The sequence below is a fragment of the Pseudomonas sp. AC112 genome, from assembly GCF_979253545.1.
The window spans coordinates 1,920,433-1,976,742 of sequence record NZ_CEEDCM010000001.1 but is presented as its reverse complement, the minus strand read 5'-3'; the positions used below and the strand labels follow the sequence as shown (position 1 = coordinate 1,976,742).

Annotated in this window: 48 protein-coding genes and 1 tRNA gene (2 of these 49 cut by a window edge); 25 read left to right on the top strand and 24 right to left on the bottom strand. The window is 60.3% G+C overall.

Annotation, left to right across the window (positions count from 1 at the left end; all coding sequences use genetic code 11):
- Positions 1-752 carry the 5' portion of a S6 modification regulatory phosphodiesterase RimA gene (rimA, locus tag AC0IYN_RS09205; protein ID WP_406597296.1) on the bottom strand. 28 nt of this gene lie to the left of the window's left edge, so only the first 752 of its 780 coding nucleotides appear in the window; its start codon is at positions 750-752; its stop codon lies off the left edge, out of view.
- 116 nt (positions 753-868) lie between these two features.
- Here rimA and AC0IYN_RS09200 point away from each other — a divergent pair, with 116 nt between their 5' ends.
- Positions 869-1,276 carry an RNA-binding S4 domain-containing protein gene (locus AC0IYN_RS09200; protein ID WP_406597297.1) on the top strand — a complete coding sequence of 136 codons (408 nt, stop codon included), beginning with the start codon at positions 869-871 and terminating at the stop codon, positions 1,274-1,276.
- 114 nt (positions 1,277-1,390) lie between these two features.
- Here AC0IYN_RS09200 and AC0IYN_RS09195 read toward each other — a convergent pair whose 3' ends face one another.
- Positions 1,391-2,194: a phosphatase PAP2 family protein gene (locus tag AC0IYN_RS09195; protein ID WP_406597298.1), complete on the bottom strand. Its 804-nt coding sequence runs from the start codon at positions 2,192-2,194 to the stop codon at positions 1,391-1,393.
- A 125-nt stretch (positions 2,195-2,319) separates the two neighbouring features.
- On the opposite strand from AC0IYN_RS09195, the gene hslO reads away from it, so the two are divergent.
- Positions 2,320-3,222, top strand: a complete 903-nt coding sequence (gene hslO, locus AC0IYN_RS09190) for an Hsp33 family molecular chaperone HslO (RefSeq protein ID WP_368945466.1) — start codon at positions 2,320-2,322, stop codon at positions 3,220-3,222.
- Between the two features lie 179 nt (positions 3,223-3,401).
- Positions 3,402-4,943, top strand: coding sequence for a phosphoenolpyruvate carboxykinase (locus tag AC0IYN_RS09185; protein WP_078046388.1), 1,542 nt, complete (start codon positions 3,402-3,404; stop codon positions 4,941-4,943).
- Positions 4,944-5,000: 57 nt separating this feature from the next.
- On the opposite strand, the gene AC0IYN_RS09180 is transcribed toward AC0IYN_RS09185, so the two are convergent.
- From AC0IYN_RS09180 to AC0IYN_RS09165, 4 genes are all read right to left on the bottom strand, one after another.
- Positions 5,001-5,864: an EamA family transporter gene (locus AC0IYN_RS09180; RefSeq protein WP_457238300.1), complete on the bottom strand. Its 864-nt coding sequence runs from the start codon at positions 5,862-5,864 to the stop codon at positions 5,001-5,003.
- Between the two features lie 107 nt (positions 5,865-5,971).
- The gene (locus tag AC0IYN_RS09175; protein ID WP_406596720.1) at positions 5,972-6,328 is read right to left on the bottom strand and encodes a DUF1493 family protein; all 357 of its coding nucleotides are present in this window, start codon (positions 6,326-6,328) and stop codon (positions 5,972-5,974) included.
- Between the two features lie 735 nt (positions 6,329-7,063).
- Positions 7,064-7,663 carry a putative adenosine monophosphate-protein transferase Fic gene (locus tag AC0IYN_RS09170; RefSeq protein WP_406596721.1) on the bottom strand — a complete coding sequence of 200 codons (600 nt, stop codon included), beginning with the start codon at positions 7,661-7,663 and terminating at the stop codon, positions 7,064-7,066.
- Entirely contained in the window at positions 7,663-7,833 is a 171-nt protein-coding gene (locus AC0IYN_RS09165; RefSeq protein ID WP_003236014.1) for a YhfG family protein, read from the bottom strand. The genes AC0IYN_RS09170 and AC0IYN_RS09165 overlap by 1 nt, the downstream gene beginning before the upstream one ends.
- Positions 7,834-8,008: 175 nt before the next feature.
- On the opposite strand from AC0IYN_RS09165, the gene AC0IYN_RS09160 reads away from it, so the two are divergent.
- Positions 8,009-9,184 (top strand): tetratricopeptide repeat protein, encoded by a 1,176-nt coding sequence (locus AC0IYN_RS09160; protein ID WP_471841149.1) that lies wholly within the window; start codon positions 8,009-8,011, stop codon positions 9,182-9,184.
- A gap of 62 nt (positions 9,185-9,246) precedes the next feature.
- On the opposite strand, the gene AC0IYN_RS09155 is transcribed toward AC0IYN_RS09160, so the two are convergent.
- On the bottom strand, positions 9,247-10,308 hold the full coding sequence (locus AC0IYN_RS09155; protein ID WP_457238303.1) for a S8 family peptidase: 1,062 nt from the start codon (positions 10,306-10,308) through the stop codon (positions 9,247-9,249).
- Between the two features lie 163 nt (positions 10,309-10,471).
- On the opposite strand from AC0IYN_RS09155, the gene AC0IYN_RS09150 reads away from it, so the two are divergent.
- Both AC0IYN_RS09150 and AC0IYN_RS09145 read left to right on the top strand, forming a co-directional pair.
- Positions 10,472-12,409: a RecQ family ATP-dependent DNA helicase gene (locus AC0IYN_RS09150; protein WP_471841146.1), complete on the top strand. Its 1,938-nt coding sequence runs from the start codon at positions 10,472-10,474 to the stop codon at positions 12,407-12,409.
- 23 nt (positions 12,410-12,432) lie between these two features.
- Positions 12,433-12,864: an acyl-CoA thioesterase gene (locus AC0IYN_RS09145; RefSeq protein ID WP_471841144.1), complete on the top strand. Its 432-nt coding sequence runs from the start codon at positions 12,433-12,435 to the stop codon at positions 12,862-12,864.
- A gap of 76 nt (positions 12,865-12,940) precedes the next feature.
- Here AC0IYN_RS09145 and AC0IYN_RS09140 read toward each other — a convergent pair whose 3' ends face one another.
- The 4 genes from AC0IYN_RS09140 to AC0IYN_RS09125 all read right to left on the bottom strand — a co-directional run bounded on the left by AC0IYN_RS09140 (position 12,941) and on the right by AC0IYN_RS09125 (position 17,915).
- Positions 12,941-13,420, bottom strand: coding sequence for a glycine zipper domain-containing protein (locus AC0IYN_RS09140; RefSeq protein ID WP_078046397.1), 480 nt, complete (start codon positions 13,418-13,420; stop codon positions 12,941-12,943).
- A gap of 325 nt (positions 13,421-13,745) precedes the next feature.
- The gene (locus tag AC0IYN_RS09135; RefSeq protein ID WP_471841142.1) at positions 13,746-16,094 is read right to left on the bottom strand and encodes an FdhF/YdeP family oxidoreductase; all 2,349 of its coding nucleotides are present in this window, start codon (positions 16,092-16,094) and stop codon (positions 13,746-13,748) included.
- Positions 16,091-16,930, bottom strand: a complete 840-nt coding sequence (fdhD, locus tag AC0IYN_RS09130) for a formate dehydrogenase accessory sulfurtransferase FdhD (protein ID WP_406596727.1) — start codon at positions 16,928-16,930, stop codon at positions 16,091-16,093. The genes AC0IYN_RS09135 and fdhD overlap by 4 nt, the downstream gene beginning before the upstream one ends.
- Before the next feature lie 97 nt (positions 16,931-17,027).
- Positions 17,028-17,915 carry a LysR family transcriptional regulator gene (locus AC0IYN_RS09125; protein ID WP_100491733.1) on the bottom strand — a complete coding sequence of 296 codons (888 nt, stop codon included), beginning with the start codon at positions 17,913-17,915 and terminating at the stop codon, positions 17,028-17,030.
- A 132-nt stretch (positions 17,916-18,047) separates the two neighbouring features.
- Between AC0IYN_RS09125 and lysM the strand changes: the two genes are divergently transcribed.
- Positions 18,048-18,488, top strand: coding sequence for a peptidoglycan-binding protein LysM (gene lysM, locus AC0IYN_RS09120; protein ID WP_016979062.1), 441 nt, complete (start codon positions 18,048-18,050; stop codon positions 18,486-18,488).
- Between the two features lie 108 nt (positions 18,489-18,596).
- Here lysM and yrfG read toward each other — a convergent pair whose 3' ends face one another.
- A complete protein-coding gene (gene yrfG, locus AC0IYN_RS09115; protein ID WP_406596728.1) occupies positions 18,597-19,259 on the bottom strand; it encodes a GMP/IMP nucleotidase in 663 nt (220 codons plus the stop codon).
- Positions 19,260-19,346: 87 nt separating this feature from the next.
- On the opposite strand from yrfG, the gene nudE reads away from it, so the two are divergent.
- Both nudE and cysQ read left to right on the top strand, forming a co-directional pair.
- On the top strand, positions 19,347-19,913 hold the full coding sequence (nudE, locus tag AC0IYN_RS09110; protein ID WP_078046403.1) for an ADP compounds hydrolase NudE: 567 nt from the start codon (positions 19,347-19,349) through the stop codon (positions 19,911-19,913).
- On the top strand, positions 19,910-20,746 hold the full coding sequence (gene cysQ / locus AC0IYN_RS09105) for a 3'(2'),5'-bisphosphate nucleotidase CysQ (RefSeq protein WP_406596729.1): 837 nt from the start codon (positions 19,910-19,912) through the stop codon (positions 20,744-20,746). Before nudE ends, cysQ begins: the two co-directional genes overlap by 4 nt.
- A gap of 127 nt (positions 20,747-20,873) precedes the next feature.
- Here cysQ and AC0IYN_RS09100 read toward each other — a convergent pair whose 3' ends face one another.
- Genes AC0IYN_RS09100 through rfbB form a run of 7 tightly spaced genes read right to left on the bottom strand, consistent with a single transcriptional unit; the run spans position 20,874 to position 27,936 of the window.
- Positions 20,874-21,329 (bottom strand): YiiD C-terminal domain-containing protein, encoded by a 456-nt coding sequence (locus AC0IYN_RS09100; RefSeq protein WP_214498315.1) that lies wholly within the window; start codon positions 21,327-21,329, stop codon positions 20,874-20,876.
- A gap of 26 nt (positions 21,330-21,355) precedes the next feature.
- Positions 21,356-22,732 carry a sigma-54-dependent transcriptional regulator gene (locus AC0IYN_RS09095; protein WP_406596731.1) on the bottom strand — a complete coding sequence of 459 codons (1,377 nt, stop codon included), beginning with the start codon at positions 22,730-22,732 and terminating at the stop codon, positions 21,356-21,358.
- Positions 22,729-24,537: a sensor histidine kinase gene (locus tag AC0IYN_RS09090; protein ID WP_457248287.1), complete on the bottom strand. Its 1,809-nt coding sequence runs from the start codon at positions 24,535-24,537 to the stop codon at positions 22,729-22,731. The genes AC0IYN_RS09095 and AC0IYN_RS09090 overlap by 4 nt, the downstream gene beginning before the upstream one ends.
- A 36-nt stretch (positions 24,538-24,573) precedes the next feature.
- Positions 24,574-25,443 (bottom strand): dTDP-4-dehydrorhamnose reductase, encoded by an 870-nt coding sequence (gene rfbD, locus AC0IYN_RS09085; protein WP_471841138.1) that lies wholly within the window; start codon positions 25,441-25,443, stop codon positions 24,574-24,576.
- Positions 25,440-25,985: a dTDP-4-dehydrorhamnose 3,5-epimerase gene (gene rfbC / locus AC0IYN_RS09080; protein ID WP_406596734.1), complete on the bottom strand. Its 546-nt coding sequence runs from the start codon at positions 25,983-25,985 to the stop codon at positions 25,440-25,442. The genes rfbD and rfbC overlap by 4 nt, the downstream gene beginning before the upstream one ends.
- Positions 25,982-26,857 carry a glucose-1-phosphate thymidylyltransferase RfbA gene (gene rfbA / locus AC0IYN_RS09075; RefSeq protein ID WP_406596735.1) on the bottom strand — a complete coding sequence of 292 codons (876 nt, stop codon included), beginning with the start codon at positions 26,855-26,857 and terminating at the stop codon, positions 25,982-25,984. Before rfbA ends, rfbC begins: the two co-directional genes overlap by 4 nt.
- The gene (gene rfbB, locus AC0IYN_RS09070) at positions 26,854-27,936 is read right to left on the bottom strand and encodes a dTDP-glucose 4,6-dehydratase (protein WP_471841135.1); all 1,083 of its coding nucleotides are present in this window, start codon (positions 27,934-27,936) and stop codon (positions 26,854-26,856) included. The genes rfbA and rfbB overlap by 4 nt, the downstream gene beginning before the upstream one ends.
- A 150-nt stretch (positions 27,937-28,086) precedes the next feature.
- On the opposite strand from rfbB, the gene AC0IYN_RS09065 reads away from it, so the two are divergent.
- The 3 genes from AC0IYN_RS09065 (at position 28,087) to AC0IYN_RS09055 (ending at position 32,668) form a co-directional block, all read left to right on the top strand.
- On the top strand, positions 28,087-30,987 hold the full coding sequence (locus AC0IYN_RS09065) for an aminotransferase (RefSeq protein ID WP_471841134.1): 2,901 nt from the start codon (positions 28,087-28,089) through the stop codon (positions 30,985-30,987).
- A gap of 121 nt (positions 30,988-31,108) precedes the next feature.
- The gene (aguA, locus tag AC0IYN_RS09060) at positions 31,109-32,215 is read left to right on the top strand and encodes an agmatine deiminase (RefSeq protein WP_406596738.1); all 1,107 of its coding nucleotides are present in this window, start codon (positions 31,109-31,111) and stop codon (positions 32,213-32,215) included.
- A 234-nt stretch (positions 32,216-32,449) separates the two neighbouring features.
- Positions 32,450-32,668 carry a hypothetical protein gene (locus tag AC0IYN_RS09055; protein ID WP_406596739.1) on the top strand — a complete coding sequence of 73 codons (219 nt, stop codon included), beginning with the start codon at positions 32,450-32,452 and terminating at the stop codon, positions 32,666-32,668.
- Between the two features lie 94 nt (positions 32,669-32,762).
- Here AC0IYN_RS09055 and AC0IYN_RS09050 read toward each other — a convergent pair whose 3' ends face one another.
- Positions 32,763-34,850, bottom strand: coding sequence for a TonB-dependent receptor (locus AC0IYN_RS09050; RefSeq protein WP_457248294.1), 2,088 nt, complete (start codon positions 34,848-34,850; stop codon positions 32,763-32,765).
- A gap of 411 nt (positions 34,851-35,261) precedes the next feature.
- On the opposite strand from AC0IYN_RS09050, the gene AC0IYN_RS09045 reads away from it, so the two are divergent.
- Both AC0IYN_RS09045 and AC0IYN_RS09040 read left to right on the top strand, forming a co-directional pair.
- A complete protein-coding gene (locus AC0IYN_RS09045; protein WP_406596741.1) occupies positions 35,262-36,578 on the top strand; it encodes an OprD family porin in 1,317 nt (438 codons plus the stop codon).
- Between the two features lie 280 nt (positions 36,579-36,858).
- Positions 36,859-37,560 carry an SDR family NAD(P)-dependent oxidoreductase gene (locus tag AC0IYN_RS09040; protein ID WP_406596742.1) on the top strand — a complete coding sequence of 234 codons (702 nt, stop codon included), beginning with the start codon at positions 36,859-36,861 and terminating at the stop codon, positions 37,558-37,560.
- Positions 37,561-37,575: 15 nt separating this feature from the next.
- On the opposite strand, the gene AC0IYN_RS09035 is transcribed toward AC0IYN_RS09040, so the two are convergent.
- A complete protein-coding gene (locus tag AC0IYN_RS09035; RefSeq protein WP_471841131.1) occupies positions 37,576-38,463 on the bottom strand; it encodes an AraC family transcriptional regulator in 888 nt (295 codons plus the stop codon).
- A 122-nt stretch (positions 38,464-38,585) separates the two neighbouring features.
- Here AC0IYN_RS09035 and AC0IYN_RS09030 point away from each other — a divergent pair, with 122 nt between their 5' ends.
- From AC0IYN_RS09030 to pelG, 9 genes are all read left to right on the top strand, one after another.
- Positions 38,586-39,077 (top strand): hypothetical protein, encoded by a 492-nt coding sequence (locus tag AC0IYN_RS09030; protein WP_471841130.1) that lies wholly within the window; start codon positions 38,586-38,588, stop codon positions 39,075-39,077.
- A gap of 360 nt (positions 39,078-39,437) precedes the next feature.
- A complete protein-coding gene (locus AC0IYN_RS09025; protein WP_471841128.1) occupies positions 39,438-40,370 on the top strand; it encodes an NAD-dependent epimerase/dehydratase family protein in 933 nt (310 codons plus the stop codon).
- A 62-nt stretch (positions 40,371-40,432) separates the two neighbouring features.
- Positions 40,433-43,246: a bifunctional glycoside hydrolase/polysaccharide deacetylase family protein gene (locus tag AC0IYN_RS09020; protein ID WP_406596746.1), complete on the top strand. Its 2,814-nt coding sequence runs from the start codon at positions 40,433-40,435 to the stop codon at positions 43,244-43,246.
- Positions 43,224-46,832, top strand: coding sequence for a tetratricopeptide repeat protein (locus AC0IYN_RS09015; protein WP_471841126.1), 3,609 nt, complete (start codon positions 43,224-43,226; stop codon positions 46,830-46,832). The genes AC0IYN_RS09020 and AC0IYN_RS09015 overlap by 23 nt, the downstream gene beginning before the upstream one ends.
- A 26-nt stretch (positions 46,833-46,858) precedes the next feature.
- Positions 46,859-47,377, top strand: coding sequence for a hypothetical protein (locus AC0IYN_RS09010; RefSeq protein ID WP_025858572.1), 519 nt, complete (start codon positions 46,859-46,861; stop codon positions 47,375-47,377).
- A gap of 5 nt (positions 47,378-47,382) precedes the next feature.
- The gene (locus AC0IYN_RS09005) at positions 47,383-48,750 is read left to right on the top strand and encodes a PelD GGDEF domain-containing protein (RefSeq protein WP_250883755.1); all 1,368 of its coding nucleotides are present in this window, start codon (positions 47,383-47,385) and stop codon (positions 48,748-48,750) included.
- The gene (locus tag AC0IYN_RS09000; RefSeq protein WP_078046424.1) at positions 48,728-49,723 is read left to right on the top strand and encodes a HEAT repeat domain-containing protein; all 996 of its coding nucleotides are present in this window, start codon (positions 48,728-48,730) and stop codon (positions 49,721-49,723) included. Before AC0IYN_RS09005 ends, AC0IYN_RS09000 begins: the two co-directional genes overlap by 23 nt.
- The gene (gene pelF, locus AC0IYN_RS08995; protein ID WP_025858569.1) at positions 49,713-51,227 is read left to right on the top strand and encodes a GT4 family glycosyltransferase PelF; all 1,515 of its coding nucleotides are present in this window, start codon (positions 49,713-49,715) and stop codon (positions 51,225-51,227) included. Before AC0IYN_RS09000 ends, pelF begins: the two co-directional genes overlap by 11 nt.
- On the top strand, positions 51,228-52,598 hold the full coding sequence (gene pelG, locus AC0IYN_RS08990) for an exopolysaccharide Pel transporter PelG (protein ID WP_471841123.1): 1,371 nt from the start codon (positions 51,228-51,230) through the stop codon (positions 52,596-52,598). It abuts the gene before it with no gap.
- A gap of 83 nt (positions 52,599-52,681) precedes the next feature.
- On the opposite strand, the gene AC0IYN_RS08985 is transcribed toward pelG, so the two are convergent.
- On the bottom strand, positions 52,682-53,722 hold the full coding sequence (locus AC0IYN_RS08985; RefSeq protein WP_471841122.1) for a hypothetical protein: 1,041 nt from the start codon (positions 53,720-53,722) through the stop codon (positions 52,682-52,684).
- A gap of 204 nt (positions 53,723-53,926) precedes the next feature.
- Positions 53,927-54,002: transfer RNA gene (locus AC0IYN_RS08980), tRNA-Thr, on the bottom strand.
- Between the two features lie 183 nt (positions 54,003-54,185).
- Here AC0IYN_RS08980 and AC0IYN_RS08975 point away from each other — a divergent pair.
- A complete protein-coding gene (locus tag AC0IYN_RS08975) occupies positions 54,186-54,593 on the top strand; it encodes a hypothetical protein (RefSeq protein ID WP_471841121.1) in 408 nt (135 codons plus the stop codon).
- 54 nt (positions 54,594-54,647) lie between these two features.
- Here the strand turns inward: AC0IYN_RS08975 and AC0IYN_RS08970 are convergent, their stop codons facing one another.
- Positions 54,648-54,872 (bottom strand): DUF2790 domain-containing protein, encoded by a 225-nt coding sequence (locus AC0IYN_RS08970; RefSeq protein WP_100491712.1) that lies wholly within the window; start codon positions 54,870-54,872, stop codon positions 54,648-54,650.
- A 589-nt stretch (positions 54,873-55,461) separates the two neighbouring features.
- On the opposite strand from AC0IYN_RS08970, the gene bcsQ reads away from it, so the two are divergent.
- On the top strand, positions 55,462-56,310 hold the 5' portion of the coding sequence (gene bcsQ, locus AC0IYN_RS08965) for a cellulose biosynthesis protein BcsQ (protein WP_471841120.1). Its footprint extends 228 nt past the window's final position; only the first 849 of its 1,077 coding nucleotides appear in the window; its start codon is at positions 55,462-55,464; its stop codon lies off the right edge, out of view.

Sequence of the window (56,310 nt, the reverse complement as noted above, 5' to 3'; positions counted from 1 at the left end):
TCGGCCAGGGCCTTGAATGCAGGCTTGGCGAACCAATAGCCCTGCATCAGAAAAATTCCGCAGTCGGACAGGAAGTCACGCTCGCCGGCACTTTCGATGCCTTCGGCGATGACAGTAACCCCCAACTGCTCACAGATTGTGACAATCCCCTGGACGATGACCTGACGAACACGATCCTGATCGACATCGCGGATCAGCGCCATGTCGAGTTTGATCAAGTCAGGTTGGAAATCGGCCAGCAGGTTCAGCCCCGAATAGCCCGCGCCGAAATCATCGATGGCGGTCTTGAAGCCGAATTCGCGGTATTCACGCAGAATATTCGTCAAATGGCGATAGTTATCTACGTGCTCGCTTTCGAGGGTCTCGAAAATCAGCTGGTCCAACGGAAAATTATGCGCGCGAGCCGCCTCCAGGGTGCTACGGATGCACAATTCCGGACGGTACACGGCATTGGGCATGAAGTTGATCGAAAGGTGGGTTTGCATGCCAAGGGCTGCTGCCCCGGCAATCGCCTGGGTTCGACAGCGTTGGTCGAAGCGGTAGCGGTTGCTTTCGTTGACCTGGTCGAGCACCGACAGTGCCCCTTCGCCGTGGGTGCCACGCACCAGGGCCTCGTGGGCAAAGATCGAATGATCCCGCAGGTCTACGATAGGCTGGTAAGCGAACGCAAAATCGAAACCGAGGGGCTCGCTTTGCTGGCAACCCACGCAGCGCTGGTTGGGCGAGGTGAGTGAAAGGGGGAATTCGGTCACAGCATATCCTCGCGAAAACAGGGTGCTACCTGGCGTATCTTAAGTGAGCCTTGGGGTTTATGCGTCGAAGGGTTTCAACGGTAAAGTTGCGACATTTTTCAGAGCGAGGAATTCAAGTGGCTCAAAAGCAGGAAGAGGAAGAAAAGGTCCGTCTGGACAAGTGGCTATGGGCGGCGCGTTTCTATAAAACCCGCGCCCTGGCGAAAGCCGCTATCGAGAGCGGCAAGGTGCATCATCGTGGCGAGCGCTGCAAGCCAGGCAAAGAGCCACGTGTCGGTGATGAGTTGCAGGTTCGTACCGGCTTTGACGAAAAGACTGTCGTGGTTCAGGCGCTTTCCATCGTTCGTCGTGGAGCGCCTGAAGCCCAGGCTTTGTACACAGAGACCGAGGCCAGTATCACCAAGCGCGAAAATGCGGCGGCCATGCGCAAGGCGGGCGCCACCGGCATGACCACCGATGGCAAGCCGAGCAAGAAACAGCGCCGCGATCTGTTCAAGTTTCGCGGCAGCGGCAATGACGACTAGCCTGAGTCGAATGGGCGTTGTGGTGAGCGGGCTTGCCCGCGCTGGAGTGCGCATCGAACCCGCTTTTTTGAGGCCGCTCCGCAACCGAGCGCGAGCAAGCTCGCTCATCACAAATTATTGCGCAGTTCTAATGACGCTCATTCGCCCGACGATTGGTAGTCGTGCAGCCAGCCCGAACACCGGCGCCGTGAGTCGCAGCAACCCAGCCGACACCTTCGCCGCGAACGGCGTGTAATACCCCCACCCCAACGCCAACAGCGCCAACAACACACCGCCGATGTAATCGTCCTGCCCCCAATGGGCACCGGCCACCAGGCGCGGCATCATGAACAATAGCGCCAGGCCCCAGATCACCAGTACCTGGCCGATACGTTTGGCGAACACGGTCATGAACATGCCCCAGATCAACAGGACCGAAGCGTGATCCCCCGGAAAGCTCTGGCTCGAACGGTCCTTCAACTCCCACGTCTTCTCCAACCCTGGGAAGTAGTCGCTCATCTGGATCGCCCCGCTGATCACCATCGACGGGCTGCTGTGTTGCCAGCCCATCTGCGCCGCGAGTTTGGAAAACAGCATGCGGATAAACAACAACAGCAGTAGAACCCCGACAAAGCCTAACAAAGCCTGGCGCACCTGCACGGCCTTGAACACCCATTCACCGCGAATCAGCAGCGCCAGCAGAATCACCCCGACCACCGCATCAAAAGGTCGCAAGCTGGCTACAGCCCACACATGCAACCATGTCGAGTTGGTCGCCAGCGGATCATTGAGCAGGTGAAACAGCCACTCGTCGAAAATCACACACAGCATCTGGCCCGTGGGCCACAGCCAAAAACACAGCAGTCCGATAGCGAGTAGATTGCAAAGAGCCCATCGCCGGAGGTTCCACTTGGCTTGGAACAAACCCGGATTGTTCATAAACTGTCCCTCTTCGCTCTATGAAGCTCTCTGTTTCCAGGAGAAAGCCGCACCAATATGGTGCTAAAGCGTTTAATTCTATAAACCTTGTAATCAATTTGTCATCAATTCAGATACCCAGACCTATGACTGATCTACCGGATACCGACTTCACCCAACGCTTCATCTTCGACGAGACCGACGCCCGCGGCGAACTGGTCTCGCTGGAGCGCAGCTATGCCGAAGTCCTCGCCAAGCACCCCTATCCGGAGCCGGTCGCACAACTGCTCGGCGAGTTGATGGCGGCGGCAGCGTTGCTGGTAGGCACCATGAAGTTCGACGGTTTGCTGATCCTGCAGGCACGCTCCGAAGGGCCAGTGCCGATGCTGATGATCGAATGCTCCAGCGAGCGTGAAATCCGTGGGCTGGCCCGTTACGACGCCGACCAGATTGCTCCGGATGCGACCTTGTCCGACCTGATGGCCAACGGCGTTCTGGCGATTACCGTCGACCCGACTGAAGGCCAGCGCTACCAGGGTATCGTCGATCTGGACGGCGAAACCCTGTCGGACTGCTTCACCAACTATTTCGTGATGTCCCAGCAGGTGGGCACCAAGTTCTGGCTCAACGCCGACGGCAAGCGCGCCCGTGGCCTGCTGTTGCAGCAATTGCCGGCCGACCGCATCAAGGATGACGATGAACGCACCGACAGCTGGCGCAAGCTGACCGCCCTGGCTGGCACCCTGACGGCTGAAGAGCTGCTGGGCCTGGACAACGAAACCATCCTGCATCGCCTGTACCACGAAGAAGCCGTGCGCCTGTTTGACGCACAGGGCCTGCGCTTTCATTGCAGCTGCTCCCGCGAGCGCTCGGCGAACGCGTTGGTTAGCCTGGGCCTGGAAGATGCGCAGGAATTGGTCGTGGAGCATGGTGGCCATATCGAGATCGACTGCCAGTTCTGCAATCAGCGCTACCTGTTCGACGCGGCTGATGTAGCCCAATTGTTCGCCGGTGCAGGCATCGACACCCCTTCCGACACCCGCCACTAAAACGTTTAAGCACAGGTGAATCACCTGACAAATGCCGGATTAGCGCTGTTCTGACGGGAGGGCCCTACTCTTTTTGGGCTTTTCTGGCATAATCCGGCCCACTTTTTTCGCGGTAGTAGTGCGCAACTTTCTACTACAAAACGTTTGGAGCACTCGGCCATAGGCCGACGGGGAACCTCATGACGCAAGCCAATAACGCCGTATACACCGATCTGAGTGTTGACGATCTGGTCAAAGAAGCCCTGCAGCGCGGTGAAGGCGTGCTTGCCGATACTGGCGCGCTGGTTGTCGAAACCGGTCATCGTACCGGCCGTTCGCCGGTCGACCGTTTCATCGTTGAAGAGCCTTCCACCCAGGACTCCATTGCCTGGGGCCCGATCAACCGCAAGTTCCCGGCCGACAAGTTCGATGCCCTGTGGGCGCGCGTCGAGGCATTCAACAACGCGCAAGAGCATTTCGTTTCCCATGTTCACGTAGGGGCTGCCGAAGACCACTACCTGGCCGTGAAAATGACCACCCAGACTGCGTGGCAGAACCTGTTCGGTCGTTGCCTGTTCATCAACCCGGCACAGTACAACCCGGCTGGTCGTGAAGAGTGGCAAGTGCTCAACGTGGCCAACTTCGAGTGCGTGCCAGAGCGTGACGGCACCAACTCCGACGGTTGCGTGATCCTCAACTTCGCACAGAAAAAAGTCCTGATCGCCGGCATGCGTTACGCCGGTGAGATGAAAAAAGCCATGTTCTCGGTGCAGAACTTCCTGCTGCCGGCTTCCGACGTACTGCCGATGCACTGCGCCGCCAACATTGGCGAAGCAGGCGACGTGACCTTGTTCTTCGGTCTGTCGGGCACCGGCAAAACCACCCTGTCCGCCGACGAGAGCCGTTACCTGATCGGTGACGACGAACACGGCTGGGGCGAAGGCGTGGTGTTCAACATCGAAGGCGGTTGCTATGCCAAGTGCATTGACCTGTCCGAGAAGAACGAGCCGGTCATCTGGAAAGCCATCAAGCACGGCGCCGTGCTGGAAAACGTCGTGATCGACGACGCCAAGCACGCCGACTACACCAACGTCAGCCTGACCCAGAACAGCCGCGCGGCCTACCCACTTGAGCACGTTGCCAAGCGTTCCGAGAAGAACCTGGGCGGCGAGCCAAACGCTGTGATCTTCCTGACCTGCGACCTGACCGGCGTACTGCCGCCCGTGTCGATCCTCAGCGAAGAACAAGCGGCCTACCACTTCCTGTCCGGCTACACCGCACTGGTGGGTTCGACCGAAATGGGTTCCGGCGGCGGCATCAAGTCGACCTTCTCCACCTGCTTCGGCGCACCGTTCTTCCCGCGTCCGGCTGGCGAGTACGCTGAGCTGCTGATCAAGCGCATCCGCGGCTTCGGCTCCAAGGTCTACCTGGTGAACACCGGCTGGACCGGCGGCGGCTACGGCGTCGGCAAGCGCTTCAACATTCCGACCACTCGTGGCGTGATCGCAGCGATCCAGAGCGGCGCGTTGATCGGTGCAGAAACCGAACACCTCGACACCATCAACCTCGACGTACCGCTGGCTGTACCAGGCGTCGAGACTGGCCTGTTGAACCCACGTAATACCTGGGCCGACAAGGCAGCCTACGACGAAGCGGCGAAGGCGCTGGCCGGCCTGTTCATCGAAAACTTCAAGAAGTTTGAAGTGAGCGATGCGATCAAGGCTGCGGGTCCTAAGTTGTAAGCTTCGAGCGTTGTGAAAAAGCCGCCCCTAGTGGGCGGCTTTTTTGTGGGCGCAATATTAGTCGGCGATATGCAAGACCACGGCGCCGACCAGTACCAGCACAACCCCCAGCGCTTGCACCGCCGACAACCGTTCCTTGAAAAACACAAAGCCCAGAATCGCCGCAATCCCGCCCGACAACGTACTGATCACCGTCACCACCGAAACCGACCCCGCCATAGCGCCCCACGAAAACGCCGAGAAGCCACCCAGGTTCATCAAGCTCGCCCCCGTCAACGTCGCACAGTTTTTCAGCGGTGGGATTTTCAGGCCGTCCTTGATCTTCAGCACCATCACCACCAGTACGCACAGGCCCACCAGGTAACCCAGCCACAACATGGTGATCGGCCCCAGCGCCGGCAGTGTGTAGCGGCCCTGCAGCCAGAAGCTGGTGCCGTACAGCAACGCAGCGAGCATGGCGTAGGCGATGGACAGGCGTGGGTTGTTGTGGGGGACGCCGTTGTCCTTGTGGATGCTGGAAAGGGTCACGCCGATGACGCACACGGCGATGCAGCCCAGTTGCGTCAGGGTGATGTGTTCGCCACTGGCCCAGGACAGCAGTGTGGTGACGACGCCGTAGGACGTCACCAGCGGCGCCACGATGGCGGCCTTGCCCAATGCGAAGGCCTTGGACAGGGCGAGGGCGCCGGACACGGTGAGCAAGGCCGCAGCGATGCCCAACAGCCAGGCGCTCAGTGGGGCATCGAGAGACTTGAACAGGGAGCTTGGAAGCATGACCAGCAGCAGGGTCATGATCAGGAGCCCCAACGCTTGCCCGAAGTAAACCGCACGTTTAACGCCTACGGCGCGGGCGTTGAGACCCACGAGAAAATCCGTGCCGCCCCAGAGCAGGGCGGCCAGCAGGCCCATTGTTACGTCCATGTAAGGTCCTTTGAAGGCTTAATTTCCTGTAGGAGCCCGGCTCGTCGGCGATGGCGGTCTTAGGAGCCTCATCGCTGGCAAGCCCAGCGCCCGCAAGGGGCGGCGTGTCAGCTCAGGTTTTCTAGCGTCTGCGTGTCCCAGCTGTGGGTCTTGATGGCCAGGTAAAGCATGCCGATGGTCAGCGGCACTTTTTCGCCCCGCCCCTTGGCCCGGCGTTTGAGGAACACATCGAACACCGGCGGGTTGAAGTAACGATAAGTGTCGTAGTCGCCCAGGTCGAGGGCAAATTCCTGTTCCAGCGCTTCCATCAGTTGCTTGGCGTCGCTGCCGTCACAGCCGAGGTCGAAATTGAGTGAGGTTTGCAGGCGGATCGTCTTGTGTTTCGGCAGGCCGATTTCTTCATGCAGCAGTTGCAGGAGTTGCTGCATGACGGGGTCTTCGGGGAGGTTGGGGGCGAGGTTCATGGTGGGGGCACGCAGGAGTAGTTGAGAGGGCTTATTGCGCCTGGGGCGGTATTTGTTGCGAGTGATGAAGAGTGCCAAGCCTATCAAGATTAGGGCCAGAGGTAGGAGTTGGATGTTAAGGAGGATGACCACGTGGGGTCGCCACAACAACAGGACTAACCCCGTTACGATAAGGGTAGCGGCGAAACGCTTTCTGAACGTGCAAACAGTGATTTTGAAATACAGGAGTAGAGAGAGGGCAAAGAACAGCGCTGCTTGTAGGTAAAGCCATTCACTCTGGTTCATTTAAGTGCACATGCATTGAGAGGCTTGAACGCTGAGGTCTTTGCATCTAGCCAGCCAAGAACGGCGCGTGCATCGTGGTCGCTGGGCATCACGGTGAAGTGGCTCACTATCAGGGTGAGCTCGTATTGGCTGATGTATTGAGTCCTTTCTATGTTCACGGTGTTTTTGCCGAGACAGTGGTGAGAGCGCTATTTTCATTCAGCTGTGGGTAATTTCTATAGGGGGGTGAGCGGCTGTTTTGTGCAGTTTGGGAAGAGGATGTCGCAGTGCGTGGAGGTTTCTTACACAGGTTTCCGGCATTTGTGGCTTGGCAGCGACTCAACAGGCAAAACTGGGCAAATGTGGGAGTAGGCCGTGCCCGCGAGACGGTGTGTCGGGTATGGAAAGGTTGCCTGATGCGACGTTGTCGCAGTCGAATCGTCTTACCGATCCTAACCGTTCGTAATTCGATCAAGCACCGACAGGCCGACTCACACACCGCTCGAAAATCGCCGCCAGCCCGCGGTAGTCACACGCTACCGCGTCGATATTCGCCGGTACCCACGCCGCGTGTTTCACCAGCCACCAGTTCACCGAAAACCCCGCATTCACGATGATCTGTTCAAACAGAATCCGCTGGGCCCGGCCATTGCCTTCGCGGAAGGGGTGGATGACATTGAGGTCGCCGTAGGCTTCGGCAATCTGCCTGACCAACTCGGCCTGACTCGCGCCGACATACCAGTTCGCCTCTTCCATGTGCCGGATGATTTTTGCTGCTTCCGGTGGAATGCGTTCCGGCGTGCAGAACAAGGTGTCGTCTTTCTGGATGTTGACGCTGCGTAATTCACCGGCCCAGTCGTAGATATCGCCGAACAGGGTGCGGTGGATATGTTGCAGGCGGTCTAGGTCGTAGGGCGGTGGGAACAGGGGGAGGCTGCCTACGGCGATTTCGGACAACTCCCGCTCGGCCTGGTGCAGGCGCGCATCGTCGAGCAGGTCGAGGCGGTTGCGCAGGACGCTGCTACCGGGGTAGCAGTACGGGTCCTGGCCCACCCCATATTTGTCGAGCATCAGCGTGGGGTGTTGCGGTACTTGGCGAGGACGGCTTCGCGGGTCGGCAGGGGCTTGTCGACGTCGGCCGGTTGGGTGTCGAACCCTTCCAGGCGCAGGCTGGCCAGGTAATTGGAGCGGCGGATCTTGTGGTAATGATCCTGTTTTTGCTCAAACGTCAGTTCGCTCATCGCAGCGTACTCCTGGGTGGCAAGATTTGATTGTAGCGCAATGCTTCAGTGTGCAGGCGGGATAAAAACCACGTCACATTTTGCGCAAAAAAACCGCCAACGGCCTGATTTCAGCGTATGTTTCACCGCAAAATCTTGTAGGGCGATTTCGCCCACTACTTAAAGGGAGTTAAGCATGGGTTTGCTGCGTGTCGCCTCGGCGATGTCTTTGTGTGCGATGGCTTTTTCGGCCCAGGCCGAGCAATTGCCGGTTGAAGTACTCAGTGCCGTGGTCAAGGACCAGAAAATCGCTGACGCCGAAGTACTGCTGCAGCGTAACGGCGCACAAAACGTGGTGGGTCGCACCAACGCCCAAGGCCAGGTCACGCTGACCAGCGAAGCGGCAGACGACGCCACTAATCTGCTGATCATCAAGAAGCCCGGCTACTCCAACCTGGTGGTGAAATGCCCGTGCGCAGGCATGACGTATGCCATCAGCCCGGTCATGGAAAACCTCGACGGCCTGCGCGTGGTGCTGACCTGGGGCAAGACGCCGCGTGACCTCGATTCCCACATGATTTTCCCCGGCAATAACATCTACTTCGAGAACAAGAACGGCACCGATGCCGAGCTGGATGTGGATGACACCGACAGCTACGGCCCGGAAACCATCACCCTGCAGAAAAAACACTACGGCGAAAGCTACGTGTATGCCGTGCATGACTTCAGCAACGGTGGCAATCCAGGCTCACGCCAATTGTCCAGCAGCGAAGCGAAAGTGTTCGTCTACATGGGCCAATCGCTGGTGCGTACCTATTACGTGCCGAAAAACCGTAGCGGCAACCTGTGGACCGTGTTTCGCATGACTGGCAGCGGCGACTTCCAGGACATCAACACCTTCAGCGGTGTGACCGTGAATGCCGCGAATGTACTGAACGAAGTCAAGCCGTTGCTGGACGACAGCGTGGCGGTCACCGCCGTCGCAGTCAGCTCTTCCGCACAAACCGACGCTAAACGTCTGAACGTCCAAGGCGAAGCGGCCTACCAGGCGGGTAACCTCGACCAAGCCATCGATCTGTTCCGCCAGGCGATCGAGTTGGACAATGGTTTCGGCAAGGCCTACGGCAACCTGGGCCTGGCGTATCAGAAGGCCGGCAATACCGCCGAGTCTATCTGGGCCAACCGCAAGGCCATCGCCCTGGCGACTGGCGCAAACGCTGCGACGGTGCGTGCGGGTGCCTACTACAACATTGCGCGGATCTACGAAGCGGCGGGGCAGTTTGCCGATGCGTTGCGTCACTACCAGTTGGCCAAGGAGCAGAAGGCCAATCCGGTGTATGACACGGCGATTGAGCGCGTGCAGAATCGCTGATCAAGCGACACGCTCTCCACCAACAACGCGCCCCAGTGGCGCGTTGTTTGTTTGGGACATGGCTACAGGCGAGACGCTGCGTCCAGGTCCATCAGGCCGCGGCCATAGGCTTCGCTGTTGGCATAGATGCCTGATCGATTCGCGGTACTGAGCAGGCGCTCGCGAATTTGTTGCGGCGTCATGTCCGGAAAACGGCTTTGCAATGCCGCCAGCGCGCCACTGACCAAGGCGGCAGCCGGCGAGGTGCCGGCGGTGGCCCCGTAGCTGCCGTCCTTTTGGGTGGTCAACAGCCCTGCGCCACCGTCCCCCCCTGGCACCGCGATGCACCAGCGCGCTGCCAGGCCGCAATAGTTGGACTTGAGATTGATGCCCGTGCCGTCGTTCTTGAGTGCCATGACGGCTATCCAGCCCTTCTCGAGTTCGGGCACCAAAGCAGGCAGGCCTGGCTCGGCCAGCGGCTCACGCTTGACCTCGTTGCCCGTTGAGAAAACAAACACCGCACCGTCGGCCACCCGTTTTTTTGCCACGGCCAACGAGTCACCCATCAGGCGTTCATAGATGGGCACTTCGTTGGTGTTGGCTTCGATGGGATTCGCCCATGAGTTGCTGAAAATGCGTGCGCCCTTGGAATAGGCGAGGTCCCAGGCCTGGGCTATTTCACTGTCAAAGTAGAACGGCTCCTTGTCATCACCGAAGCGCATGGGAATCAGCTGGGCGTTGAAGGCAATGCCATGCATGCCTTGGTCATTCTTGTTTGCGGCGAGAATACCGGCCATCTGCGTGCCGTGGCCTTTGACATCGACGGTGCCAGGCTGCTGGCGCACGAAGTCATAGCCCGGGTCGTACACGCGCCCATAGAACTCGGGCAACTCAAGGTTAAGGCCTGAGTCGATCAGCGCAACCCTCACGCCTTGGCCGGTGCCGCCCCGTGCGTAGAGGGAGGATGCCTTGACGATAGGCAGGGCTTTTTGCGCAAGGTATTCGGCGGTTTCAAAGCGGCGGGTGTCCGGTTCGGCAGGCATCGGGGCAGGGGTGGACACACAGCCCAGCAGTAGCAAGGGCAGCGTGCACAGCATGAGACGGTGCAGTGAAAACAGCGGCTTGGTCGGGGGACATAGTGGCATTCACGACTCCTTGTCGGGGTAGGTGATCAAGCGTGCTACTGTCTTCGTTTTTGCGCGGGCTTGCTGGCTTTCTCTGTATCAGTTTGTAGCGTTTATCCCTGACCTATTCTCGATCGCTGATCTATGTTTTTGATTCTTTCAGCGGTCAACGGAGTGACAGCCTATGCACGACACCCTCCAACAGGTCTTCGGTTATCCACAGTTTCGTTTGGGCCAGGAGCAAGCCGTCAGCGCCGTATTGGCAGGCCGCTCGGCGGCTGCCATTTTTCCAACTGGATCGGGCAAGTCGCTGTGCTACCAACTGTCAGCGGTATTACTGCCGCACCTGACACTGGTGGTTTCACCGTTGCTGGCGTTGATGCAGGACCAGCTCGGCTTTTTGCAACGCCATGGCATTTCGGCGGGCAGTATCGATTCGGCCCAGAGCCGTGATGAGGCCAACGAGGTGATGGCCCGTGCGCGTTCGGGCGAGTTGAAGATCCTGATGATTTCGGTGGAGCGTTTGAAGAACGAGCGTTTCCGTAACTTCCTGCAAAGTGTGCAGCTCTCGCTGCTGGTGGTGGATGAGGCGCACTGTATTTCCGAGTGGGGCCACAACTTCCGTCCGGACTATTTGAAGCTGCCGGACTACCAGCGTCAGTTCAATATCCCACAAGCGCTGCTGCTGACTGCTACAGCCACGCCCAAGGTAATTGCCGACATGCAGGCGAAGTTCGCCATTGCACCGGACGATGTGGTCACCACAGGCTTCTACCGGCCCAACCTCAACCTGTTGGTCGAGCCGGTGCGCGGTGCCGACAAACGTCGGCGCCTGGTGCAGTGGATGAGCGAGCGCGCCAACCAGCCGAGCATTGTCTACGTCACCTTGCAAAAAACTGCCGAGCAGATCGCCGAGCACCTGAATCGCAACGGCATCCAGGCCGAGGCCTACCATGCCGGTTTGCCCCACGATAAACGCGAGGGCATCCAGCAGCGCTTCATGGGTGGGCGCTCCAATTGCATCGTCGCGACTATCGCGTTTGGCATGGGGATCGACAAGAGTGACATCCGCAACGTCGTGCACTTTGACTTGCCCAAGTCCATCGAGAACTACAGCCAGGAAATCGGCCGTGCGGGGCGTGATGGGCAGCCGTCCGACTGCCTGGTATTGGCCAATCGCGACAGCCTCAATGTGCTGGAAAACTTTGTGTACGGTGATACGCCCGAGCAGGAGGGTATCCGCCTTGTGCTGGAGGAGTTGCAGGCGGCGCGCAGTGAGGGGCAGTGGGAGTTCCTGCTGAGGTCGCTGTCGGACCACAGCAATATCCGCGAGCTGCCCCTGAAGACGCTGCTGGTGCAGTTGGAGCTCAGGGGCGTGATTGCGCCGCGCTACGCGTTTTACGCCGAGTACCGCTTCAAATACCTGATCGAACCCGAGGCGCTGCTGGCGCGTTTTTCCGGCGAGCGGCAGCAGTTTGTCGCGGCGATCATCCAAGTGTGCAAACGGGCAAAGACCTGGGCGACGGTGGATTTCGACGCGCTTTATCAACAGCACAATGCCGAGCGTAATCGAGTGGTTAAGGCGCTGGATTACTTCCAGGAGCAAGGCCTGATCGAATTGGAAAGCAAGCAGATGACTGAGGTCTACAGCTTGTTGGATACCGATTTTGATCCGCAGGTGCTCAGCGATGCGTTGTACGCAGGCTTCAAGCAACACGAGGTGGGGGAAGTCGCGCGGATTCACGCCATGCTCGATCTGTTCGCTACCGAACATTGCCTGGGGCAGCGCCTGGCGCAGTACTTTGGCGATGAGCATGCACCCCAGCGTTGCGGGCATTGCTCGGTGTGCCACGGCCATGTTGCGCACCTGCCCCCACCGCCTGGCTTGCCGCCGCTTGTGGATAAAAACTTCATGGGGCTGTGCGGTGATTTTATCCACAGGCATCATGAACACACCGGCCAACTGCCTGGGGCGGACCGCCTGACGCGTTTCCTCGGGGGGATCAGCGTGCCGTTGTTTACCAAGCTGAAGGCACGGGGCATTCCGGGTTTTGCTGCGCTGGAAGATTACCCGTACGCCGAGGTGCGCGAGTGGGCCCAGGCCCATTTGGACGACCTGTAACTCACTTTCATGAGATGACCCCGATGCCTGACTCAGTGCCACAACGTGCCGACTACCCACACTTCCAGCCGATCATCACGCGCTGGCAGGACAACGATGTGTATGGGCATGTGAACAACGTGACCTACTACAGCTTTTTCGACACGGCGGTGAACACCTACCTGATCGAACAGGGCGGTTTGGATATCCATGGCGGCGACGTGGTGGGATTTGTGGTGAGTTCGGCGTGTGACTACTTTGCATCGATTGCCTTTCCCGAGCGCATCGACGTCGGCCTGCGGGTCGGCAAATTGGGCAATAGCTCAGTGCAGTACGAGTTGGCGGTGTTCAAGGCCGGCGAAGAAGAGGCCTGTGCGGCGGGGCGCTTTGTGCATGTGTTTGTGGATCGGGGGTCGAACCAGCCGGTGACGATTCCTGCCGGGTTACGCGAGGCGTTGCAGCGATTGGTGGCCTGACGCATTTTTTGCAGGCGGTGGTGAACACCAATGTGGGAGCCGGGCTCCCACATTGTTAGTGGTTGTTCTTTAGACCTTACCGGTGACGGTAGTGGTGCTTGTTCTTGCGATGCCCATAGGCATGCCCGCGGCCACGGTGATCATCGCGGTCATACCGACGGTTGTCACGGCTGCGAGAACGACGGTCGTCGTCATCGCTCTTGTTGCCCATGTAGTTGCCCAGCGCACCACCTGCACCACCGCCGGCGGCTGCGCCGATCAGGCTGCCGGTATTGCCGCCCATGCTGCGGCCGACCACGTTACCGCCTGCTGCGCCCAAGGCGCCACCGATGGCTGCTTCGCCACGGCTGCGCTTGTCTGCACCGACCGCACTGCCGCCTGCGCCGCCCAGGGCTGCGCCAATGGCCGAACCGGTATTGCCGCCGATCTGCTGGCCTACAACCGAACCGAGTACCCCGCCCAATGCGCCGCCCACACCGGCTTCGGTGGTGCCACCGGCCATGGCTGCGCCACTGACCAGGCCAAGGGACAACAAGAGAATCGAGGAGAACTTCATAGAGAGACCTCAAGAGGATGACGGCGCGATCCTGAGGCTGTGTTGAGATTGTGACAATAGAAATCCGACCAGTAACACGAGTTGTACACAATTCGCTAAGTTACTGTTTTAGCTAGGGAACTTAAGTCGTTTTCGTGAGTCTTTAACTACTTAGGAACGGCCGCTTTTATGCAAAAGCGGCCTTTTTTGTGCCCGAATTTTGACCTGCCGTCTGCAGGGGAGCGCTGATTGCAGGCGCCGGCTTGCCGGCGATAGCGTCGGCGAAATCAGCGCACGGTTTCACACCGACATCGCCGGCAAGCCGGCTCCTACAGAGGGTGGGCGATCAGGCTGAACGCGCCATGATCAAGCCATTGTCGCTCGCCGCTTCCAGGCGGATCGCCACGAATTTCGACGTTGGCGTGTGGCTGCCATCGCCAGTGCTTTCCAGGGGTACCAACGGGTTCACTTCCGGGTAGTAGGCCGCAGCCTGCCCCGCCGGAATATCAAACGCCAATAGGGTAAAGCCCTTCACGCGACGCTCACGGCCGTCTTCCCACAACGACACGATATCGGCCTTCTGCCCAGGCTTGAAGCCCAGGCGGATGATGTCGGCTTCGTTGACGAACAGCACATCGCGCTGGCCCTTGACCCCACGATAGCGGTCGTCCAGGCCATAGATGGTGGTGTTGTACTGATCATGGGAGCGCATCGACTGCATGATCAGGTCCGGCACGCGGCCGGTGGCATGGGTACGTTCGTGGATCAGGTCCTTGGGCAGGATGTTCGGGCGGAAGTTGGCGCGGCCCGACGGGGTGTTCCAGCGGCGCGCGCCTGCGGAGTTGCCCAGGTAGAAGCCGCCCGGGTTCTTGATCTTCTCATTGAAGTCCTTGAAGCCCGGGATGGTGTCGGCGATCAGGTCGCGGATGCGGCTGTAGTCGGCCACCAGCCAATTCCAGTCCACCGGTTTGCTGCCCAGGGTCGCGGCGGCGATACCGGCCAGGATCGCGGGCTCGGATTTCATCAGTTTCGACAGCGGTTGCAGTTGACCATTGGAGCCGTGGACCATGCTGAACGAGTCTTCCACCGTCACCGCTTGCGGGCCTTCGGCCTGGATGTCGATATCGGTACGGCCCAGGCATGGCAGGATCAGCGCGTCTTTACCGTGCATCAGGTGACTGCGGTTGAGCTTGGTGCTGATCTGCACGGTCAGGTCACAACTGCGCAGCGCTTCGAAGGTGCGTGGGCTGTCTGGCGTGGCTTGGGCGAAGTTGCCGCCCAGGCCGATAAAAACCTTGGAGCGGCCTTCGAGCATGGCGTGGATCGCTTCAACCACGTTGTGCCCATTTTCGCGCGGCACCTGGAACTGGAAGCGACGCTCCAGGGCGTCGAGGAAGGCCACCGGTGGGCGTTCGTTGATGCCCATGGTGCGGTCGCCTTGCACGTTGCTGTGGCCACGCACCGGGCACAGGCCGGCGCCAGGGCGGCCGATATTGCCGCGCAGCAGCATCAGGTTGGCGATTTCCTGGATAGTCGGCACTGAGTGGCGATGCTGGGTGATGCCCATCGCCCAGCACATGATCACGTTCTTGCCTTTGGCGTACATGCGCGCCGCTTGCTCGATCTCGACCAGGGTGAGGCCGGACTGCTCGACGATTTCATCCCAAGAGGTGTCGTCGATCTTGCCCAGGTAATCCAGCACGTTGGCGGTGTGTTCGTTGAGGAAGTCGTGGTCGAACACGGCCTCTTTGCCTTCGGCCTGGGCCTGGCGCTCCCACAGCAACAGGAACTTGGCCATGCCGCGCAGGATGGCCATGTCGCCACCCAGCGCCGGGCGGAAGTAGGCGGTGTTGGTCGGCTTGTCGCCGTTGGTGAGCATTTCCAGCGGGTGCTGCGGATGCTGGAAACGTTCCAGGCCGCGCTCTTTCAGCGGGTTGATACACACCACCTGAGCGCCACGTTTAACCGCTTCACGTAGCGGTTCGAGCATGCGCGGGTGGTTGGTGCCGGGGTTCTGGCCCCAGACGAAAATCGCATCGGCGTGTTCGAAGTCGTCAAAGGTCACGGTGCCTTTGCCGACGCCCACGCTTTGCGCCAGGGCGACGCCGCTGGCTTCGTGGCACATGTTCGAGCAATCCGGGAAGTTGTTGGTGCCGTAGGCGCGCACGAACAGCTGATACAGGTACGCCGCTTCGTTGCTGGCGCGGCCCGAGGTGTAGAACTCGGCCATGTCCGGGCTGGGCAGGGCATTGAGGTGCTTGCCGACCAGGTCGAAGGCCGCTTCCCAACTGATGGGTTGGTAGCGGTCGGTCTCGGCGTCATAGCGCATCGGTTCGGTCAGGCGGCCTTGGTACTCCAGCCAATAGTCGCTCTGCTCCAGCAAGGCGGTGACGCTGTGTTTGGCGAAGAATGCCCCATCCACGCGACGTTTGGTGGCTTCCCAGTTCACCGCCTTGGCGCCGTTTTCGCAGAACTTGACCATGCCGCTTTCCGGCGAGTCGCCCCAGGCACAGCCCGGGCAGTCGAAGCCGCCGTTCTGGTTGGTCTTGAGCATCATGCGCAGGTTTTTCAGCGCGTTGTCGCTGGTCAACCAAGCTTGCGCGACGCTGATCAGTGCGCCCCAGCCGCCGGCCGGGCCTTTGTAGGGCTTATAGCGCGGGGTCGGGGTTTGGTCGGCTTGGTGATGCTGGCTCATGGCTGGTTCTCCATCGCAGGGCTGTAGACCCGCGGCGCACTTTTCTGCGGCAGGTGGATGAGATTGAGGTTGTGCCGGCGCGCCCATTGCAGGGCCAGGCCGGTGGGCGACGACAGGCTGACCAGGGTCTGGATACCCGCGCGCAGGACTTTCTGGATCAGCTCCAGGCTGCAACGACTTGTCACAATTGCCAGACCGCCTTCGGTCGAAATCTTTTGGCGGATCAGTGCGCCGATCAGCTTATCCAAGGCGTTGTGCCGGCCGATGTCTTCGCGGCCCAGCAGCAATTCGCCCTGGCCGTTCATGAACACCGCCGCATGTACGGCGCCGCTGTATTGACCCAGGGGCTGAAAGGCGCTGATGCGTTGACGCAAGCCTTCGAGCCATTCGGCGGGCGGCAAAGGCGCGCCAGGCAGCACCTTGAGGTCCGGCAGGGCTTGCTCGACTGCCTCAACGCCGCACAGGCCACAACCGCTGGTGCCGGCCAGTTGGCGGCGCTGCTGCTTGAGATTCCAGAACGCACGGCTGGAAATCTGCACCTGAGCGTACTGTGTCGAGCCCGAGCCACTGAGCTTAAGGTCATAGATGTCGCTAATGTCGGCGATAATGCCGCTACCGATGCTAAAACCGACAATGAAGTCTTCAAGGTCCGTCGGTGTCACCAACATCACGGCTTGGCTGATGTCGTTATAGGCAATTGCCAACGCCACTTCTTCCGCCAGCGCGGTGCTGGCAGATTCTGTGTGTTCAAGATTGCAATACTGGTAGCTCTGGCTGGCGGCGGGCGCAGGCGTTTCGAGAGCGGGCGCCGCGCAGACTGGGCGCTTGGCGTTCATGAGGCAGTACCACCGACGCAATGATCAGTGTTTAGACTAGGCGCGACAAAGCGTCGCGTCTAATTGCCAGTACTGATCTACCGATAGATGACGTCGATCAAGGTTCGTTTTGCGATTTCTGATACAGCGCAAAACACGCCTCGGCCAATGCCGATCGCGGTGCACTGCGACGCATAATGAGCCCCAGGCGCGCGAGGGTATGGGCGTCTTCTATCGGCTGCAGGCGCAGATGCTCGGTGAGTGCGTCCAGGCCGCCATCCAATGGCATAACGGCGCAGCACAGGCCTCCATGCACGGCTTGCAACAACTGATGGACGGCATCGGTTTGCAGCAACGGTTGCGGGTTGAGCCCACGGCTGTGGAAGTTGTGGTCAATGGACTGGCGAAAGTGCATGCCGCTGGTGAGCATGCCCAATGGCAACTCGATCAGCGCTTCCCAGCTCAGGGGCGTGTCACCAAAGCTGAAGAAGCGCTGGTCGTAGAGCAGGCCCATGCGGGTTTCGCCCAGGGCCAGCGAGTCGAAGCGTTCAGTGTCCAAACGCTCCAGGTAGGACACGCCCAGGTCCAGGCGATTGCTCGCCAGTTGCTCCAGAATCTGCTCCGAACTGAGTGCCGAAAGCTCGAAACGCAGGCTCGGGTGCTCTTTATGCAGCTGCTGCATCAGCGCCAGGGGATCGAAACTCGACAGTGGCACCACGCCCAGGCGCAACGTGCCGACCAGGTTGCCGCGACAGGCTGCCGCTTCGGCCTGTAATCCGTCGTACGCCGCCAGCACCGTGCGTGCCCAGGCCAGCACCCGTTCACCGGGTGCAGTAAAGCCCTCGAAGCGCTGGCCACGATTGACCAGAGGCAGGTCCAGCTCTTCTTCAAGGCTGCGCAGGCGCATCGACAGGGTCGGCTGGGTGATATGGCAACGTGCCGCCGCCTGGCCGAAGTGACGGGTCTCGTCGAGGGCGATGAGGAATTTCAGCTGTTTGATGTCCATCTTCGCTCCGTGGCTTATTCCAATGGCGGGGGGATTCTAGCGCGTTTGGGTCTTTGGTCGGGCTGGAACCCAAGTCTGTAGGACTGGTCTAGTCTTGGGCATCTGGAAATCAAATCCCAAGGAGAGCGCACCATGAGTATTTTTAGCTTTGTTAAGGAAGCGGGCGAGAAGTTGATTGACCTGTTGACTCCGGGCAACGCCAACGCGAGTGAGGACCTGAAGAAACATATCGAGAAAGTCGGCCTGGGCAATCCAGACGTGCACGCCACCGTCGAGGGTGACAAGGTCACGCTTACGGGGACAGTTGCCAGTCAGGAAGAGAAAGAAAAAGTCCTGCTTGCGGCAGGCAATATTGCCGGTGTAGCCAGTGTAGATGACCAGATCACCGTATCCGGCCCGGCCGTAGCCGCCGCCCGTTTCGTCGTGGTGAAAAAAGGTGACACCCTGAGCGCGATTTCCCTGGCGGTGTATGGCAACGCCAACCAGTACAACAAGATTTTTGAGGCTAACAAGCCGCTGTTGTCACACCCGGACAAAATCTACCCAGGGCAGACGCTGCGTATTCCTGAGTAAAACGCAGCGCAAAATGTGGGAGCGGGCTTGCCCGCGAAAGCGGAGTGTCAGTCACTGGATGTGTTACTGATACATCGTGTTCGCGAGCAAGCCCGCTCTCACATTGGTTTAGAGCCCGGCAATGAGGTCGCGATAGTCATCTACCGCTGCAAACTCTGCCGTGTCCTTTGGTCCCTTCTGGCTGTCCGGTTCCTTCACCGCCAGCAGATGCCCCACGCCAAAATCCCGAGCACTGCGCAGTATCGGCAGCGTGTCGTCGATAAACAGGCTGCGGGCGGGGTCGAAGTTGATGTCGGCTTGCAGGGCATCCCAGAACTGCGGGTTTTCCTTGGCGAAACCATAGTCGTGGGAGCTGATCAACCGCTCGAAATACGGCGCCAGTTCAATGCGTTCCAACTTCAATGACAGTGAGTCACGATGAGCATTGGTGATCAGGATCACGCGCTTGCCGGCCTGTTTGATCGCCGCCAGGAACGTGTCCGCATCCGGACGCAGCGCGATCAGGTGGGCGGTCTCCAGCTTGAGTTCGCGCACCGGAATCTTCAGCTCCGTGCTCCAGAAATCCAGGCAATACCATTGCAACTGTCCGGCGTTACGCTCGAACAGCGGCTGCAGCTCCATCTCGGCCATGGCGCGACTCACCCCGTGCAGCTCGGCGTAACGCTGGGGCAGGTGTTCCATCCAGAAGTGGTTGTCGAAATGCAGGTCGAGCAGGGTGCCGTCCATGTCCAGCAGGACAGTGTCGATGGCGTGCCAGGGCAAAGAGGGCATGGGGCGTTCTCATGTAAGTAAAGATATCCGACACAGACAATCGGAAAAGCCACGGTATAGTAACCCGATCACGCCAAGGAGCCGCTTATGCGCCAGAAACCCACCGTCCTCGCCCGCGAAATAGTCGCCAGTAGCCGTTTGTTCCGCGTGGAGGAAGTGCAATTGCGCTTTTCCAATGGCGTTGAACGCACCTACGAGCGCCTGGTGGGCCGCGGTGCCGGTTACGGCGCGGTGATGATCGTGGCAATGATCGATGCGGACCATGCATTGTTGGTGGAAGAGTACTGCGGGGGTACCGACGAATATGAGCTGTCGTTGCCCAAGGGGTTGATCGAGCCGGGTGAAGATGTGCTCGCAGCGGCCAATCGCGAGCTCAAGGAAGAGGCTGGCTATGGCGCACGTCAGCTGGAGCACCTCACCGAGCTGTCGCTGTCGCCTGGCTACATGAGCCAGAAAATCCAGGTGGTTCTCGCCACCGATCTCTATGAAGAGCGCCTGGAAGGCGATGAACCGGAGCCGATGCGTGTGGAGCGGGTCAACCTGCGTGAGCTGTCGCTGCTGGCGCAAAATGAGCAATTCAGCGAAGGCCGCGCCCTGGCCGCGCTGTACCTGGTACGAGACCTGTTGACCCAGCGTGGAGCGTTTACCGCATGAGCGAACTGTTTTTAGGCCATCCGTTTATTGCCCCTGTGATTGAGCTGGCACGCCAGGCCGGTGAAGTGATACTGCCGTACTGGCGCGCCAACGTGGCCGTGACTTCCAAGGCCGACGACTCACCCGTGACGGCGGCGGATTTGGCCGCTCACCACCTGATCCTGGCCGGCCTGACTGCATTGGACCCCAGCATTCCGGTGCTGTCCGAGGAAGACGCCGACATCGACCAGAGCGTGCGCGCCGGCTGGCAGCGCTGGTGGCTGGTGGACCCCTTGGACGGCACCAAGGAGTTCATCTCCGGCAGCGAAGAATTCACCGTGAACATCGCCCTGATCGAACAGGGCCGCGTGGTGTTCGGCGTGGTGTCGATGCCCACCAGCGGCCGTTGCTACTTCGGTGGCGCCGGCTTGGGCGCCTGGCGTTCGGATGTGAATGAAGCCCCCAAGCAGATCCAGGTGCGCCAGGCACCGGCAGCGGGCGAGTCGTTTACCGTGGTGGCCAGTCGTCGGCATACCAGCCCGGAGCAGGAGCGTCTGCTGGACGGGCTGAGCGAAGGCCTGGGCGCGTTGAAGCTGGCGAATATCGGCAGCTCGTTGAAGTTCTGTTTGTTGGCCGAGGGCAGTGCGGATTGTTATCCACGCCTGGCGCCGACGTCACAGTGGGACACCGCGGCGGCCCAGGGCGTGCTGGAAGGCGCGGGGGGCGAGGTGGTGGAGTTGAGTGGCGAGCCGTTCAGCTATCCGGCGCGGGCGTCGTTGTTGAACCCGTTCTTCCTGGCGCTGCCGGCGAAGGCCGCTTGGCGTGAGCGGTTGCTAAACCTGGCGAGATCTTAAGGTCACATCAGATCAAATGTGGGAGCGGGCTTGCTCGCGAATGCGGTCTGTCAGCTGATGAAAGTATCGACTGACCCTGCGCATTCGCGAGCAAGCCCGCTCCCACAGTGGTTTTGTGTTGTGGTTTCTAACGGTGCAGGACGTATTGGCCGGTGAAGTTGACCGCATGCTCTTCACTGCCCTCATTCACAACCCACGTCTCCAGCGTCAACCGTGCGCGACCATAGCGCTTGTAGGTTGCCACAAAGCGTTTCCACACTTTTTCCTCCGACGCCTGGCACACCACCGTTGCATCGCGCGTGACCGGCAGCGGATAACTGATCTGCCCTTCCTGGATCACGATATGCCCGTCCTCAATCCCTTCTTCACGCAACTGCAAGTGCAGCCAGCCCCAACCCGCCAGCACCGCGCCGCAATACAGGCTGCCGCCGAACATGGTGCTCTTGTGGTTGATGTTGGCTTGCAACGGCAGGTGCAGCTGCAATTGGCCGTGTTGCCAGTCGAGCACCTTGAGGCCCATTTCCCGGGTGAGGGGGATGTCGTGGTGAAGGATGGATTCCAGGTAACGGCTGTCGCGGTTCATGGGGGCCTCATGGCGGGTGGGAGCGGTCATTCGTCGTCGCCGCTTTGGTTGGCGAAGTTCAGGCCATGCTTGCGCAGTTTGTCGTGCAAGGTCTTGCGCGGCACGCCCAAGGCTTCGGCGAGGCTGCGCATGGAGCCGTGGGGGCGGGTCAGCTCGGCAGCGATCAGGCTCTTTTCAAACTGCTCGACTTGCTCGCTCAGGCCGCCGGGTGTGGAGGTGAGGACGCCTGCCGCAGGGTTATCCGGCGAACTGTCCAGGGCCAGCTCCAGGCCGAGGGCAAAGCGCTCGGCGGCATTCTGCAATTCACGCACATTGCCCGGCCAGCTATGACGCAACAGCAGCGCGCGCTGGCCTGGTTGCAGTTCATGCAGCGGCAGGCCATGACGGCTGCTGGCTTCGTCGGCAAAGTGCTGGAACAGCATCAATGCATCCTCACCACGCTCACGCAGCGGGGGAATGCGCAGCGGCGCGACGTTGAGGCGGTAATACAGGTCGGCACGGAAGCGGCCCTGGTCGGCGGACTGGCGCAGGTCTTCCTTGGTGGCGGCGATGATGCGGATATCCAGCGGGATCAGCTGATTGCCGCCCAGGCGCTCCACCACCCGCTCCTGCAATAGGCGCAAGAGTTTGACCTGCACATCCAGGCTCATGCTTTCGATTTCATCGAGGAACAAGGTGCCGCCGTTGGCAAATTCGAACTTGCCGATGCGGCGTTTCTGCGCGCCGGTGAAGGCACCCGGTTCGTGCCCGAACAGCTCGCTTTCCACCACCGACTCGGCCAGGGCACCTGCGTTGATCGCCACGAAGGGCCCGCTGCGGCGGTTCGACAGATCGTGCAGTGCGCGCGCGACCACTTCTTTGCCGGCGCCGGTTTCGCCGAGGATCAGTACATCGGCCTTGGTCGCGGCCAGGGCACCAATCTGTTCGCGCAGACGCAGCATTTGCGGGGAGTGCCCCACCAGGCGTGTGCTCAACTGCTGGCGGTCGCTGAGGGCCAGGCGCAGGCTGCGGTTGTCCAGCACCAGTCGGCGCAGGGCCAAGGCGCGGCGCACGCTGTCGAGCAGGGCGTCGCTGGCGAACGGTTTCTCCAGGAAGTCATAGGCCCCCGCGCGCATGGCTTGCACGGCCAACGGCACGTCGCCGTGGCCGGTGATCAGCAGCACCGGCAGCTCCGGGTCCTGGCCGTGCAGTTCGGCCAGCAGCTCCAGGCCGTCCATGCCGGGCATGCGGATGTCACTGACCACCACGCCCGGCCAATCCCGCGACAAGCGTGCGGTGAGGCCTATGGCTTCGCCCAGGGTCAGGACTTTCAGCCCGGCCAGGTCCAGGGTCTGGCACAGGGCCTGACGCAGGTGCGGATCGTCGTCGATCAACACCACCTGAATCTGGTTATCGATACTCATACACTGCGGTCCTCGGACGGTTGCAGACTGACGCCCGGCGAGCCGGCACGCAATTTCAAGGTTAACAGCGCGCCACCTTCCTTGTGGTTGGCAAACAGCAACTCGCCGCCAAAGGCACGCATCAGGGTGTCACAGATCGCCAGCCCCAACCCCAGGCCCTGGGTGCGGGTCTTGGTGGTGTAGAACGGCTCGCTGGCGCGTCCCAGGGCTTCCATGCAAAAGCCCGGGCCATTGTCGCGAATGTACAGGTTGACGCCCTGATCGGTGGTTTCGGCACTCAGCCACAGTTTGCGCGGCGGCCCTTTTTCGGTGAGTGCATCGAGGGCATTGGCCAGCAGGTTGCCGAGTACCTGGCGCAAACGGGTTTCGCCGGCTTGTACCCAGAGGGTGGCTTCGGGCAAATCACGGATCAGCTCCACCTCCATCGACCGCCGCCGCTTGCCCAGCAACGCCAGCGCATCGTCCAGCGCCGGTTGCAGGGCCACGCTTTCGGGCGCATGGCGGTCGCGCCGGGCGAAGGCGCGCAAGTGCGCGATGATCGAGGCCATGCGCCCGGTCAATTCGCTGATCAACTTAAGATTGCCACGCGCATCCGTGGTGCGCTCATGGTCGAGGAGGATCTCGGCGTTTTCGGCATAGCTGCGAATCGCCGCCAGGGGCTGATTGAGTTCGTGGCTGATACTCGCCGACATGGTGCCCAGCGCCGACAGTTTGCCTGCTTGCACCAGGTCATCCTGGGCGCGCACCAACTCTTGTTGGGCGTGTTCACGTTCCAGTACTTCCTGTTTCAGGCGCCGGTTGAGGCCTTCCAGGTCACTGGTCCGTTCGACCACGCGCGCTTCCAGCTCGCGCCGGGCTTTGGCTTCAAAGGCAATACGCTCCAGGTAATGGCGGCGACGTTGCATCATCAAGCCCAGCAACAACATCAACACCAGCAGCGTGGCGCCGCCTACTGCAACCACCGTGCGTACCGGGCGATTGATGAGCGAGCGCGGTGCGAGGATCTCCACATTCCAGCCGGTCTCGGCGATGGCCGTGGATTGGCGCAGCCAGGCGGTGTTGCTCAGGCTGAGCGGCTGCGGGTCGCGGGTCGGGTAGGGCTGGATCGCGATGATGGCCTGGCGCTCTTCGGCGGTCAGTGGCCGGGTGGCGCGGAATCGCCATTGCGGGCGCGATGTGAGGATCACCACGCCGTTATGGTCGGTGACCAGCAATTGTTCCGGCGTGTTGCCCCACAGGCTTTCGGTGTGGTCCAGGTCGACCTTGACCACCAGCACGCCGATGATCGTATCGCCATCACGCACGGCGGCGGCAAAGAAGTAGCCGCGTTTGGCCGAGGTGGTGCCCAGGCCAAAAAACCGCCCCAGGCGTCCGGCCATGGCTTCGCTGAAATAGGGACGGAACGAGAAATTACGCCCGACAAAGCTGTCTTGTTTATCCCAGTTGGACGCGGCGAGGGTTTTGCCGTTGGTGTCCATCAGGTACATCACCTCCACCCCGGCCTGGGCGGCGACGTCCTTGAGCAGCAGGTTGGCGTTGACCAGGTTGGTGCTGACCTGGGGCGCGTCCAGTGCCGTGCGCAAGGCCGGCAGGTCACCGAGGATTTGCGGCAGCACTTCATAGCGGTGCAGGGTGCCCAGCAGGTTGGCCACGTAGAGGTCGAGGGTCTGGCGGTTCTGGCCGGCCAGTTCGCTGCGGTAATAACGTTCGGCCAGGTGCTCCAGTGGCCATAGCAGCGGCGCCAGGCACAGCGCCAGCAGGGCGAGGCTGCGCCAGCGGGGTCTACGCGGGAGGGATGGAGTCATGGGAGTCGTGCGCCTGTGGGTACAGGCGCATTATGCCTAGTGCTGCTGTGCAAGACACTCGCGCAATGCGTCTTGCCACGCTGGCTGGCTGACGTGCCATTGCTGCTGCAGCCGGCTGCAATCGAGGCGTGAGTTCAGCGGGCGCTTGGCGGGCGTCGGGTAGGCGCTGGACGGAATCGGCTCCAGCTCCGCGCAGGCCTTGCCCTGCTTGCGCAGGTGTTCGCCGATCGCCTCGGCAAAACCGAACCATGAGGTTTCGCCTCGGGCGGTCAGGTGATAGACCCCCCATGGCCCTGGCTCGCCTGCTTGCCAGCGCTCAATCAATGCACGCGTGCTGTTGGCGATGCTGCCGGCCCAGGTGGGCGCGCCGATCTGGTCTGCGACGATGCGCAGGTGCGGTTTTTCCTGCAGCAGGCGCTGCATGGTCAGCAGGAAATTCTTACCGTGACTGGAGTAGACCCAACTGGTGCGCAGGATCAGGTATTCACCGCCTACAGCCGCTATCGCTTGCTCGCCGGCCAGTTTGCTCTGCCCGTAGACGCCCAGCGGGCTCGGCGTGTCGGCTTCGGCGTAGGGCGCCGGTTTACTCCCGTCGAACACATAGTCGGTGGAGTAGTGGATCAGCGGGATGCCCAGGGTTTTGGCCTCTTCGGCAAGGATGCCGGGGGCGATGGCGTTGATCGCAAACGCCAGGTCCGGTTCGCTTTCCGCTTGATCGACAGCGGTGTGGGCGGCGGCGTTGATGATCAGGTCGGGGCGATGGGCGCGGACTTGCTGGCGGATCTGGTCGGGGTTGGCCAGGTCAAGTTGTTCGCGGCCCAGGACGATGAGTTCGCCCAGGCTTGGGAGCCGTTGTTGCAGTTCGCGGGAGACTTGGCCGTGCTGGCCGGTGATGAGGATTTTCATGGGAACAGGTCGGCTTCCATCAGCGGTTTACCGGCCTGGTCCTTGGCGGACAACTGCGGTGCTACGGTCAGCTCCCAGTCGATGGCCAGGGTCGGATCATTCCACAGGATGCTGCGTTCAGCGCTGGGCTGGTAGTAGTCCGTGGTTTTGTAGAGGAACTCAGCGTGATCGCTCAGAACCACAAACCCATGGGCGAAGCCTTCCGGCACCCACAATTGACGGTGGTTCTGGGCAGACAAGCGCACGCCAACCCATTGGCCGAAATTCGGTGAGCTGCGGCGGATATCCACGGCCACGTCCAGCACTTCACCGGCAGTGACGCGCACCAGTTTGCCCTGGGTGTGTTCGAGTTGGTAATGCAAGCCGCGCAGCACGCCCTTTTGTGAGCGCGAGTGGTTGTCCTGGACGAAATCACGCTTGAGTCCGGTGGCCGCTTCAAAGGCCCGGGCGTTGAAACTTTCGTAGAAAAAGCCGCGTTCATCACCGAACACTTTCGGTTCGAGGATCAGCACGCCGGGCAAAGAGGTTTCAACAACGTTCACTTGCTCTCTCCGGCCAGCGAGTAAAGGTATTGGCCATAGCCAGTCTTGCCGAAGTACTTGGCGCGTTCCAGCAGGTGGTCGCGGTCAATCCAGCCATTTTCATAGGCAATTTCTTCCAGGCACGCCACTTTCAGGCCCTGGCGATGCTCGATGGTCTGCACGTACTGCGAGGCTTCCAGCAAGCTGTCATGGGTCCCCGTATCCAGCCAGGCAAAGCCGCGGCCGAAGCGCTCGACATGCAGGTCGCCACGCTTGAGGTAGGCATTGTTGACGTCGGTGATCTCCAGCTCGCCGCGAGGCGAAGGCTTGACCGCCTTGGCGATCTTGATCACGTCGTTATCGTAGAAGTACAGGCCGGTGACCGCGTAGGGCGACTTGGGCTTGGCCGGTTTTTCCTCGATGGACAGGGCACGTCCTTCTTTGTCGAAGTCGATCACGCCGAAACGCTCCGGGTCCTTGACCCAGTAGCCGAATACCGTGGCCCCGGAAGCGCGCTCGGCTGCGGTGCGCAATTGATCGCCGAAGTGCTGGCCGTGGAAGATGTTGTCGCCCAGGATCAGGCACACCGGGTTTTCGCCGATAAACTCCTCACCAATCAGGAACGCCTGGGCCAGGCCATCGGGCGACGGCTGTTCGGCATAGCTGAAACGCACGCCAAACTGGCTGCCATCGCCCAGCAGGTTGCGATACTGCGGCAAGTCCACCGGTGTGGAAATCACCAGGATGTCCTTGATCCCCGCCAGCATCAGCACCGAGATCGGGTAGTAGATCATCGGCTTGTCATACACCGGCAGCAGTTGCTTGGACACGCCGAGGGTAATGGGGTGCAAACGCGTGCCGGAGCCGCCGGCCAATACGATTCCCTTCATCATGCAATCAGATCCTTACAGTCGGTGTTGCCCAAACGTTCGCCCTGATAACTGCCATCCTGGACCCTGCGGCACCACTCCAGGTTATCGAGGTACCACTGCACGGTCTTGCGCAGCCCGGTTTCAAAGGTTTCTTCCGGCGTCCAGCCCAGTTCGCGCTCGATCTTGCTCGCGTCGATCGCATAGCGCTGGTCGTGGCCCGGACGGTCCTTGACGAAGGTAATCAGGTCGGTGAACTGCTTGACATCGGCCGGGCGCTGTGGCGCCAACTCTTCGAGCAGGGCGCAGATGCCGCGCACCACGTCGATATTCTTTTGCTCGTTGTGCCCGCCAATGTTGTAGGTCTCGCCGACCACACCTTCGGTAACCACTTTGAGCAATGCCCGGGCGTGGTCTTCGACAAACAGCCAATCGCGTACTTGCAAACCGTCACCATAGACCGGCAGTGGCTTGCCCGCGAGGGCGTTCAAGATGACGAGCGGAATCAGCTTCTCGGGAAAGTGGAACGGCCCGTAGTTGTTCGAGCAATTGGTCAGCAATACCGGCAGGCCGTAGGTGCGCTGCCAGGCGCGAACCAGGTGGTCGGAGGCAGCCTTGCTGGCCGAGTAGGGGGAGCTGGGCGCATACGGTGTGGTTTCGGTGAACAGGTCGTCCACGCCGTGCAGGTCGCCATACACTTCGTCGGTGGAGATGTGATGGAAGCGAAACGCTCGCTTGGCGGGCTCTTCGAGCTTCTGCCAATAGGCACGGGTGGCTTCGAGCAGGCTGTAGGTACCGACGATGTTGGTCTGGATAAAATCCGACGGACCGTCGATAGAGCGGTCGACATGGGACTCAGCCGCCAGGTGCATGATTGCCTCGGGCTCGAAGCGCGCCAGGACTGCGCTGACGGTGGCTTGGTCGACGATATCGGCCTGGACGAACTCATATCGGCTGTTGGACGCGATACTGGCCAGTGACTCCAGGTTGCCGGCGTAGGTGAGTTTGTCCAGGTTGAGCACTTCGTGCTCGGTATTTTGAATCAGGTGGCGAATCAAGGCAGAGCCGATAAAACCAGCGCCGCCGGTGATGAGAATGCGCATGTCGGGGGCCTTTTCCTTAGACGGACATTAAGCGAATGAAGCATAGCTTGAGTTGTGCGGCGAAGTGGTGCAAGCGCGGTATGCCTCAGGGGTTGCACAAGCCCCCCGAACAATGGCGATATACACCCCTGAAAATTCGAGGCCTACCCCATGCTGCTCGCCACCCTGACCCATCGCGCCAGTCTACCGTGCCCGCAAGTAGGCCCCGAACAGGCGGCGCAATTGCTCGAGCAGCATTACGGCCTAACTGGCACCTTGCAATCATTGGGCAGCCAGCAGGACCTCAACTATAAAGTCGAGAGTGCCTGCGGGCGGTATGTTCTGAAAATCTGCCGGGGCGATTACGCTGCCGTTGAGCTTCAGGCCCAGCACGCTGCGCTCAACAGCCTGCAGGCTGTGCGCGTACCCAAGGTCATCAAGGCCCTGACGGGTGAGGAGTTGCTGACCCTGACCGTCGATGGCCAAACCCTGCACGTGCGCGTGCTGGATTATATCGACGGCCAGCCGTTGACCCATCTGCCGCACGTGGGCCGCGAGGTGATCGCAGGGTTTGGTGACCTGTGCGGTCGAATGAGCCAAGCGTTGGCGCAGTTCGACCACCCGGGCCTGGCGCGTACGCTGCAATGGGACCCGCGCCACGCCCAGGCGTTGATCAAGCACCTGCTGGCAACCTTGGGCGATGTCCCACATCGCGACACACTGGAACACGTGGCAGCACAGGTTGAAAACCGCCTGCGCGGCCTGGCCGACCATCTGCCTTGGCAAGCCGTGCACATGGACATCACCGATGACAACGTGGTGTGGCAGCGCGATGCGCAGCGGCACTGGCAGGTCCAAGGCGTGATCGATTTCGGCGACCTGGTACACACCTGGCGCATTGCCGACCTGTCGGTGACCTGCGCAGCCCTGCTGCACCACGCCGAAGGTGACCCCTTTGCCATCTTGCCAGCGATCCAGGCCTGTCATGCGGTCACACCGCTGCAGCACGCTGAATTGCAGGCGCTGTGGCCACTGATCGTCGCCCGTGCGGCGGTGCTGGTCTTGAGCAGCGAGCAGCAGCAACGGTTGGACCCGGATAACAGCTACCTGCTGAAAAACGCCGCGCATGAGTGGGAAATCTTCCATGTGGCGAATTCCGTGCCGTTCGAGCTGATGGAGGCGGCAATTCTTGGCAGTGTCGGGCAGGCACCGACGCCGCTCGCCGGGCAGGGTTTTGCGCCTTTATTACCCGGGTTGGTAGGGCGTGAGTTCGCATTGATTGACCTGGGCGTACTCAGCCCACATTTCGAGGCCGGCAACTGGGAGCAGCCCGGTATCGATCAGCGGCTGTTACTGGACGCGGCGGCGGTGCATGGTTTGGCGGCGAGTCGCTACGGGCAATACCGTTTGTCGCGGACCCGGCCTGACAGCGCGGATGAACCTGAAACCTTCCCGTTGCACGTCGAGCTGCATGTGCCGTTGGGCACCGCCGTTGAATCGCCGTTCGCCGGGGTTGTTCGACGGGGTGCTGACGGTGGGCTTCACGTGCACAACAACGAAACAAACGTGCGGCTATGGGGTGTCAAAGCGCACTTGCAACCGGGTGCCGCAGTGCTCAAGGGCCAGGTGATCGGTGAAGTTGAAGGCCCGCTCACCGTGCAACTGTGCCGCACCGACCTGCCCGCACCGCTGTATTGCACGCCGTCCCGGGCACAGGCGTGGCAAGCGCTGTGCCCATCGCCGGCCACGCTGCTGGGGCTGGCCTGCGATGCCGAACCCGAACTGGACCCCGAGGCGCTGCTGGCGCGCCGCGACGCCAGTTTCGCTCGCTCGCAAAAGCACTATTACGCCGACCCGCCGCGCATCGAACGCGGCTGGCGCAATCACCTGATCGACATGCAGGGCCGTTCCTATCTGGACATGCTCAACAATGTGGCGGTATTGGGCCACGGCCACCCGCGCATGGCGGCGGTGGCGGCGCGGCAATGGTCGTTGCTCAATACCAACTCACGCTTTCACTATGCAGCGATTGCCGAATTTTCCGAACGACTGCTCGCGCTGGCGCCGGCAGGCATGGACCGGGTATTCCTGGTCAACAGTGGCACCGAGGCCAATGACCTGGCGATCCGCCTGGCCTGGGCCTACAGCGGCGGGCGCGACATGCTCAGCGTGCTGGAGGCTTACCATGGCTGGTCGGTGGCAGCCGATGCGGTGTCCACCTCGATTGCCGACAACCCCCAGGCCCTGAGCAGCCGACCAGATTGGGTGCACCCGGTGACCGCGCCCAATACCTATCGCGGCGAGTTCCGCGGGCAGGACAGCGCGCCTGATTACGTCCGAAGCGTGGAACATAACTTGGCGAAAATCGCTGCAAGCAAACGGCAACTGGCAGGTTTCATTTGTGAGCCGGTGTACGGCAATGCCGGTGGTATTTCGTTGCCGCCGGGCTATCTGCAGCAGGTGTACAAGCGTGTCCGCGCCCAGGGTGGCGTGTGCATCGCCGATGAAGTGCAGGTGGGTTATGGCCGCATGGGGCATTTCTTCTGGGGCTTCGAGGAGCAGGGCGTGGTGCCCGATATCATCACCATGGCCAAGGGCATGGGCAACGGCCAGCCTCTCGGCGCGGTGATCACTCGGCGTGAAATCGCGGAAGCCCTGGAGGCCGAGGGGTACTTCTTCTCGTCCTCGGGGGGCAGCCCAGTGAGTTGCCGGATCGGCATGGCGGTGCTGGACGTGATGGCGGAGGAAAAGCTGTGGGAAAACGCCCAAGTGGTCGGAGGGCATTTCAAGGCGCGCCTGGAGGAACTGATCGATCGCCATCCGCTGGTGGGTGCTGTCCACGGTTCCGGCTTTTACCTCGGCCTGGAGTTGGTGCGCGACCGGCAGACCCTGGAGCCGGCCACCGAAGAAACCACGTTACTCTGTGACCGCTTGCGGGAGTTGGGAATTTTCATGCAGCCCACGGGTGATTATCTGAACATCCTCAAGATAAAACCGCCGATGGTCACCTCCCGGCGCAGCGTGGACTTCTTCGTCGACATGCTGTCGAAGGTGCTGGATGAGCAGCTGTAGTTAATCGATTGTTATCGGTTAACTATTGTCATATTTATCGCCTATGATCTTTTGTCGCTTTTAAAGCCGATTTTTATCCGTTATAAAGTCGGCCTTTACCCCATTCGGAGTCCTGATCGCCATGACCACCCTGCACAGCACCCCCCGCGCCGATGGCTTCCACATGCCTGCCGAATGGGCGCCACAGACCCAGGCCTGGATGGTCTGGCCCGAGCGCCCGGACAACTGGCGCCTGGGCGGCAAGCCGGCGCAGGCCGCTCACGTGGCGGTCGCCAAGGCCATTGCGCGGTTTGAGCCGGTCACCGTGGCCGTCTCTGCCAGCCAGTACGAAAACGCCCGCGCGCGCCTGGATGTGCCGAATATCCGTGTGGTGGAGATGTCCAGTGATGACGGCTGGGTGCGTGACACCGGGCCTACCTTCGTGATCAACAACAGCGGCGAAGTACGCGGTGTGAACTGGGACTTCAACGCTTGGGGTGGTTTTGACGGTGGCCTGTATTCGCCGTGGAACCGAGACTCCCAGGTTGGCGGCAAGATCCTCGAGATCGAACGCGCCCCGCGCTATCGCACCGAAGGCTTCGTGCTGGAAGGCGGTTCGATCCATGTCGACGGTGAAGGCACCCTGATCACCACCGAAGAGTGCCTGCTCAACCGCAATCGCAACCCGCACCTGGGCCGTGCCGAAATCGAGGCTGTGCTGAGCGCCAACCTGGCTGTGGATAAGATCATCTGGTTACCAGATGGGCTGTTCAACGACGAAACCGACGGCCATGTGGATAACTTCTGCTGCTACGTGCGCCCTGGTGAAGTCCTGTTGGCCTGGACCGATGACCCGCAAGACCCTAACTACGCGCGCTGCCACGCGGCCATGGACGTACTGCAAAGCAGCACCGACGCCCAGGGTCGCTCGTTCACAGTGCATAAAATGCCGATCCCCGGCCCGCTGTATGCCACCGAGGAAGAGTGCGCCGGTGTGGACCCGGTTGACGGCACCCAGGAACGCAATCCTACCGTGCGGTTGGCCGGTTCCTACGTCAACTTCCTGATCGTCAACGGTGGCATCATCGCACCGAGCTTCGACGACCCGCTGGACAGCCAAGCCAAGGCGATCCTGCAGGACCTGTTCCCGCAGCACGAAGTGGTGATGGTGCCGGGCCGCGAACTGTTACTGGGCGGCGGCAATATCCACTGCCTGACCCAGCAGCAGCCGGCCCCACACAAAAACTGAGTGCAGTTGTAACAGCGCCATGACGGCGATCCGGTGCTGATCAGTCCAAGCGCCTACGACAAGCCCACGGCCCAGACAGGTCGTGGGCTTTTTTGTGTCCGAATGCCTATAAACACGGGACATTGGCATAGCTCTTGTATCGGTGTGGTCACAGTGGCCCAAGGCGATGACTGCGCAGTTCTGTCATAAACCTTGAGTAAGTTAGCCGCTCACGCAGTAGGAGAGAGCGCTGAAATGAATGCCGATATCAACCCGATGTACACGCGCACGTTCCACCCCCTGCGGGTCAACGGCGACGCGATCCATGCACTGGCGCTCTGGTTGAAGGAAAACGGTTCGCGGCAGATCAGGCAACAACCAGACCTGCGCAGCGTGATGAGTGAACGCTACCCGGCGGGGTTGTTCAGCGAGGATGAAGTGCGCGCGTTATGCGAATTGATGGCGCCCCTGTAGGAGCCGGCTTGCCGGTGATGGCGCCGGTGAGATCAGCGCATGACTTCAGGCCGCTATTGCCGGCAAGCCGGCTCCTACAGGTGGAGGAGGTGATTTAGAAACTGTAAGTGCCGGTGACGACGAGGCTGCGCGGCTCCCCTGGCTGAATCTGCGCCACACTGGTCGCCGATGCGTAGTAGGTTTTATCTGCGATATTGTTCAGCGCCGCCGTGACATCCCATTCCTTCTGACGGAACCCGGCCAACGCGTCCCAACGGCCATAGCCCGGCAGCACCACGGTGTTGAGGCTGTCGGCATAACGGTCGCCCACCAGCGTCAGGCCGGTTTCGGCGTACCAGCCCATCTCCGGTTTCCAGGTGATGAACAGGCTGGCATTGCGCTTGGCCACGTCGCTGACGCGTTTGCCTTCAAAGCCGTTGTTGTCCTTCTCGACCTTGGCGTCCTGCACGCCCACGCCACCGCGTACGTACCAGTTGCCGACGATCTTGCCGGTGGCGGTCAGCTCCACACCGCGTGAGCGCTGCAGACCGCTGAGCAGGGTGATGGTGCGGTCCAGCGGGTCGCTGGTGCGACGGTTATAGAGTTCCAGTTCGTACACGGCCAGCGTGGTGCTCAGGCGGTCGTCGAGCCAGTCGCTCTTGACCCCGATTTCCTTCTGCTTGGTCAGCTCAGGGCTCAGGTCGTTGACGCTGCCGGCGGCGTTCGGCGTGATGCCGATCAGGCCACCGCCTGCCGGGGAGAACGTCTTGCTCCACGAGGCATAGAACGAGTGATGCTCCAGTGGCGTCCATACCAGGCCAAAGCGCGGGCTGGTGCTGTGGCTTTTGACGTCCTGCTGGGTGTTGAGCAGCTTGTTCTTGGTGTCGACTTCGAAGCGGTCGTAACGCAGGCCGGCGAGCACTTGCCACTGGTCATTCAGGCGCAGTTGGTCCTGCACATAAACGGCGCGGCTGTCGACTTCGGTGTGGTTGTTGCTCGACACACTCATCCGCCCGGTGTGGCTGAGATTGCGATTGGGTTGGTTGAGGTCCAGGGGCGGTACGACGCGGCCGCCTTGTGCGACCGCAGTGGCGGTATACAGCTTCGGATCGCGACGCTGGCTGCCCAGCTCAAGGCCGGTGAGCAGACGGTGCTCCAGGCCGAAGGTGCTGAAGCCGCCTTCGAGCTCGACGTTATTGAAGATATTGAGGGTGGTCAGGTCCTGCTGCCAGCGCTGGCGCGTGACACGATTGGTCGCCGGGGTGTAGCCGGTGACGTAGGTGTTGTCGAAGTCGCTGTCGAGCTTGAACACACCCAGGGTCTGGCGCAGTTGCCAATTATCGTTGAGCTCATAGGCCAACTTGGAGCGCAGCGACTGGGTTTTGTCGTCGATGTAATCGCGGCTGTCACCGTAGGTGGTGCTGCGGCTTACATCCGCGGGGCGGCCATTGACGCCGGGTATGCCACGGTCTGGCGTGCGGTTGTAGCGGCTGTATTCGTATTGCACCAGCCAGTTCAGGTCCGGCGTGAGTTGCCAGCTCATGGACGGTGCGAACAGTTGGCGGTTGCCGCTGACGCCATCGCGAAAGCTGTTGTTGTCCTGGTTCCCCATGTTCAGTCGCAGGCTGATGTTATCGGTGGGGTCGGTGCTCAGATCGGCGTACACACTGCGCAAATCGTTGCTGCCACCTTGGGCCTCGATGCTCGATTTGTGTCCGGCCGTAGGCAGTTTGCTCACGCGGTTGACGATCCCTCCCTGACCGCCTCGCCCGTAGAGGACTGCTGCCGGCCCCTTGAGCACTTCGATGCGCTCGATGTTGTGCAGGTCGCGAATGTATTGGCTGTCGTCGCGGATGCCATCGAGGTAGAAGTCGTTACTCGCGTCAAAACCCCGGATGCGCAGGCTGTCGAAGCGCGTGTCGGCGCCGCTGCTCACGTTGGGGATTCCGCTCAACGCCTGGCCCAGGTCATTGGTGCCATAGGCGCGCAGGGTTTCGGTCTTTACTGAATCGATGGCCTGGGGCACATAACGCACGGGCGTGGCGGTGCGGGTGGCGGTGCTGGTTTCCTTGACGCGTGGGTCGTCCTCGTCAGCTTCGGCACTGACCGAGGTTTCGGGCAAGGTGGTGGTCGCACAGGCAAAACCGGCAGACAGCAGGACAGAAAGCCCAAGGGAAAGGGGCGTCAGGCGAAGGGCTGGCATGGAGGAATGTATCCGAATTGTTAGGGAGGTAAATTGCGCGTTAATGGTAATGCTTTGCATTTGCGCGCGTTATCCATTACCAAACGTATCGGCTGTGAAATATGTTACGAAATGTGTTTTTTGCCGTTTTTGACGCGGTTTTTTGTCGCTCTCAGTATGTCGATAGGGCTTTCCTTAGAATTATTTCGCCTAAATACAGACGATTCGCGAAATTGACACATAGTTCCGGGCGCGACTAGGATTGCGCCCAACGCCTGTGGCTAACCGCCATGACTCATCCAATAAAAAAGGCTCGCGGCCTGTTAAGTCGTCCGCGGGCCTTCTTTTTTCCGGAATCAGTCGACACCAGAAAAGCGACATGGAGCCTGGTGTCACAGCGCGTACTCAACCAGGAATAAGGAATACAAGAAAATGTTGAAGCAACGGATGAGTCTGATCGCTCTGGGGATTTTGAGCGCATCGACAGCAATGGCTAACGACCAGGACCAGTCCAAGGGTTTTATCGAAGACAGCCACCTGAACATCGCCGCACGTAACGCCTACATCAGCCGTGACTACAAGAACGGCAAGCAAGACAAAGCCGAATGGGGCCAAGGTTTCATCGGTAAGCTGGAGTCCGGTTTCACCCAAGGCACCGTCGGTGTGGGTGTGGATGTGATCGGCCAATACGCCATCCGTCTGGACGGTGGCAAAGGTCGCGCCGGCGCTGGCGGCATCGACTTCTTCAAACAGGGCAATGGCACGACCAACCCTGATGGCTCGAACAACCCTGGCTCGGCACCACACGACTTGGCCAAGGGCGGCGCTGCCGTGAAGTTCCGCGTTTCCAACACCGTGCTCAAGTACGGTGATCAGTTCCCGGCCGTGCCTGTGCTGCAGTACGACAACTCCCGTCTGTTGTCGGAAACCTACACCGGTACTTCGATCGTCTCCAAAGAGATCGCCGGTCTGCAACTGGACGCGGGTCACTTCACCAAAGAAGCGCGCAAGAGCATGGAAGGCACCGACAGCGGTCGCCTGAAAAGCATCGACTACATCGGTGGTAGCTACAAATTCACCGAAAGCCTGTCCGCCGCGCTGTACGCCTCGGACATGCAGGACGTACTGAAGAAGCAATACGTCAACGTCAACTACGTGCTGGCCCTGCCAGAAAAACAGTCGCTGACGTTCGACTTCAACGGCTACAAAACCAAGCTGGACAAGAGCTTCGCCCTGGAAAACCAGAAGGACGAAAACGCTCGTGACAACAAAATCTGGAGCCTGGGCGCCACGTGGGCCGTTGGCCCGCACAGCTTCACCGTCGCTCACCAGCGCAGCACCGGCGACACTGGCTACCTGTACGGCGGCTACCGTAACGCTGGCGGCATCGGTGACGGTGGTAACACCATCTTGCTGGCCAACTCCTACTGGTCCGACTTCAACGGCAAGGACGAGCGTTCGTGGCAAGTGGGCTACGGCATCGATTTCGCCACTTTCGGCGTGCCAGGCCTGACCTACAACGTTGCCTACGTGCGCGGTACCAACATCGACGACGGTACCAACCGCGGCGACGGCACCGAGCGCGAAATCTGGAACCAGTTCAAGTACGTCGTACAGAGCGGCCCGGCCAAAGACCTGAGCCTGCGTGCTCGTGCCTCGTGGCTGCGCGTTTCCAGCAACGCTGACCAGTACAACGTAGGCGGTAACGAAATCCGTCTGTTCGCCGACTACCCGATCAACGTTTTCTGATTGATCGCAGCTCGCGCCTGATCCCAGGCGATAAAAAACCCCGACTGGTTCGGGGTTTTTTTATGGGCAGCGATCAGTCCACGCGGCAAGAGCTTGCAAGGGAAGCCAATAGCGGCGGGAATATTACAAATAGGAAAAGCAGTTTCACGGCGTTCAGTTGATCTATTACACCGCATCACTAATGAAGTACCCAGGCCTATCTTTATCCACTCCCTGCGCAAGCCTAAATTGGCCCCACTGCCCGGCCATCATCCCGATGCCCGGCTACTGGAGCACCATCATGAAAAAAGTCGTCATCATCACCGGCGCGTCCCAAGGTATAGGTGCCGCCGTGGTCCAGGCCTACCGTGCCCTCGACTATCGCGTGGTCGCCACTTCGCGCTCGATCCAACCGTCCTCCGATCCCGACATCCTCACTGTCGCGGGCGATATCGCCGACCCGGCCACCGCCCAGCGCGTCGTTCGTGAAGCCCTGGCCACGTTCGGTCGCATCGACAGCTTGATTAACAACGCCGGCATTTTCATCGCCAAACCGTTTACGGCCTACACCCAAGAGGACTACGCCAATGTCCTCGCGGTGAACCTCAACGGCTTTTTCTACATCACCCAGCTCGCGATTGCCGAGATGGAAAAACACGGCGCCGGCCACGTCGTTAACGTCACCACCAGCCTGGTGGACCACGCCATCGATGGCGTGCCGTCAGTACTCGCCAGCCTTACCAAAGGTGGGCTGAATTCGGCGACCAAATCGTTGGCGATCGAATACGCCAAGCGCGGGATTCGCGTGAATGCGGTGAGCCCAGGGATCATCAAGACCCCGATGCATGGTGAGGAAACCCACGCGACGCTAGGGCAATTGCACCCGGTCGGGCACATGGGCGAGGTGAGCGATATTGCCCAGGCGATCGTCTACCTGGAGAACGCAGGGTTTGTGACGGGTGAGATTCTGCATGTCGATGGCGGACAAAGCGCCGGGCATTGATACAGGCGCCCCGGCCTAAGCCGGCCGGGCGTTATCTTCGCGTGGCGACCGGCCAAAAAAGGCTTTATAGGCGCGACTGAACGCCGCTTCGGATTCATAGCCAATCGCAAAACCAATCTCGCCGATGCGACCGTCCTGTTTGGACAGCATGGTTTTCGCCAGGGTAAGCCGCCATTCATTCTGATACCGCAACGGTGAGCGGCCTATCAAGGAGCTGAATCGCTCGTAGAAATTGGAGCGCGACATCCCGGCAACCTCTGCCAGCGCATCAATGCGCCACTGCTTGCCAGGCGTTTCATGAATGGCTTTCAGCGCGCGGGCGATACGCGCATCCGACAACCCACCCAGCCAACCGGAAGCGACGCCCTGGTGCACCCAAGTGCGCAGGATACGAATCACCACAAGATCGATCAGGCGCGAAATCATCAACGCTCCGCCCGGCTGCGTGTCATGGGCTTCGAGCAACATGAAATGCAGGATGCCCTCCGCCCAGGCGGCGGCTTCGGCTTGCTGAATGTGGATCAGCCGGGGCAGGGCAAACAACATTGCCTGGAAGCTGCTTGCGTCGAACCAGAACCGGCAGATGACCACGTTGGCGGGGCCGTTGACTGCCATCATCGTGATACCCGCGGGGTCGTGGGGTAGCAGGATCACATCGCCCTGGTCGAGTGTCTGCAGCGGTTGGTCGGCCACTTCCAGATGCAAGTGGCCTTGCTGAAGCACGCAAATGTGCGCGCTCTTTTCATCCAGCGCGAGGCACTGCGCCTCCGCCAGCGCGCAGGAATACACGCGATCACCTGTCAGACGGATCTGCGCCAAGACTTGGGACAGCAGATCGCCCCTGGCAAACCCTTCAAGCTGCATTTCTGGATGAATGATCAAGTTTTCCAGGGGATTCATCATGTCGGTTCGACCACGTCTTCACTAAGCTGACCCTCGAAATCATACCGTACCGCCGCCATCGGGAAGCGCCTTTCCAGCGAAGGCCGTCTATGCACATCATCCAATTACATGGGAGCACTGAAATGTTCGGAATCTCCGCCCTAGGCTGGATCCACACCCTCGGCAGCCTGCCGGCCATTCCACTGGCCGCCTACATGTTCATTCGTCATGGACGCATCGTTCCCCGCTCAGTGCCGGGGTTGTTCTATCTCGTGTCGATGTTGATCGGTGGCCTCACCGTGTTCCTGGTCGCAAAGCAACCTGTCAGCAACATCATTGGTGTCATCACGATTGCATTGCTCGCGGCCGGTTATGGCGTAGGGCACGTGACTTGGCTGGGCAGGGCGCGTGTTTACCTGGAAACGGTGTTCCTGAGTCTGACCGCCTTCTTCCTAATGGTGCCGACGGTTTCCGAGACATTGCGACGCGTGCCGGATGGCCATCCTTTCGTCACGGACCTGCAGTCGCCGGTGCTGCTAGGTGCGCAGGCGAGCATCGCGTTGGCGCTCGTCATTGGCCTGACTGCGCAAATGATCCACCTGAGCAGACGGGCGCGTCTCGGCATCGCCCACTGACCCATTCAGCGCCTGCCATCACCTGCGCACAGCCCGCGTCATTGAAGGCCCGATCACTTTTTCATCCTATTACCGTCGTCAAATAAATGGCATTTTCAGACCGAAATTGCCGTCTGGCGGCAAAAAAGACAATACGTTGACAGTTGACTTGGGATCCAACATTATTCGCGACGTTTTGATGGCTCTAAGCCATTAAAATGATATCGGCGAAGCACATTCGTCGCGTGCTGTGGATCTTCAAGATATAGGGATGTGGCGGCTTCGACTCGGACGGCCAAGCGTGTAGCCCTTAAACATTGTCACTGTATTAGCAGGCTCGCTTCTACGCGCCTGCATATGAGTCTTAGGGAAGTGAACGTCATGGCTGTAGGGCGAATTCTGGTTACCGGTGGTGCAGGTTTTATTGGGTCACATCTGGTAGATGCGCTGCTGGGTAAAGGCTACAAGATTCGCGTGCTGGATGATTTGTCGACTGGCAAAACAGCGAATCTGCCTGTCGGGAATCCTGACCTGGAACTGTTGGTCGGAGATGTCGCGGACAGCGCCGTCGTTGAGCTGGCCATGGCAGATTGCAGCGCGGTCGTGCATCTGGCTGCGGTGGCCTCGGTGCAGGCTTCCGTTGATGATCCTGTCGCCACCCACCAGGCCAATTTCGTCGGCACGCTCAATGTATGCCAAAGCATGCTGAAGGCCGGCGTGACACGCGTAGTGTTTGCGTCCAGTGCGGCGACCTATGGCAACAACGGTGAAGGCACCGCCATCGTGGAAGAAACGCCCAAGTCGCCACTGACACCTTATGCCAGCGACAAATTGGCCAGTGAGTACTACCTGGACTTCTACCGTCGCGAGCATGGCCTGGAACCGGTGATATTCCGTTTCTTCAATATCTTCGGCCCACGCCAGGATCCTTCCTCACCGTACTCCGGTGTGATCAGCATCTTCACCGAGCGCGCACTGGCGCGTAAGCCCATCACCGTATTTGGCGACGGCGAGCAGACGCGCGACTTCGTCTATGTGCAGGACCTGGTGAGCATCCTTGTGCAGGCAGTCGAGACCCGCGAGCCGGCGCCTGATGCGATCAACGTCGGGCTTAGCCGTTCGACCAGCCTCAACGATCTGATCGCTGAGCTGGGCAATGCCACAGGTGCCCCGTTGGATGTGACGTACCAGGCGCCACGCCAAGGCGACATACGCCATTCACGCGCCAATAACACCCGTCTGCTAGAGCGCTTTGCACTCCCGGAACCGACCTCGATCGGCCAGGGTCTGGCGCAGCTTTTGCGCAGTTTGTAGTTCGCCGGTCAATTCGCCCGACGTTAACGCAGTATTGGCTCAGTCATCTTCTAGAGTGAATTATGGAAATCGTTTTCCGCAGGACGCGTGTCCGCGCGATAGCTGAGCGGCTGTTGGCTGCCCTTGCCTTGTTCGTCGGTGGGCCGGCCGTGCACGCTGCTGCTGTCTCCCAGCCGGCCAGCGTGGCCTTCTGGTATGCCGAGCAACCACCGCTGCCGGAACTGGCGCAGTTCGACTGGGCCGTGGTCGAACCGGGCCACATGACGCCGGGTGATGTGAAAACCTTGCGGGCGCTGGGCAGCCAGCCGTTTGCGTACCTGTCCATCGGCGAGTTCGACGGCAACAAGGCTGAGGTCGAGAAAGCGGGGTTGAGCAAGGCGGTCTCCCCTGTGCGTAATGACGCCTGGAACAGTCAGGTCATGGACCTCACCTCGACGGCCTGGCGTGAGCACTTGTTCGGTCGCGCCAAGGCCTTGGCAGCGCAAGGCTATGCGGGTCTGTTTCTCGACACGCTCGACAGTTTCCAACTGGTGCCACAAGACCAGCGCGAAGCTCAGCGCGTGGGCTTGGCCAGCCTGCTGCGTGAGTTGCACAAGCGTCAGCCCACGCTGAAGCTGTTTTTCAACCGCGGCTTCGAAGTGTTGCCGGAGCTGGATGGCGTCGCCGCCGCGGTGGCTGTCGAATCGATCCATGCCGGTTGGGATGCCTCTGCCAAGCGTTATCGCCCGGTCTCGGAGTCCGACCGCCAGTGGCTTGAAACGCACCTGCAACCGCTGCGCGCCAAGGGCGTCCCGCTGGTGGCGATTGACTACTTGCCACCTGAGCGTCGCGATGAAGCGCGCAAGCTCGCCAAGCGTCTGCGCGATGAAGGTTTTATCCCGTACATCAGCACGCCTGACCTCAACACCCTGGGCATCAGCAGCATCGAAGTCCAGCCGCGCCGCATCGCGATGATTTTCGACCCGCGCGAAGGTGCGCTGGAAGATTCCGCTGGCCATAGCAACCTCGGTGGGTTGCTGGAATACCTCGGCTACCGTGTCGATTATCTGCCGGCCAACAGTGACCTGCCGCTCTACGGTTTCAGTGGCGTGTACGCGGGCGTTGTGACCTGGATGACCAGCGGCCCGCCCCAGGACGCAGCGGCGTTCAATCGCTTTCTCAATGCTCGCCTGGACGAGCAGGTGCCGGTGGTGTTTTTCAGCGGCCTTCCGGTTGAAGACAAACTGCTGCTCAAGCGCCTGGGTCTCAAGCGTGATGTGCCGCCCGCGACCCAAGTGTTGACCATCACTCACCAGGACAAGGCTTTGCTGGGTGCGTTCGAAGCGCCAGTGGTACCTCGCTCCCGTGATCTGGCTTCGGTGTCTGTCCTGCCCAACGGCCCAACACCGGCGTTGTCGTTGAGCGGTGCCGGTGGCGCCGTGTTCAACCCGGTGGTGGTGGGCAAATGGGGCGGCCTTGCACTGGCGCCTTACCTGCTGGAAATCAACAACGAGCGCAGCCGCTGGATTCTCGATCCTTTTGCGTTTCTGCAAGCCAGCCTGAGGCTGCCGGCACAGCCGCGCCCGGACACCACCACCGAAAACGGCCGGCGCATCGCGACTGTGCATATCGACGGTGACGGTTTCCCTTCCCGCGCCGAAGTGCGCGGTACTCCGTACGCCGGTCGCCACACCCTGGATGACTACATCAAGCCCAACCCGTTCCTGACCTCGGTGTCGATCATCGAGGGTGAGATTTCGCCGCGTGGTGCGTTCCCGTTCCTGGCGCGTGAGCTTGAGCCGATTGCCCGAGAAATCTTCGCCAACCCTAAAGTCGAAGTGGCCACGCACACCTACAGCCACCCCTTTTTCATGCAGCCTGACAAGGCCAAGAAGCGCGAGAATTTCAACCCGGAATACGGCTTGAACATGAAAATCGCCGGCTACGACAAAATCGATTTCCGTCGCGAGATCTTTGGCTCGCGCGACTACATCAACCAGAACCTGACCACCCCGCAGAAGCCGGTGAAGATGGTGTTCTGGCCAGGCGACGCGCTGCCATCGTCCGACACCATCAAGCTGGCCTATGACGCCGGCCTGAAGAACGTCAATGGCGCCGAAACCATCATGACCAAGGCCAATCCGTCGCTGACGGGCTTGAACCCTTTGCTGCGCCCGACCCCAGGCGGGTTGCAGTACTACGCACCCATCATCAACGAAAACCTCTACACCAACCTGTGGAAAGGCCCGTATTACGGCTTTCGCGAGTTGATCGAGACCTTTGAGTTGACCGACAGCCCCCGCCGCCTGCGTGGCCTGCACCTCTACTACCACTTCTACTCCAGCACCAAGCAGGCCTCGATCAAGGCCATGCACGAGATCTACGGCTACATGCGCGAGCAACAGCCGATGTCGTTGTGGATGAGTGACTACGTCGACCGTCTGCACGGCCTGTACCAGTCGAGCCTGGCGCGCACCGCCGACGGCGCCTGGCAGATTCGCGGGATGGATGCACTGCGTACCGTGCGGCTCGATGCGCAAATGGGCTGGCCGGACTTGCTGCAATCACAAGGCATTGCCGGTGTGCGCGACTTGCCGCAGGGGCGCTACGTGGCACTGAGCAGCGACAAGGCATTGCTTGTGCTGCGCGCGGACAGAGACCCCAGGCCCGCCCTGGAGGAAGCCAACCTGCCGTTGCTGGATTGGCGCTACCTGGATGATCGGCGTGTGAGTTTTTCCTTCGCCGGTCAGTTTGACCTGTCCTTCTCCGTGCGCTCGGCAACAGCCTGTCGCGTGGAGGTGGATGGGCAGCGATTCGCGGGCAAGGCTTCGGCCGGCCTTTGGACTTTTCAATTACCTATGAAGCAGGTGAGTAATGGTCAGCTCCTCTGCAACTAAGAACAGTCGGCTGCTCAACCCCTGGGCGCTGGCGGTAGTCGCGGTTGCCGTAGGCGGTCTGCTGTGGGCGACTTTTCAGCGTGAATCCGTGTTCCAGCCCGACGGGCGCGAACCCGACGCCGTGTCGGCCAACTATGCCGAGCTGTTGCTGACAGCGCACCCGGACGACGACCGCCTGCGATTGCAGTTGGTCGACCTGCTGATTCGCCTCGGTGACTACGCCAAGGCGCGCGAGCACATTGAAGCCTGGCCCACGCCGCAGTTGGAAACCCAGGCTTACTACCGGCTGGAGCTGGATGCGCTGGTTGCCGCCAGTGGTAACGATCTGATCGCGCAGCAGGCATTGGTCGAGCGCCTGGAAAGCTTCGATCACCGTAAATTGCCGGTGGCGCAGTTGCAGAACCTGGCGAAGCTGGCGTTGACATTGCAAGCCCCGGCATTCGCCGCGAGTGTCTTTGAAGAGATTGCCGGGCGTGATCCTGCGCAAAAGAACGAAGCCCTCAAATCGGCCGCGCAGTGGTACCTGGCGGGTGAACAACCGGCACGTGCGGCGGCGATCTATTTGCAACTCAAGCGCGACGCCCAGCAACCTGGCGAGCAGCGTGAGTACGCGCAACTGGCGTTCAACAGTTTGCTCTCGGCCGGTCGTGACGAGCAGGCTGCACAGGTGCTTGCCGACCAGTTGCCGACGCTCACGAACCCGCAGACCGACGTCGCGTGGCTGAAGCAGGGCGTCGACGTTGCGGTGGCGACCAAGCAGTTCGAGCTCGCACAACGTGTGCTTGAGCAATGGCATGCCTTGGAACCTGATAACCCGAGTATCCCGTTGAAGCAGTTCCATGTTCGCCTGGCCATCAATGACCTGGCGGGCGCGTGGGACACCGGTCAGCAACTGACGGTCGATTATCCGGATGATATCGAGTTGCTCGAACAGATGGCCAAGCTCGGTGAATGGCGCGGCGACAATGAAGCGGCGCTGAGTTACTGGATCCGCGTGCTCAAGCTCAAGGAAGACGCGCAAGTCCGCGAGCACGCCTGGCGCCTCGCCAGCCAGCAGTTCGACTTTGACCGCTCTATCCCGTTGCTCGCCGAGATCATGCAGCAACGTGCGCTGACAGATACCGAGTTGGACGCGCTGATCTACGGCCACGAATCGCGCGGTACACCCGCCGAAGCCGAGGCCTGGTTACGCACTTACCTGCGCAAATACCCGTCGCATCGCCTGGCCTGGACGCGCCTGCTGCAAAACCTGGAAAACACCGGGCAGTTCGCGGCCAAGGGCACGCTCTACAAGGACTATGCAAAACGCTACAAGTTGACCACGGCCGAATTGGTTGATTGGGCCAGCACTGAAATGAAGCTGTTCAATGAACAGGCTGCATGGGAAGTGGTGAAGTCCGCTGACGCCTCCATCGATGACCCGGAGTACTGGCGCACCCGTGCTGCCCTGGCCTGGGACTTGGAGCGCGACGAAGACCTGCGCGTGTCGCTGGAAAAACTGCTGTCCCTCAATGGCAAGCTGGTCAGTGGTGACGAGAGCCAATTGATCACGCTGTACCGCACCCGCGACCCACAGCGCGCCCTGGCGTTGATGGTTGCCAGTTGGCATCGCGCCCAAGACCCGCAGCGACTGGTCGAGGCGCTGCAACTGGCCCAGGAGCTGGAGGAGTGGGACCAGGTCGTCGCGTTGCTGGAAGACGCCAAGAAGTACCCGGATGCCTACGAGCAGGCCCAGGTTCTGGCGGTGCGTGGCGCGCTGGCGATCGAGCAGGGTGATAGCGCCGAAGCCGAGCGTTTGTACCTGCTGGGCCTGTCGCGCTATCCCAATGACAACCTGTTCCGCGAGCGCCTGACCTGGCTCTACGTCGACCAGGCCGACACGGCCAAACTCAAGCCATTGCTGACCAAGTGGCGTGCCTATGCGCGCGAAGACCGCCTGCTGTGGTTGCCGTTCGCCAGTGCCAGCCAGCTATTGGGTCGCGATGCCGAGGCGTTGGCCTGGTATCGCCAGTACCTCAAGCTTTCCCCGAACGACTGGCTGGTACAGGCGGCCTATGCCGACGCGCTGGAAACCTCTGGCTACCAGGATGCCGCCCAACGTCTGCGCTTGAAACTACTGCGCAACCCCGAGGCCGACAACCTGCAACCGTCGTCCCAGCGCTACGCGATCTGGCTGCGCTTGATGTCCAGCAGCTACTCGCCACGCAAGGCACAGCAAGAACTGCTGAAGTGGAAAGACGGTTCGCCGTCGATGAAGCAGCTGTGGTTCGAACGCCTGCTGTCTCGTCTGGACGCGACCAATCAACAAGCGCAGAAAGACGATTGGCTGGCCTGGGCGCGCACCCAGGGCCTTAAGGTCGACCGGTACGAGCAAATCCAGGAAGCCTTGCGCAGCCGCAACAAAGCGCAGGTTGAAACCCTGTTGGCCAGCAGCGACCTGAACCCGGCGCAGCGTGCCCAGGCCCTCAGTCGTCTGAACCGTAACAATGAAGCCCTGGAAACCAGCCTCTCGGCATTAGGCGATGACCAACCAGACTCGGTGAATGAGCAACTGCGCCGCCAGGCGGTAGAGATCCACGAATCCACCCCGCAAGGCGCCCTGCTGTCCTATCAGAAGCAGGATTTCGGTGGCCTTTCGTTTGACTCTCCACGCCTGGAAATCGCCCATAACCTGGGTGACAAATGGTACGCCGACGTCGAGATGGAACATGGCAAATACAAAGGCGACGACGTGATCTCCTCGCGAATAGGTGAAGAGAGCAACGCGGCCCTGACCCTGATTCGCTCGGTGGAAAACGGCAGCTGGAAGCTGTTCGCCGATACCAGCCAGCGCCAGGACGACGATCGCAACGGCCTGGGGCTGTCGCGTATGTGGCAACTGGGTACCAGCCATCAACTCGAAACCGGCCTGGACTGGCATCGCAAGAGCGACGACAGCGGCCTGATGCGCGCTTTCGGCCAGCAGGACCGGGCTTGGGTCGGCGGGCGTCATGGCTTGACCGCACGGGATCAGCTGAGTTGGGAAGTGGCGCAGCGGTCGTTCTCGACCCGCGCTGGCGACTCGCTGGGCACCGGTCATGCAGTGAAGCTGGAGCTTAACCACACGCTGGAATTCGCCGGGCCTAACTGGACGGTGCGCAGTGGTGTGGATTACCAGAAGAACAGCGTGAAGGATCGCAACCTGGATTACCTGTCCAGCCGCAATGGCGGTGCTATCAAGATCACGCCTCAGTCGACAGACCCGGATACCGGCGCGCTCGATCCTCTTGATGTGGACACCGTCACCGGTGGCGACCTGCTGCAAAGCCGCTACGGCCAACTCTACGTCGGTAGTTCCTGGCGCCGCGGCATACCGGGAGCGCTGGTGCGCAGCAAGCCGCAATACACCTGGTTGGTGGACATGACGGCGGGTTGGCAGTGGACCGATCAAACCTTCAATTACGGCATCAACACCGGCGTCGGCTTCGAAGTCCTGGGTGACGACGAACTGGCCCTCACCTTCGGCTACCAATCTGCGCCACAAGGCGGGGATGGCAAGTCCGGCGGCACACTGGGCATGAGCTACGGCGTGCGTTTCGGGCGCTGATTACAGAATCTACGGGAGAAAAACCTATGCAAGCAATTCGTAACCTGAGCCTGGCCCTGACAGTACTGTTCGTCGCCGGCTGCTCCAGCTTCACCAGTGAAAACAGCCCGAACCTGCCGCGCAATGCGCAGTGGGGCATCGTGCCGATGATCAACTACTCCCAGACTCCGCAAGCCGGTGAACGCAGCGAGCAGATCCTGCTCAGCGTGCTCAGCAGCCACGGCCTGCAACCGCGGGTTTACCCCACCAGCACCCAGGGCGAACAGGCGCTGATGGATGACAACGAGCGCTTGACCGGTGCCCTGGAATGGGCGCGTGAGCAAAAGCTCGATTACGTCGTTGCCGGCAGCGTGGAAGAGTGGCAGTACAAGAACGGCCTGGACGGCGAGCCAGCGGTCGGCATCAGCCTGCGCGTTCTGGAAGCCAGCAGCGGTCGTGTGCTCTGGAGCAAAAGTGGCGCACGCGCCGGCTGGTCCCGTGAAAGCCTGGCGGGCAATGCTCAGACGGTAATCGACAAACTTGTTGGCGCCCTTCGGTTCGAGTGAACGCAATGAATTCTCCACACATGGATTACAGCCTGGCGCCTCGCGCCAGCGGGCCGGTGTCTTGGCTGGAAACACTGCTGGTGACGGGCTTGGCGATTGGCCTTGGCTTCTGGCTGACTCCCGAGGACCCGTTGCAGATGCACGGTGGTTTCCCCTGGCCGATTCTGGCGCCGCTGCTGTTGGGTGTGCGTTACGGTTTTGTGCGCGGCCTGTTCAGCGCGGGGCTGCTCGTTGCGGCGCTGTTTGCGCTGCGTTACAGCGGTCATGAAGGGTATACCCAGCTTGAGCCGTCGTTCATCGTCGGTGTGTTGGTCTGCGGGATGCTGGTGGGTGAGGTGCGCGACCTGTGGGTGCGCCGCCTGGAGCGTCTGCAGATGGCCAATGAATACCGTCAGTACCGTCTCGACGAATTTACCCGTGCCCACCAGATCCTGCGGGTTTCCCACGACCTGCTTGAGCAACGTGTGGCCGGCAGTGACCAGAGCCTGCGCAGTTCGCTGCTGGGCCTGCGCGAAAAACTGCGTGGCATGCCAGTTGAAGGCGATGCATTGAGCGAATTGGCAGAGCCGATTGTGGCGATGCTCGGACAGTACGGCGCATTGCGTGTGGCGGGGCTGTACCGCGTCGACGACAGCGAGAAAAACGTATTGCCGCAAGCCCTGGCGATGATCGGTGTGATGGGCCCCCTGGGTACCGACGACGGTTTGATCAAGCTGTGCCTGGAGCGCGGTGAACTGGTCAGCGTACGCCAGGAGCTGATCGACTCGGGTAACTCCGCGCAGTTCTCATCGCTGCAGGCGTGCATCCCGTTGATCGACGCCGAAGGTCGGTTGCTGGCGATCCTGGCGGTTCGGCAGATGCCGTTCTTCGCGTTCCAGGATCGTACGCTGAGCCTCTTGTCGCTGCTGGCTGGCCACATCGCCGACCTGTTGCGCCGCGACCCGCACGTACTGCAATTGCCCGACGCCGATTCCCAGCAGTTCACCTTGCAACTCAAGCGTTCGCTGGTGGATGTCGAGCAACACACCTTGCCGGCTGGTCTGTTTGCGTTCGAGATGACGCGCGCCAACGAGGAACTGTCGCGTCTGATGGAGCGCAGCCAGCGTGGTCTGGACCTGCACCTGGCGGTGCGCAACAACCGCGAACATCGTCTGCTGCTGGTGCTCTTGCCGCTGACAAGCCCGGAAGGTACCGAAGGCTACCTGGCGCGGATTGGCATGCTGTTGCACGAGCACTTTGGTATCGATACCGACTTGGACAGCTTGGGTGTGCGGGTCATGCCTTTCAACCTGGAGCCTGGCTGTGATCGCAACGGGCTGCGTAACTTCCTCTACAACGAGTGTGGCCTGAATGATCAGCAAGTGGCTGTTTAGCGGGGCCTTGGTGTTAGAGGCGGGCAGTTGGGGCAGTTTGTGGCTTGATGCGCCGGTGTCTCATCAATTGCTGGTGTTCATCTTCAGCCACGCCCTGGCCTGCCTGATGCTGTGTGGCGCCGTGTGGCTGTTACTGCCGGCGCGCTACCGCGCCCCCTTGCCTTGGAGCCCGATTTTTATTTTCAGCCTGGCTTTCTTCGTGCCGGTCATCGGCGCGTTGGGTGTGGTTGCATCGATCTTTCCTGCGCTTTATCTGCCTCGCAAACGTGACCGTCAGGCCTGGCAATCCGTGGGCATCCCAGGTTTGCCATTTCGTGCGCAAGCCCAGACGCGCTCGCCGATTTTCGCGGATGGCGGACTGCAGGACGTACTGCGTCATGCGCCCGACCCGGACCAGCGCCTCGCCGCATTGCTGGCGACCCGCCGCATGCCCGGCAAGGACGCCGTGCCAATCCTCAAATTAGCCTTGGGCGACCCGAGCGATGACGTGCGCCTGCTGGCGTATTCGATGCTCGACAAGCAAGAAAGCGACATCAACCTGCACATCCAGATGGCCCTTGAGCAGTTGGCTGGCGTCAGCCCGCGCACCGCGGGCCCGGTACATGGCATGTTGGCGCGTTGGTACTGGGAACTGGCCTATCTCGGCCTGGCCCAGGGCAGCGTACTCGAACACGTACTCAGCCAGGCCAGTGAGCACGCCGAGCAGGGTTTGGCGGCAGGCGAGGGTGGCGAACTGTTGCTGCTGGCGGGTCGTATTGCCTTGGAACGCGGCGAGAACGAACGCGCCGAAGTGCTGTTGCACGAGGCCGAGAAGAACGGCCTTGGCGCGGCTCAGTTGCTGCCGTTCCATGCTGAATTGGCGTTTGAGGCCGGTCGTTATCATGAAATCCCCGGGTTGCTCGCCAGCCTTCCTGAAGAAACCCGCCAGCGGCCACCGTTCGCTGAGCTGGTGAGGAGCTGGAATGAATCATAAGCAAACGCCACCGACTGCCGATATCTGCCTGTTGCTGGAAGGGACCTGGCCATACGTGCGTGGCGGCGTGTCGAGCTGGATTCACCAGATGATCCTGGGCCTGCCGGAGCTGACGTTCTCGGTGATGTTCATTGGCGGCCAGCGTTCAGCCTACGCCTCGCGACGCTATGAGATACCGGCCAACGTGGTGCACATCGAAGAGGTGTTCCTCGAGGATGCGACGCACCCCACCAACACCCGGGGTACGCCGCGCGAAGCCGACCCGCAGCAACTCGCCGACCTGTATCGCTTTTTGCACCACCCGGACCAGCCGGAACGCGAGCTCGGCGAGCGCTTGCTCAGTTGCATCGCCGACGGGCATATGACCCTCGATGATGTACTGCGCAGCCGCGCCAGCTGGGAGACCCTCAGCGAAGGCTATCGCCAGCATTGCGCCGACCCCTCGTTCGTCAACTATTTCTGGACCCTGCGTTCGTTGCAGTCACCGCTGCTGATGCTCGCTGAAGCCTCGCGCAAGATGCCGCCGGCGCGGGTGCTGCACTCGATCTCCACCGGTTACGCCGGACTGCTGGGCTGCATCCTCAAGCACCGCTGGAAGTGCACCTACCTGTTGAGTGAGCACGGCATCTACACCAAAGAGCGCAAGATCGATCTGGCCCAGGCCACGTGGATCGCCGAAAGCTCCGGGCAGGCGCTCAACCGCAGCCTCGACGGTGGTTCGGGCTATATCCGCACCCTGTGGGTGCGCTACTTCGAGCGGATCGGCCAATTGGCCTACAACAGTGCCGATAACATCATTGCCTTGTATGACGGTAACCGTCAGCGCCAGATCAAGGACGGTGCCGACCCGCGCCGTACGCAACTGATCGCCAACGGCATCGACTTGTCGCAATGGGCCAGCGCCATGGAAACCCGCGAGCCGGGCATTGCCCCCGTGGTCGGGTTGATCGGGCGGGTGGTGCCGATCAAGGACGTGAAAACCTTTTTGCGCGCCATGCGTGGCGTGATCAGCGCCATGCCGAACGCCGAAGGCTGGATTGTCGGCCCGGAAGAAGAAGATCCGGAATACGTCAGCGAGTGCCGCAGCTTGATGGCAAGCCTGGGGCTTGAGGGTAAGGTGCACTTCCTCGGCTTCCAACGCATCCAGGACATTCTGCCCAAGCTTGGCCTGATGGTGCTGACGTCGATCAGCGAGGCACAACCCTTGGTGATCCTCGAAGCCTGGGCCGCCGGCACCCCAGTGATCAGCAGCGACGTCGGCTCGTGCCGCGAATTGATCGAAGGCGGCAGCGCCGAAGACCGTGACCTTGGCCACGCTGGCAAGGTGGTGGCGATCGCCGACCCACAGGCCACCTCCGCCGCCATCCTCGAGCTGCTGCGCAGCCCCGAGCGCTGGAAGGCGGCACAAGCCAGCGGCTTGCTGCGGGTCAACCGTTACTACACCGAAGCCTTGATGCTGCAGCGCTACCGCGACCTGTACCAGGCAGCCATGGAGAACAGTTAAATGGCCGGTATTGGCTTCGAACTGCGCAAGATCCTCTCGCGCGACTCATACACCGCCACCCTGCACGCCTACGTGTACGCCGGGTTGATCAGCTCCGGCCCCTGGGTGCTGTCGATCATCAGCGTGATGCTGGTGGGGATCATCAGCCTGGGCCTGTTGTTGCCTAACTCGCTGGTGGGACAATTCCTGGTCACGGTGACGTACCTGATGGCCAGCTCGTTGATCCTGACGGGCGGCCTGCAGCTGTTCTTCACCCGCTTTGTGTCCGACCAGTTGTTCGAGCACAACTATGAACAGATCCTGCCCAACCTGCTGGGCATCCTGTTGATGGTGACTGTGGGGGCAGGGGTGCTGGGTGTCATCGTGCTGGCGCTGCTGTTCGATCAGCCGCTGATCTACCGCGTACTGGTGCTGTCGAACTTCGTGGTGCTGTGCAACCTGTGGCTGGTGATCATCTTCCTCTCGGGGATGAAGAAATATAACCGCATCCTCCTAGTGATGGTGGTGGGCTACTCGCTGATGGTCGCGAGCGCCTACCTGCTGAGCTTCCTGAAAATGCCAGGCCTGTTGCTGGCCTTGTTGATCGGGCACGGCAGCCTGCTGTTCCTGTACCTCTACGACATCCTGCGCGAGTATCGCGCCGAGAAGATGATTGCCTTCGACTTCCTCAATCGTCGCAACGTCTTCCTCAGCCTGCTGGTCACCGGGTTTTTCTATAACTTCGGCATCTGGGTCGACAAGATCCTGTTCTGGTTCAACCCAGGCACCTCCAACGCCGTGATCGGCCCGCTGCGTGCGTCGATCCTGTACGACATGCCCATCTTTATTGCCTACCTGGCGATCATCCCTGGCATGGCCGTGTTCCTGGTGCGCATCGAGACCGATTTTGCCGAGTGGTACGACCGCTTGTTCCGCGCCATCCGCGACGGCGAAACCTTGCAGCACATCGGTTCGCTGAAAACCGAAATGACCCTGTCCATTCGCCAGGGCCTGCTGGAAATCTGCAAAGTCCAGGGTCTCACAGTGGTGCTACTGTTTCTCTTTGCACCGCGCCTGCTGGAGTGGATCGGCATCTCCAGCTACTACCTGCCGCTGTTCTACATCGACCTGATCGGCGTGAGCATCCAGGTCGTGTTCATGGCGCTGCTCAACGTGTTCTTCTACCTCGACAAACGCCGCGTAGTCCTGGAACTGTGCGTACTGTTTGCCGTACTCAACGCAGCCCTGACACTGCTCAGCATGCACCTGGGCCCGAGCTTCTTCGGCTACGGGTTTACGCTGTCGTTGCTGGTGTGCGTGTTGCTGGGGCTGGTGCGTTTGTCGTCGGCGCTGGAAGATCTGGAGTATGAGACGTTTATGTTGGCGCGTTGATTGGGTTTCAGGTGGTGTGAAAAAGGCACTTGGCGTTCGCGGCGAGTGCCTTTTTTGTTGGGGGGCCGCTGGGTCGGTTTGGCTCAGCTGGCGCTTGCAGCAGGCGCGGGGGTTATCTGTTCGATGAGCCAGACGCCCAGATCAGATATTGAGTAAGTCACAGGCGCGTTCGTGGCAGAGAACTCTACATCGACCTCAAGAGCGTTGTTGCTGATGAACGAGTCGTTGAGCAGTCCCTTGGAAATGAGATCTGACACACAAGAGGCAATCAGCATGGGGTCCAGATGGCTCGGCAGAAGGTCTTCAATTGCACTTGTGGCGAGTGATAGTTTCCCTCCCACAGAAAACATACCTTTACCGGGTTGTTCGATGTGAAGTTTGTTTGCTTCTGAAAGTACCAGGAAATGAACATCTTCCAGGTCGCGCACCAGACGCAAGGTTTGAGAGGTCGCGTCCCAGTTACTGGTTTTCTGGTGCCAGAGATTGGCCAGAATCGAGGCGAAAACCCGGACTTTCTCCTCGCTCCGTGACTCATTGATCGCGTTGAGTGAGATCCGTAACGCGGGGATGAGGTCTGGTGAATCCGAGGGTGTGGTGCCTAGCGAATATTTTTCGAGCTCGGCAATGAGCAGGCGGATTTGCCGGAGCTCGAAGTCCATTGCCTTTTTTGACAGGTAACGGTCAACAATCCCGAGTCCACTCGCATTAAGAATCAGGAACAGTGGCGCCCATAGTGGGTGTTCATTCTCGTAAATCTGACCCAGTTTTTCACGTAGGTTTGCGTTATCCAGCGTGGATACGTCCATGCTTTTCCCCCTTTGATTGAATCGTGCCTTTGTAGGCGACACTGGCGTTTGTAGTTCTTGCAGGGTTTTGAGGATGGCGTTGTGCACGAGCGTTGCCGGGTTGGCCAGCGTGTCGCTCCACAGCTCGACGTAAATGACTAGAGCGCCAGCTGCTTCCAGGGCGGGAATCAGGTCGTTTCTCAGAAATGTCGTTTTACCCGTACGACGCAGGCCGGACAGAAACAGGCCTGAGCGCAATCCTTCATCGAGTACGCCTGGATTAAGAAGCTGGTTTGCCATCGATTCAGCCAATTCAGGGCGCTGAAGTATGCTGCTCATGCAATTATCCCTTTTTATGGGATACACCATAATTATTGCCAGTTCATAATTCAGCATAAAGGCTGAAAGGTGAAGCTTTGAGGCTGAAGTGGTGTTTTTTAAGGGGGGGAGGGATTGGTTGAAGAGAGGGGCGGGGTGTGATTCAGCTATGAATACCCCAGAAACAACAAAGCCCTCACATTTCTGTGAGGGCTTCGTCTTATATGGTGCCGGCACCAGGAGTCGAACCCGGGACCTACTGATTACAAGTCAGTTGCTCTACCAACTGAGCTATACCGGCATGTTAGGGCGACGATTATAGCGATTGGCAAGGTTCTGTAAACCCCTGAATTCTGACTATTTTTGCAGAACCCACGCTTTTTTCACGCTCGCCCCTTTTTTCGGCTAGCAAGTGTAGGATTCTTCCCTTGTCGCTGAAGGGCCTACCCCGGCGCAATCTTATCCAAACCAAAGGAAGCCCCACATGAAACGGACTCTCTCTCTGTCCCTCATCCTTCTCACCGCCGCACTCGGCGCGTGTTCCTCCAATAAGCCAGCCAACGATCCCGCGCTGGTGGGCACCTGGAAGGGCCTGCGCACCGAGACCGGGAAGTGCCAGTTCCTGTCGTGGACCAATAACCTCAAGCCGGACGGTCGCTTTGTGATCACCTTCTACCGCGATGCGCAGCAGACCCAGGTGATTCAGACCGAGCAGGGTTCGTGGTCGGCGGCCAATGGCAAGAATGAATTGCGCACCGACGGCGTGCGTTCGCCGGATGTGTACACCTATAAGCTGCTGGATGCAGACACGGTGCATTACGTGAGCGTGGCATCGGCCCCGTCCAGCGATTGCCAGGATGATTACGCGTTCACCGAGCGACGCGTGCGCTAATCCGTCAAACGCCGTTCCAAAACCGGGCGCTCGGGCGCCCGGTTGGCGCAATCCTCAACTGCCTTCTGCGCAGTTGTCCGCAAACTTCTTGTAGTCCAGTACCTGCTTTTGCCCGTGGGAATCCAAGTAGGTCATCCGCGCGTTGACGATCCCGCATGAATTTCCCGTGTCTTCGACGGTGGCCAGTACACGCTGGATATCCGGCTTGGGCTGCGCGTCGGCGTGGGCATTAACGGCAAGTGCCAGCAGGCTGACGGCGATCAAGGTGTTCCAGTTCATGATGAGTATCCTCCGGGTTCAACAAGTGGGTGTGGGCTAATTGAGCACCCTGGAGGTATCTGTTCTGTGTCGTGCGGCGCGGGTTTTGCTTCGTTGTGTAGCGAGGCGGTGACTGCACACACAGCGATACACGGGCCGTGGCCTTGCGGCGGATTTTGAATCGACCGCTCAGCGGTAATTACCTTGAAAGCAGATACGGTTTACGTATTCTGTCGCGCGATATAAACCGTCAGGTTTATCGCGGATCGTTGTAGTCAAATTTTTGATTGACTGCGCTGCGATCGAATTTTTGTTGGAACATATGTCAGATTTGTGTCGTTTCTGTCCAGCCAGACAATGTTTTTCGTGAAAAAATAACGTATGTCTATGTTCTTACAGGGAATGGATTTTTTCTTGAGTAAGCGTCATGAAAATGGCGTCATGCCGTTCGTCGGATTGCTTTGGGCTTTGAATATCAAAATACTGACACCACTAATGTGGTATCACAGAATGCGCCCGACTTCACATAACTAGAAAAGTTCAAGGTCAGCAGAGCGCTGGCCTTTTTATCGCCTTTAAAGCGCAAATCAGGGTGGGGGAGGGGCAGAACGTGAGTCGAGCAGATGACATATCAAGACTATTCAACAAGCTGGGCGTCAGCCCCAGCGGCTACCGGGAGATCGACTTCGTCCACGAGTACATCGAGGACGCAATAGAGGTCCTGGAAACGCCTGCCGTTACTGTCGACTTGCCTGTGCTCGTTCCAACGCCTACCCGGCCTGTGGTTGCCACTGTCATTGACGAAGCCCCGTCGGCGCCGTTGTTGCGCTTGCTGGAAGAGCTGAACCACGGTGAAGCCGACCACCTGCACCCGCCTGAAGTGGTAGAGGGGCCTCAAGGTGAGGTGTACTCGGAGCCGACCACGCCGAAAGTCGTGGTGGTGGTCTCGATCAAAGGCGGCGTCGGTCGCAGCACCCTCACTGCGGCGCTTGCCAGTGGCTTGCAGCGCCAGGGCCGACCGGCGCTGGCCTTGGACCTAGACCCGCAAAATGCCTTGCGTCATCACCTGTGCCTGGGCCTTGATATTCCCGGCATCGGTGCCACCAGCCTGCTGAATGAAGGCTGGGGCAACCTGCCCGAGCGCGGTTTTGCCGGTTGCCGGCTGGTAACGTTCGGCAGTACCGACCATGAGCAGCAAAAGAGTTTGAATCGCTGGTTGGGCCAGGATGCCGAGTGGCTGGGCAAGCGCTTGGGCGGGCTCCAATTGAACGGCCAGGACACGGTGGTCATCGACGTCCCGGCCGGCAACACGCCGTATTTGAGCCAGGCGATGTCGGTTGCCGACGCCGTGCTGGTCGTGGTGCAGCCGGACGTGGCTTCGTTCGGCGCCCTGGCGCAGATGGACGCGATGCTCGCGCCGTACCTGGAGCGTGAAAAACCGCCGCAACGCTTCTACGTG

What these genes read in the sequence shown, in the direction of transcription:
- AC0IYN_RS09195 (WP_406597298.1), bottom strand. Translation starts at nt 2,194, where the DNA reads ATGAACAATCCGGGTTTGTTCCAAGCCAAGTGGAACCTCCGGCGATGG.
- hslO (WP_368945466.1), top strand. Translation starts at nt 2,320, where the DNA reads ATGACTGATCTACCGGATACCGACTTCACCCAACGCTTCATCTTCGAC.
- AC0IYN_RS09185 (WP_078046388.1), top strand. Translation starts at nt 3,402, where the DNA reads ATGACGCAAGCCAATAACGCCGTATACACCGATCTGAGTGTTGACGAT.
- AC0IYN_RS09180 (WP_457238300.1), bottom strand. Translation starts at nt 5,864, where the DNA reads ATGGACGTAACAATGGGCCTGCTGGCCGCCCTGCTCTGGGGCGGCACG.
- AC0IYN_RS09175 (WP_406596720.1), bottom strand. Translation starts at nt 6,328, where the DNA reads ATGAACCTCGCCCCCAACCTCCCCGAAGACCCCGTCATGCAGCAACTC.
- AC0IYN_RS09170 (WP_406596721.1), bottom strand. Translation starts at nt 7,663, where the DNA reads ATGCTCGACAAATATGGGGTGGGCCAGGACCCGTACTGCTACCCCGGT.
- AC0IYN_RS09165 (WP_003236014.1), bottom strand. Translation starts at nt 7,833, where the DNA reads ATGAGCGAACTGACGTTTGAGCAAAAACAGGATCATTACCACAAGATC.
- AC0IYN_RS09160 (WP_471841149.1), top strand. Translation starts at nt 8,009, where the DNA reads ATGGGTTTGCTGCGTGTCGCCTCGGCGATGTCTTTGTGTGCGATGGCT.
- AC0IYN_RS09155 (WP_457238303.1), bottom strand. Translation starts at nt 10,308, where the DNA reads ATGCCACTATGTCCCCCGACCAAGCCGCTGTTTTCACTGCACCGTCTC.
- AC0IYN_RS09150 (WP_471841146.1), top strand. Translation starts at nt 10,472, where the DNA reads ATGCACGACACCCTCCAACAGGTCTTCGGTTATCCACAGTTTCGTTTG.
- AC0IYN_RS09145 (WP_471841144.1), top strand. Translation starts at nt 12,433, where the DNA reads ATGCCTGACTCAGTGCCACAACGTGCCGACTACCCACACTTCCAGCCG.
- AC0IYN_RS09140 (WP_078046397.1), bottom strand. Translation starts at nt 13,420, where the DNA reads ATGAAGTTCTCCTCGATTCTCTTGTTGTCCCTTGGCCTGGTCAGTGGC.
- AC0IYN_RS09135 (WP_471841142.1), bottom strand. Translation starts at nt 16,094, where the DNA reads ATGAGCCAGCATCACCAAGCCGACCAAACCCCGACCCCGCGCTATAAG.
- fdhD (WP_406596727.1), bottom strand. Translation starts at nt 16,930, where the DNA reads ATGAACGCCAAGCGCCCAGTCTGCGCGGCGCCCGCTCTCGAAACGCCT.
- AC0IYN_RS09125 (WP_100491733.1), bottom strand. Translation starts at nt 17,915, where the DNA reads ATGGACATCAAACAGCTGAAATTCCTCATCGCCCTCGACGAGACCCGT.
- lysM (WP_016979062.1), top strand. Translation starts at nt 18,048, where the DNA reads ATGAGTATTTTTAGCTTTGTTAAGGAAGCGGGCGAGAAGTTGATTGAC.
- yrfG (WP_406596728.1), bottom strand. Translation starts at nt 19,259, where the DNA reads ATGCCCTCTTTGCCCTGGCACGCCATCGACACTGTCCTGCTGGACATG.
- nudE (WP_078046403.1), top strand. Translation starts at nt 19,347, where the DNA reads ATGCGCCAGAAACCCACCGTCCTCGCCCGCGAAATAGTCGCCAGTAGC.
- cysQ (WP_406596729.1), top strand. Translation starts at nt 19,910, where the DNA reads ATGAGCGAACTGTTTTTAGGCCATCCGTTTATTGCCCCTGTGATTGAG.
- AC0IYN_RS09100 (WP_214498315.1), bottom strand. Translation starts at nt 21,329, where the DNA reads ATGAACCGCGACAGCCGTTACCTGGAATCCATCCTTCACCACGACATC.
- AC0IYN_RS09095 (WP_406596731.1), bottom strand. Translation starts at nt 22,732, where the DNA reads ATGAGTATCGATAACCAGATTCAGGTGGTGTTGATCGACGACGATCCG.
- AC0IYN_RS09090 (WP_457248287.1), bottom strand. Translation starts at nt 24,537, where the DNA reads ATGACTCCATCCCTCCCGCGTAGACCCCGCTGGCGCAGCCTCGCCCTG.
- rfbD (WP_471841138.1), bottom strand. Translation starts at nt 25,443, where the DNA reads ATGAAAATCCTCATCACCGGCCAGCACGGCCAAGTCTCCCGCGAACTG.
- rfbA (WP_406596735.1), bottom strand. Translation starts at nt 26,857, where the DNA reads ATGATGAAGGGAATCGTATTGGCCGGCGGCTCCGGCACGCGTTTGCAC.
- rfbB (WP_471841135.1), bottom strand. Translation starts at nt 27,936, where the DNA reads ATGCGCATTCTCATCACCGGCGGCGCTGGTTTTATCGGCTCTGCCTTG.
- AC0IYN_RS09065 (WP_471841134.1), top strand. Translation starts at nt 28,087, where the DNA reads ATGCTGCTCGCCACCCTGACCCATCGCGCCAGTCTACCGTGCCCGCAA.
- aguA (WP_406596738.1), top strand. Translation starts at nt 31,109, where the DNA reads ATGACCACCCTGCACAGCACCCCCCGCGCCGATGGCTTCCACATGCCT.
- AC0IYN_RS09055 (WP_406596739.1), top strand. Translation starts at nt 32,450, where the DNA reads ATGAATGCCGATATCAACCCGATGTACACGCGCACGTTCCACCCCCTG.
- AC0IYN_RS09050 (WP_457248294.1), bottom strand. Translation starts at nt 34,850, where the DNA reads ATGCCAGCCCTTCGCCTGACGCCCCTTTCCCTTGGGCTTTCTGTCCTG.
- AC0IYN_RS09045 (WP_406596741.1), top strand. Translation starts at nt 35,262, where the DNA reads ATGTTGAAGCAACGGATGAGTCTGATCGCTCTGGGGATTTTGAGCGCA.
- AC0IYN_RS09040 (WP_406596742.1), top strand. Translation starts at nt 36,859, where the DNA reads ATGAAAAAAGTCGTCATCATCACCGGCGCGTCCCAAGGTATAGGTGCC.
- AC0IYN_RS09035 (WP_471841131.1), bottom strand. Translation starts at nt 38,463, where the DNA reads ATGATGAATCCCCTGGAAAACTTGATCATTCATCCAGAAATGCAGCTT.
- AC0IYN_RS09030 (WP_471841130.1), top strand. Translation starts at nt 38,586, where the DNA reads ATGTTCGGAATCTCCGCCCTAGGCTGGATCCACACCCTCGGCAGCCTG.
- AC0IYN_RS09025 (WP_471841128.1), top strand. Translation starts at nt 39,438, where the DNA reads ATGGCTGTAGGGCGAATTCTGGTTACCGGTGGTGCAGGTTTTATTGGG.
- AC0IYN_RS09020 (WP_406596746.1), top strand. Translation starts at nt 40,433, where the DNA reads ATGGAAATCGTTTTCCGCAGGACGCGTGTCCGCGCGATAGCTGAGCGG.
- AC0IYN_RS09015 (WP_471841126.1), top strand. Translation starts at nt 43,224, where the DNA reads ATGGTCAGCTCCTCTGCAACTAAGAACAGTCGGCTGCTCAACCCCTGG.
- AC0IYN_RS09010 (WP_025858572.1), top strand. Translation starts at nt 46,859, where the DNA reads ATGCAAGCAATTCGTAACCTGAGCCTGGCCCTGACAGTACTGTTCGTC.
- AC0IYN_RS09005 (WP_250883755.1), top strand. Translation starts at nt 47,383, where the DNA reads ATGAATTCTCCACACATGGATTACAGCCTGGCGCCTCGCGCCAGCGGG.
- AC0IYN_RS09000 (WP_078046424.1), top strand. Translation starts at nt 48,728, where the DNA reads ATGATCAGCAAGTGGCTGTTTAGCGGGGCCTTGGTGTTAGAGGCGGGC.
- pelF (WP_025858569.1), top strand. Translation starts at nt 49,713, where the DNA reads ATGAATCATAAGCAAACGCCACCGACTGCCGATATCTGCCTGTTGCTG.
- pelG (WP_471841123.1), top strand. Translation starts at nt 51,228, where the DNA reads ATGGCCGGTATTGGCTTCGAACTGCGCAAGATCCTCTCGCGCGACTCA.
- AC0IYN_RS08985 (WP_471841122.1), bottom strand. Translation starts at nt 53,722, where the DNA reads ATGAGCAGCATACTTCAGCGCCCTGAATTGGCTGAATCGATGGCAAAC.
- AC0IYN_RS08975 (WP_471841121.1), top strand. Translation starts at nt 54,186, where the DNA reads ATGAAACGGACTCTCTCTCTGTCCCTCATCCTTCTCACCGCCGCACTC.
- AC0IYN_RS08970 (WP_100491712.1), bottom strand. Translation starts at nt 54,872, where the DNA reads ATGAACTGGAACACCTTGATCGCCGTCAGCCTGCTGGCACTTGCCGTT.